Raw genomic sequence first — 56,422 nt, forward strand, 5'->3', positions numbered from 1 at the left:
GATTCCTCGCCGGCCCGGCCACCATCGGCTGGATCACTCAGGTGGTTCCGCTCACCGTCGCGATGGTGGTGCCCCTGGTCTGTGTGCTGGTGGCCGCCATGTTCGCGGGGGCGGTCCGGCGCACCTGACCTTTCAGGCCGGCGTGCGGTACCTGAGCATCATTTCGTGATCCTCGTGATCGAGGATGTGACAGTGCCAGACGTAGCCCTGCAGCGATCTCGGACCACCGGTGGGTCCGTGTCCGTGGGCGTCGTGTGATTCGTTCCCGAACACCGCGTCGGGGTCGAAGCCCAGCCCCTCCGCCGTGGGAAACCGCACGACGATTCTGGTGACGGAATTGGCGTTCGCCAGCACCGTGTCCTTGAATCCCCGCTCCCACGGTTCCGCCGGAAGGAGCGGAGAGATCGTGAACGCGTCCGCCGACGGAGTCCACCGGATGCCGAGCGGCGGCTGCGGGGTGGCGAACGCGAATCGCAGAGTCTCGATGACCTGACGCCCCAGCACCCGGAAGTTCGCGAGATGCAGATGCACGGGATGCGGATCATTGGTCGCGTTGATGATGTTCCACTGCTCTACAGTGCCCTGGCGCGGCAACTCGATGTCCTCGGTCGAATACCGGAGATTGTTCAGGGACATGATCGACGGCGGAAGCCGCACGTCGCTCGGCTGGCTGAGCGTGACGTTCCGGAAGACCTCGGGCCGCGGGATCGGCGGCAGCAATTCCGGCTGCGCTGGTCCTCCGCGCAGTGTCGCCGGGGGCGCGCCGGCGAATCCGCGGGCAGTGCCCACCCGGAAACGGCAGAACCTCGGCATCGTGCGTTCGCCGATCAGTGCGGCCTGGAACGGCGGCGGCTCGTCGTTGCAGAGTTCCACCGTCGATCCCGATTCGAGAGTTCCGAAGTCGACGAGGACGTCGACACGCTCGGCTGGGCTCAACCGCACCCGCGTCACCGCGACCGGGGCGTTCAGCAGCCCGTTGTCGCCGCCGATCACCCAGAACCGCATCCGGTTGCCGAAGTACAGATTCCACACACTCAGCGAGCCCGCGTTGACGAGTCGCATTCGATACAACCCCCGGGCCACGTCAAGTTCCGGCCACACCTTGCCGTTCACGACCCCGACGTCGCCGACCGCGCCCCCTTCCCAGCTCCCTCGCGGGACGGCGGGCGTCGAGCGGATCCGTTGCCTGCCCTCGGCGGTGAACATCTTCTCCTGCAGCACGAGGGGAACCTCGAACTCCCCCGCCGGCAGACGCAGCGGATTGTCGGCGCGCCCGGTGTCGAAGTCGTCCCGCAGCAGGTACAGCCCGACGAGGCCCGCATAGATGTTGAGTCTGGTCACCCCCATGGCGTGGTCGTGGTACCACAGTCCGGCCGCGTCCTGCCGGTTCGGAAGATGGTGCAGGTACTCCTGACCCGGCCGGAACACCTGCTCGGGGTGCCCGTCGAACTGCGGCGGATTCACCCCGCCGTGCAGATGCGTCGCCGTGGGCACCTGCGTGCGGTCCCGTTCGCTCAGCCCGTGCAGCGACGTATCGAAATCGAACGCGAACGGGTGGACGGTGATGCTGTTCCGGAAGGCGATCGTCGTCGGCTGATCGATGTGCGCCTCGATCGTCGCGCCGAGATAGTCCGCTCCGCTGTATGCCAACGCCGGCGAGGGCGGCAGATCGGCGTGGAACTGGTGGAGTGTGCTGCTCGCGTGGACGTCGACGGTCGTCCCGGACATCGTCGGCAGGATCGGGAGCCGATCACGAAAGGGTTCGAGCGGGGGCGAGGAGAACATCAGGGGTCGCAGCGGATCGATGTCGAAGGGGAAGGCGCTCGCCGACCCGGCCGACACCGCGCCCAGCCCACCGCCGAGCGCCACCGCACGCAGGAACGATCGGCGCGAGATCCGTCCACTCATATCGGTCACATCGGGTGTGTTCACGCGGAAAGACGATTCGAGATCGGTCGGCGACGACGTTACTCCGCCGGGTGCGGCACCCACCCGCGATCGGGACACACACTCGCCGCACGAACAGGGCCGTTCACCGACCTCACAGCGGCCTCTCATCGATCGTTCAGCGTCGGTTGGCACACTGTGTGTCGTGACCGAATCGACTAGCAGGCTGCGTCGCAGTCTTCGTCGCCTCGCCTTCGCCGCGGCGGGTGTGGCGGCACTGTGCGCGCTGTACCTCATCCGCCCCGAATCGTCGGGTCTCGTCCTCCCGGAGGCACTCCGACCCGTCGCCGATCCTGTAATCCAGGCGATCGACATCACCACGGTGCTCGCAGCGACCGTCGTACTCGCCATCGTCGCGGCGATGCGAAAACTTTCGTACGGCATGGGTGCGGTACTGCTGCTGTGTATCGGCGCGAATCTCACCAGCGCCGCAGTCCGGGCATGGGAATCGGATGCACCGTCGGTGCTCCTGCCGAGCGGGCACGTCGTCGCCGTCACCGCGCTGTACGGTTCTGCGCTGCTGGTATCGGCGCCGCGGTTCCGGCCCGTCATCGCGGGACTGGGTTTCGCCGTCGTCCTCGGTGTCGCGGGGGCAGCCGCGCTCGTCGAACCGATCGGCATCTTCGGCCTTGCGGCCGGTCTGATCATCCTGGCGATCTGGTGGGCGCTGGCGTCCACCCTGATGCTGTACTCCCCCGTGGCCGCCGAGCGTGAAGAGCGACGGCCCGACACCGCGGCCATCGCCTTCTCCCGGCACCGCGGCAGTCTGCGCCTCTGAGGCGCTTCGCGCCCGTGCGTGGTCAGCGAGTCTCTGCACTCGTCAACCACGCACGGGCCCGGAGGGCCTACAGGGCCTTGAGTTCCTCGGTGACCTCGGAGACCGACTTCTTCGCATCCCCGAACAGCATGGAGGTGGTGTCGGCGAAGAACAGCGGGTTGTCGATGCCGGCGAACCCGGAATTCATCGACCGTTTGAGCACGATCACCGACTTCGACTGATCCACGTTCAGGATGGGCATCCCGTGGATCGGCGAGGACGGATCGTTGCGGGCGGCGGGGTTGGTGACATCGTTCGCACCGATCACCAGGGTGACATCGGTGCGGGCGAACTCGTCGTTGATGTCGTCCATTTCCTTCATCGCGTCGTACTCGACGTCGGCCTCGGCCAGCAGCACGTTCATGTGCCCGGGCATCCGGCCGGCGACCGGATGAATGGCGTACTTGACCTCGACACCCTTCGACTCGAGCATCTTGGCCATGTCCTTGACCGCGTGCTGGGCCTGCGCGACGGCCAACCCGTAGCCGGGGACCACGATCACCTGGTTGGCGTACGCCATCTGGATCGCCGCATCCGCCGCCGAGGTCGACTTCGCCGTCTTGACGGTGCCGTCCCCGACCGCCGCCGCGACGCCGCCGCCACCGAACCCGCCGGCCACGATCGCCGGGATGGACCGGTTCATCGCCTTCGCCATCAGGTTGGTCAGGATCGAACCCGACGCACCGACGATCATGCCGGCCACGATCATCGCCTGATTATTGAGCGCGAGACCGGCGGCCGCCGCGGACAGACCGGTCAGCGCATTGAGCAGCGAGATCACCACGGGCATGTCGGCGCCGCCGATCGGCAGCACCACCATCAACCCGAGCACCGCCGCCAGCACCAGCACACCCACGATCCACCACTGCGACGTGGGGCCGGTCGGCTCGATCGCCTTGACCCCGATCGCCACCGCCAACGCGACGGCACCGATCAGCAGCACCGCATTGAGCGGCTGCTGCAACCGGCCGATGCCGATCGGCCGGCCCGGCAACGTTTCCTGCAGCTTGAGGAACGCGATCACCGAACCCCAGAACGAGATCGATCCAATGATCGCCGCGAACAGCGACGCGATGACGATGTGCACCGTCGGCGACTCACCGTGCTGGAACGCGGTGAACCCGTCCGAGTCCAGGAACTCGGCGTACGCGATCAGCGCGACCGTGCCACCACCCACACCGTTGAACAGGGCCACCAGCTGCGGCATCGCGGTCATCTTCGTCCGCAACGCCGGCGGCACACCCAACACCACACCGATCACCAGACCGGCGACGATCAGCACCCAGTTGGAGGTGTCCCGGATCGCGATCAACGTCGCGACCACCGCCACACCCATACCGACCGCGGCGATCTGGTTACCGCGGACCGCGGTCTTCGGGCCGGTCAGACCCATCAGACCGTAAATGAACATCGCGAACGCCACGATGTACAAAACGTTGACCAAATACTCCATTACCGGTCCCCACCCTTCTCAACAACAACAACAGGGGCGGTGGGCTTGGACTTGAACATCGCCAACATCCGGTCGGTGACCACGAAACCACCGACCACGTTGATCGTTCCGAAGACCAGGGCCACGAACAGGATCACCTGCAGCCCCCACGGCGGGTTGTCGACCTTGCCGAGCACCACCAGCGCGCCGAGGACGACGATGCCGTGGATGGCGTTCGTGCCCGACATCAGCGGGGTGTGCAACGTGTTCGGGACCTTGGAGATCACCGCGAACCCCACGAACCCGGACAACACCAGGATCGCGATGTTCGCCAACAATTCGGTGTACATCTAGGACACACCCTCCTCACGGGTGACGCAGGACGCGGCGAGGACCTCGTCCGAGAAATCGGGGGCCAGCGCCCCGTCGACGAGCATCAACTCGAGCAGCGCGGAGATGTTCTTCGAGTACAGCTCCGAGGCGTGCTCGGGCATGCTGGCGGGCAGGTTCAGCGGCGAGCAGATCGTCACCCCGTGCTTGACCACGGTCTGACCGGGCTCGGTGAGCTCGCAGTTACCGCCGGTCTCCCCGGCCAGGTCGACCACCACGGATCCGGGCTTCATGCCCTCCACCGCGGCGGCGGTCACCAACCGCGGCGCCGGACGGCCCGGCACCAGGGCGGTGGTGATGACCACGTCGAAGCCCTTGATCGCGTCCTCGAGCGCCTGCTGCTGCTGCGCCCGCTCCGCCTCGGTCAGCTCGCGGGCGTACCCGCCCTCACCGGCGGCGTCGATCCCCAGATCCAGCCACTGCGCACCGACCGAGCGGACCTGGTCGGCGACCTCCGGGCGCACGTCGTAGCCGGTGGCCCGGCCACCGAGACGCTTCGCCGTGGCCAGGGCCTGCAGGCCGGCGACACCGACCCCGAGCACCAGCACCGTGGCGGGCTTGACGGTGCCCGCGGCGGTGGTGAGCATCGGGAAGAACCGGGTCGACTCCGACGCCGCGAGCAGCACCGACTTGTACCCGGACACGTTCGCCTGCGACGACAACGCGTCCATCACCTGGGCACGGGAAATCCGCGGGATCGCCTCGACCGCGAACGCCTGCACCCCGGCCGCCTTCAGCGCGGCGACCTGATTGTCCTGGTTACGGGGGGCGAGGAACCCGATCAGGGTCTGCCCGGCATGCAACCGGCCCACCTCCTCGTCCGACGGCGGCGCGACCTTCACGATCACGTCCGCCGCCCATGGATCGGCGATGGCGGCTCCTGCCAATTTGTACGACTCGTCCGGGATCAGCGCGCCCAAACCGGCACCCGACTCGACCACCACGTCGACGCCCTTGGCGATCAACGACGCCACGACTTTGGGCACCAACGCGACCCGACGCTCACCGTCGTTCGACTCCCGAACGACGCCGACCGTCGGGCGCGCAGTGGACGCGCTCTGCGATGTATCCATGTATCGACTTCCTGCGGTAGATGGTGTGTGTGCCGCGACGAGCGGCGATCAACCGATGATGAGCGGAAATATTTCCCCCGACTCGACTGAGTTAGCTGATAGTAGCCAGAGAACGCGTGACGTAGGGAACAGAGAAGTCTGTGGGTAGGCGTCTGAATCGAGTCCGAACAGTCGTTCTCACAGATCTTTCTGCTCGTTTGTGAACCCGGTCACAGGGTGTTTGGTCGTAGTCTGACGGTAGACAGCCGCACGGAAGCGGAGGTTCGGCCATGAGCACACCGAAGGAACGGAACGCGGAGGACGTCACCGCGGATCCGCCGGTCGTCGTCGAGCGGGTGTACGACCATCCGACCGAGGGCGACGGACTGCGGCTGTTCGTGGACCGGCTGTGGCCGCGGGGCCTCCGCAGGGACGCGTTCCATTTCGACGACTGGGCCAAGGACCTCGCTCCGTCGACGGAGTTGCGTCACTGGTACTCGCACGACGTCGCCGCGTTCAGCGAGTTCCGCGAGCGGTACGTCCACGAACTCGATTCGCCGACCGGCCGGAAGGCCGTCGCGCGGGTGCAGGAACTCGCGCAGGGGCGGCCGATCGTTCTCCTGACCGCGACGAAGGACGTCAGCCACAGTCACGCCGAGGTACTTGCCGAATACATGCTGGATCGGTTGTGACCGCCTACCGCGACGACGCCGCGCCCGTCACCGAGCCGGACGACGACCTCGGCGGCGACCCCGTCTGCTGGCTCGACCGCGTGTGCCCCGACTGCGGGTTGTTCCTCACCGATCACACCGCGGGCACCTGCCCGCGCTGCGGGGCGGCGCGCGGCAGGTGACGTGCGGGAGTTCAGCCGGCGTTCAGGTACCGGGCACGGAGTTTGTGCTTGACGAGTTTGCCCGTGGGTGTGCGCGGCAGGTCGTCGGAGAAGTCGATGCTGCGCGGCGCCTTGAAGTGACTCACCCGGTCGCGCACGTAGTCGAGTAATTCGCGGGCGACGGCATCGGACGGCTCCACCCCCTCGACGAGTTGCACGACGGCTTTGACCTGTTCGCCCATCTCCTCGTCGGGCACGCCGATCACCGCGACGTCGAACACCTTGGGATGCATGGTGAGAACGTTTTCCGACTCCTGCGGGTAGATGTTCACCCCACCCGAGATGATCATGAACGCGGCGCGGTCGGTGAGGTAGAGGAAGCGGTCGGAGTCGATGTACCCGATGTCGCCGCTCGTGGTCCACGTCGGATGGTCGGGGTGCGTCGCGGATTCGGTCTTGACCGGGTCGTTGTGATACTCGAACGGCCGTTCCTCCCTCTCCCAGTAGACGGTCCCGATGTCACCGACGGGCACGTCCGCACCGTTGTCGTCGCAGATGTGCACGATGCCCATGACCCCGTCGTGGCCGACCGATCCCGGCTTCGCGAGGGCCTGGGCGCTGTCGATGAACGTGGCACCGGCCCCTTCGGTGGATGCGTAGTACTCGTGGATCACCGGGCCCCACCACTCGATCATCGAACGTTTCACGTCGGGCGGGCACGGCGCCGCCGCGTGGATCGCCACCTTCAGACTCGACACGTCGAACTTGTCGCGAACGTCCTTGGGCAGCTTCAGCATCCGGACGAACATCGTCGGGACCCACTGGCTGTGGGTCACCCGGTACTCCTCGATGAGCCGCAGCGCCTCCTCGGCGTCGAAGCGGTCCATCAGGACGATCGTGCCGCCGACGGAGGTGATGGTGCCGCAGAAGCGCAGCGGCGCTGCGTGATACAGGGGTGCGGGGCACAGATAGACGGTGTCGGAATCGAATCCGTACATCGGGGCGAACACGGCGGTGTACGGATCCGTGGTGGTGTTCACCTCACCCTCCGGGAGAGCGGGTTTGATCCCCTTGGGCCTGCCGGTGGTGCCCGACGAGTACAGCATGTCCTGCCCGCGGGGCTGCGAATCGAGCGGTTCGGCCGACTGCGCCGCCACGGCGTCGTCGTAGCTGTCGAATCCGTCGAGCTCGCCGCCGTATACGAGACGGTGACGGACGCGGGGCAGCTGATTCTCCTCGCGCGGCACGGCGCCGCCCGCGTCGGCGGAAACGATGAGCACCTCGGCTCCGCAGTCGTCCACGACGTAGCCGGCTTCCTCCGGGGTGAGATGCCAGTTCACCACGGTGATGTACAGCCCCGATCGCAGCGCTGCCCAGTACACCTCGAGAACCCGGAGGTCGTTGCTCGACACGAGCGCCAGGTGGTCGCCGACCTTCAGGCCGAGCGAACGCAGGTGCCGTGCGAGGCGGGTGGACCGCTCGTCCAGCTCCCGGTAGGTCAGCTGCTCCCCCGTCGAGGGACGAATGACAGCGGGCTTGTCCGGGGTGGTCGCCACGAAGTTTCCAGGGAACATCCGCACTCCTTTTGTTAATGGAGATTCTCACCACGGGTCTACCACACCGGACCCGGGACGGGGAGGTCTTCGACGCCGTCACCGGCGCATTCGTCCGCCCGCGGCGAAAACGCTCGGACGCTCCGGCGGGAGGTCCTACAGTTGAGGCAAAAGGAGGCGTACGACCCGTGAATGCCCTGCAGAAGGAACCGATCCTCGACGCATTGTTCGAGGAATGGGACGTACTCGACGACGTGCTGTCCACGTTGTCCGGCGACGCGTGGTTCACGCCCACCGCGCTCCCGGGCTGGACCGTCCACGACGTGACCGCGCATCTCATCGGCACGGAGTCGCTCCTTGCCGGAATCTCCGCACCGCACACCAGTATCGACGTCCGCTGCCTCGCGCACGTGCGCAACGAGATCGGTGCGTTCAACGAAGAGTGGGTCGAGGGCCTGCGGGGGTGCTCCGGCCCCGAAATGCTCGAGCGCTTCCGGGTGATCGTGGCCCGCAGGCGGTCGGAGCTGAGCGAGATGACCGACGAGGCGTTCGAGGCCGAGACCACCACACCGGTCGGTCAGGCGCCCTACCTCCGGTTCATGCGCATCCGCGTGTTCGACTGCTGGATGCACGAGCTCGACCTGCGCGACGCCCTCGCGCTGCCCGGCGACGAGGGCGGCCTGCGCGGGGAGACGGCGTTCGAGGAGATCGCGGGCGCTGTCGCGTTCCTCGTCGGCAAGCGCGGCAAGGCCCCGGACGGGTCGAGGATCACCCTGGAGCTGACGGGACCGCTTGCGCGGAACATTCACGTCGCCGTCGACGGCAGAGCCGCGGTGGTCGACGCACTGCCGTCCGAGGCCACCGCGACCGTGACTCTCGACTCCCGGCTGTTCACCCGGTTGGCGGGCGGCCGGACGACGGCGGCCGATCACCGCGACGAGATCGCGTTGAGCGGCGACACCGCCGTGGGCAAGAGGATCGTCGACAACCTCGCGTTCACGATCTGACCGCGGTGCGCCTGTTCCTGTCCTCGTATCGGTTCGGCGCGGATCCCGCGCCGCTGCTCTCGCTCGTCGGCAACCCGGGGCGCGTGGGGGTGATCGCCGCGGCCGCGGACGCGTGGCCGCGGACGGCGCGGACGTCCGCGGTCGTGAGTGACGTGATGCCGCTGACGCGGCTGGGCTTCACCCCGGAAGAGGTGGATCTGCGCGACTACATCGGCAGCGACGGACAGGCGCGGTCGGCCGCGCTGAGGGAGCGGCTGGAGGGGTTCGGCATGCTGTGGGTGCGCGGTGGGAACACGTTCGTGTTGCGCGCGCAGATGGCCCGGAGCGGGGCGGACCGGGCGATCCCGGAACTACTGCTGAGCGATTCGCTGGTGTACGCCGGCTACAGCGCGGGGGCGTGTGTGATGACTCCGACGCTGCACGGTCTCGACTCCTCCGATGACCCGGCGGAGGTGGTCGCAACCTGCGGCATGGAGCCGCTCTGGGACGGCCTGGGCGTGGTGGGCTTCGCGATCGTGCCGCATCACCCGCCTGCGGAGCTTCCAGGGGCCGAAGACGCCGTGCCCTTGGAGGACGCGGCAGCCGTTCGGCGCACTGTCACCGCTTTGAGGCTCGCCGGCATCGAGTACCGCACCTTGACGGACGATCAGGCGATCGTCGTGAACGGAGATCGAACCGAACTCGTGTGACGACGGCGAGCCCTGCGGCGGGAAGGCCTTCAGCCGAAGACGGCGACCGGAACGGACGGAGTGAACGGGGCGACGCGGTCGAGTGCGGCCCAGGTGACCTCGCAGCGCTTGGCGGTGACTTCGTCCGCGTCGGCGAGGAGCGTGTTCAGGAGGGTCTTCGGGTTCAGGCGCCATTCCTGCACCATGGACCGAACTTCCTCGTTGGTGAACAATCCCGAACCGGCCAGTGCGAAGATCCATTCGTCGAACTCGCCACGGTGGATCTGTTCGATGGAATCGTAGTCGATGCCACCGTCCAGGAACTCGTACGAGAACATCGCGGAGATGTAGCTGCTGGGATCTCGGTGGAGTGCATTCATCGGTGCGGGTCCTTCCAGGGTCGGTGCGGCAAAACCCGGCCCCAACCGTGTTCTAGCTCACATTTCGTGAGAATCTCCGTTTGGGTGTAACGCCTCGCCGGTGTTTGACGATGCAAGACGCTAACCCGTAGAAGTGAGTTTTTGCATTGCCTGGTCGATACGATCCGGTAACAGAGTGACGAATGTGACCTGTGTTACACCCGATTTGTCCGGGTCCTCACGGTTCACGGGACGCCCCTACCTGCATTTTCTCCTCCGGACCGACGTGCATACCCCATCGCCGGAACCCCGGAAAAAATTCACCCCCCTGATCCCACATCGTGAGACTCCTACGCGTAAGTAACTAACAGATGGACTATTGGGGTGTCGCTTCTGCACCGAACGTCCAGGTTGGAGCGATATCCGAACAATCGGGTCGGAATCGGTTCAGTTGGACGTCTGACCAATTCGAGGACACCGGCGGCCCGCTGGGTTACCGTCGGGGCGCCCGACACCCGCATTTCAGGAGTCACGATGACGGTCACCGACGACGCACTCGCGACGCTCGCCGCCGCGCTCCCCCAGGGGTGCCTCGTCACCGATCCGGACATCCTGGTCTCCTATCGCCAGGACTGGGCGCGCGACCCCGACGCCGTCCGCCCCCTCGCCGTCGCCCGCCCCGCGACCACCGAGGACGTCCAGGTGGTGATGCGCTGGGCGACCGAGCACCGGGTCCCCGTGATCCCGCGCGGTGCGGGATCCGGGCTCAGCGGCGGCGCCACCGCCGTAGCGGGGTGCGTCGTGGTCAGCACCGAGCGCATGCGCCGGATCGATGTGGACCCGGTGACACGGATCGCCGTCGTCGAACCGGGACTGCTCAACGCGGAGGTCAAGGCCGCCGCCGCCGAGCACGGACTCTGGTACCCACCGGATCCGTCGTCGTTCGAGATGTGTTCGATCGGCGGCAACGTCGCGACCAACGCCGGCGGGCTGTGCTGCGTCAAGTACGGCGTCACCACCGACTACGTCCTCGCGCTGCGCGTGGTCCTCGCGGACGGGACGGACGTGCGCCTGGGCGGGCCGCGTCTGAAGGACGTGGCCGGCCTGTCGCTGACCAAGCTGTTCGTCGGGAGCGAGGGAACCCTCGGCATCGTCACGGAGGCGACGCTGAGGCTGATCCCGGCCCAGCCGCCGTCGAGCACCCTCGTCGCGTCGTTCGCCTCCGTCCAGGCCGCCGCCGACACGGTGCTGGCCATCACCCGCACGCTGCGGCCGTCGATGCTCGAGTTCATGGATCGCGCCTCGATCGGCGCCGTCGAGGACGCGCTGAAGATGGGCCTGGACCGGACGGCGGAGGCGATGCTCATCGCCCGCTCGGACGCGCCCGGTGCGATTGCGGCCGAAGAGATTTCCGTGATGGCGGACGCGTGCACGGCGAACGGCGCATCCGAGGTGTTCACCACCGACGACCCCGAGGAGGGCGAAGCCTTCGCCGCGGCAAGACGATTCGCGATCCCCGCGGTCGAGAGACTCGGCAGCCTGCTCCTCGAGGACGTCGGGGTCCCACTCCCGAAACTGCCTGCGCTGGTGGAGGGAATCGCTGCCATCTCCCGCGAGCGTGACGTGATGGTGGCGGTGATCGCGCACGCGGGCGACGGAAACACGCACCCGCTCATCGTGTTCGACCCTGAGGACGCCGCGATGGCCGAGCGTGCTCACCTCGCCTTCGGCGAGATCATGGACCTCGCAATCTCTCTCGGCGGCACGATCACCGGCGAGCACGGCGTCGGCCGGCTGAAGAAGGCCTGGCTGCCCGACCAGTTGGGCGAGGACGTCATGGAATTGACGCATCGAATCAAGAACGCACTGGACCCGCTGGGGATCCTCAACCCCGGAGCGATTCTGTAGCTACGCCGGCGGGATGCGAGACCCAATGGTTACCCAAGGGACTGGTGTGGCAGGTGAGGTATTGCTAGCGTGACCGGACCCGACTCGATTCCTCGCAGAGAGGTGCGCTCGTGACCAGACTCCGCCGTGTCGCCTCCCTGGCGATGCCCGCCTTACTTGCTTCTACCTGCACGTTTTTCACGATGACGCCCCCCGTCGCGACGGCGGCGCCGTGCCTCGGCGGAACCGGCAGCCTCGGATCGAGCGGCTCCAACCAGGGCATCAACCCCATTCCCTGGCTCAACGGAAGCGACGGTCGCCTTCCCGAGTTGCGTGGCAAAACTCAGGCTATCGCGCACATCACCGGACCGCGCAGCTCCAACGACACGATCGGCAGGTTCCGGGTGCTCGGCACCGACCTCGGCATCATGTGGGACAACGGCGGCGGTGAGATCCTCACCGCGTTCGGTGACACCGTCGGGCTGAGCGACAACCCGCTGTGCGGTCTGGTCGGCGACTGGCGCAGCAACATCCTGTTGCGCAGCTCCGACAAGGACCTCACCGACGGGATGCGCATCGACAATTCCCCGGTCGATACCCCGAACCATTCCAAGGAGATCATCCAGAGCAAGAAGATCCCGGGTGTGGAGCAGACCGTCATCCCCACCACCGGCATCTCGGTCGGCGAGGGTCCCGGCGCGACGCAGTACATCAACTACATGTCCGTGCGGAGCTGGGGTGCCCCCGGCGAGTGGGACACCAACGCGTCCGGCATCGCGTACTCCGTGGACAACGGCGAGAACTGGGTCACCGATCCCCTGACGCTGCGGCCCAACGTGCCCGGCACGGGCGCCGAGAACTTCCAGATGGGCTCGTACGTCAAGCACGACGGGTTCGTCTACGGGTTCGGCACGCCGTCGGGTCGTTCCGGCGACGCCCGGTTGTCGCGGGTGAAGGAAGCGGACATCCGGAACCTCACGTTGTACGAGTACTGGGACGGCAAGGCGTGGGCGAAGGCCAACGCCACCGTCGCCGCACCCGTCATACCCGGACCCGTCAGCGAGTTGTCGGTGCAGTTCAACCAGTACCTCGGTCAGTTCGTGGCGATGTACACCGATGCCGGCAATTCGGTGGTCATGCGCCGGTCCGACCACCTCGAATCCGGCTGGAGCGAACCCGAGGTGCTGGTGAGCAGCCGGGACGTGCCCGAGCTGTACGGCGCTTACATGCACCCGTGGTCGCAGGGATCCGATCTGTATTTCCTGGCCACCACCTGGTCGGACTACAACGTCATGCTGCTGCGCACCAACCTCGCGGACTGACGGTAATCTGCGAGTGACAGCGTGCGCGGGTCAGCGCGCACGCCACACGAGCAGAGGAGCGGTCTGTGGCGGCCACGGTGGAGCACGACGTGTCGGAATCCCGGTTCGAGATCTACCTCGACGGCCAGCTGGCCGGATACGCCGACTATTTCGAGCGGAACGGTGCCCGCGACTTCCACCACACCGTCACGTACCCCCAGTTCCGCGGTCAGGGTCTGGCCGCGGAAGTGGTGAAGGCCGCCCTCGACGACACGAAGGCCAGCGGGCTCACCGTGATTCCGTCGTGCTCGTACGTCGAGAAGTACATCGCCGAGAATCCGAGCTATGCGGAGCTCGTCTGATCCGGTCCGCCTGACCGTCCGCGCGTCGTGTCTGGTCGCCGCGGCGGTCGTGCTGGCCGGCTGCGGTGCCGGCGACGGTTCCGAGACCGATCCGGCGGTGTCCACCCAGACCACGGCGGTGGCCGCGCAGCCCGGCGCGTTCGTGGGTGAATGCGGATCGCTGACCGACGCGGAGGTGTACGAGCGCGCCGGGATCACCGCGCTCACCCCGGTGTCGCGCAACGGCATCAAGTGCCGGTGGGAAGCGGACGGCGGCGAACGGTACGTGATGTTCACCTGGTACCGCGGCAGCCCCATCGACCGGGAGCGGTCGGTGGCCAAGGGCATCGGTCACGAGGTCCACGACCTCGAGATCGCCGGGCACCGCGGGTTCTCCTCGCAGAACGTCGGATTCTGCGAGGTCGCGCTCGGCACGGGTTCCGACTTCGTGCACTGGCTGGTCCGCTACGGCACGGCCACCGCACCCTCCGATCCGTGCGCGGCCCCCACCGCGCTCGGCCGGCTGACGTTGGAGAAGGTCAAGTGAGCGCCGGCCGCCGGGTCGCCGCGGCGCTGGCGTCGGCGTCGGCGATGATCCTGGCCGGCTGCGGCACCTCCGTCACCGGTAGTCCCCTGCCCGAGGGCGCCGCAACCACCGACGACGGCGGCTCGCCGCAGTTCGACAAACTCCTCCGCGAGTGCGACGCCGTCCCCAACGACAAGATCGCGGAGACCCTCCACGGCGCCGGCATCGACCAGTACTTCTTCGGCGCGGTGTGCATGTGGACGGTGTCGTCCGCCGCCGGTTCGATCGACGTCACGTTCGGCTGGTTCGAGAACAACTCGCTGCAACGCGAGCGGAGTGTGGCGGATGGGCTGGGCTACCAGGTGGAAACAACGTCGATCGCGGGCACGTCGGCGTTCAGCGCCCGGCGTCCGGGTGATTCGGCGACGTGCGGGATCACCGCCGCCTACTCGGGCGTCATCACCTGGTGGGTGCAGCAGCGGTCGGGCACCGGCGACCCGTGCGACGGAGCGCGTACCCTCGCCGAACTGACCCTGCAACGCAACCAGTAGCGGCCGAAATTCGCTCGCGGTGGCCCCGACCTCGCTGTTAGCGTCGAAGGACTACCGATCGAGCCGACCAGAGGACCCTTGCCGTGACCGCCACCGAGACGGCTGTGACTCGCCGGTTCGGGCCCCTGATCCTCCTGAACCTCGCGACGCTGTTCTCGTCCACCGGCAACGGCATCGCGATCGTCGTGCTGCCCTGGCTCGTGCTCGAGAGGACAGGTCGCGCGTCCGACGCCGCGATCGTCGCGGGCGCGGCCACCCTTCCGCTGCTGGTGTCGAGCCTGTTCGCGGGCACGTTCGTCGACCTGTTCGGACGTCGTCGCACGTCGATGATCTCCGACTGCCTGTCCGCCCTGTCCGTGGCGGCCATCCCGGTGATCGCGAACACGACGGGCCTCACCGTCACGGTGATCGCCGTCCTCGCCGCGATCGGCGCCGCGTTCGATCCGGCCGGAATTGCGGCGCGGGAGTCGATGCTGCCGGCCGCCACGAAGTCCGCGGGCTGGTCACTCGACCGGATGAACAGCCTCTACGAGGCCAACTACAACGTGGCGTATCTCGTCGGACCGGGCATCGGCGGTGTCCTCATCGCGACGGTGGGTGCGGTGAACACGTTGTGGGTCACCGCCGTCGGCTTCGTGCTGTCCGTGGTGACCATCGCGTTCCTGCGACTGGAGAACGCCGGCAGACCCGACACCTCCACGCGCCCGACGTCCATCTGGCACGGCACGCTCGAGGGCCTGAAGTTCGTGTGGCACAACCGGCTCCTGCGCACGATCGCTCTCGTCGACATGGCGGTGGTCGCGCTGTACATGCCCGTCGAGTCGGTGGTGTTCCCGGTGTACTTCACCGAACTCGACAAGCCCGCGCAACTGGGTTCGGTGCTGATGGCACTCAGTATCGGCGGTGTGGTGGGTGCCCTCGCGTACGGACCGCTCGCGCCGTACGTGTCGCGCAGGATGCTGATGGTGGTGGCGGTGACGGTGCTGGGCGCGGCCATGGTCGCGATGGCGTTCCTGCCGCCGCTGTGGGCGATTCTGGCGCTGGCCCTCCTCCAGGGTCTCGTGTTCGGTCCGGTCGGCCCGATCGCCAACTACGCCATGCAAACTCGCAGTCCGGAGCACATGCGGGGGCGCGTCACCGGGGTCATGACGTCCACCGCGTACGCCGCGGGTCCGCTGGGTTACCTGCTGGCCGGTCCGCTCCTCGACAAGTGGGGAATTCAGCCGACGTTCTTCGTGCTCGCGATCCCGGTCCTGATCATCGGGCTGGCCTGCTTCGCGCTGCCCGTTCTGAAGGAACTGGACGACAAGGTGCCCGTCAGTTGAAGCCCATGACGTCGTTGCCCCAGGCGATCCGCATCTCGTGGTCGGGGTCCTTCACGAGGGTGTCCGCGCCGTCGATCAGCAACGTCGAGCGGTTCTCCTCGTCGTAGGGGGCCCAGTGTTTGGACCCGTCCAGCGCGGCGGGGACACCGTGTCGCGCGAACGCGAGCCACCGGCGCTGGATCCGGCCCGACACCTCGAGCGCCGTCTTCCGGCCGCCGAGCCAGAACGTCGGGTCGATGTTGAGGGTGTCGAAATTGCCGAAGACGTACGGGAGTTCGGTGGCGTGGCCGGCTCCGATGCGCGCGGCCTTGAGCATCGGCGTGGCCTGATCGAACCGGTACATCCAGGTCGGCGAGTGCCTGCTGTGGGCGTCGGCCACCCACAGGGCGGGCATCCGGAACGCGGCGTCCCGCGACATCGCGAGCGCGCCCTTCGGCTTTCCGCGGTCCGGGTACGCCGACAGGATGTCGGCGAGGCGGGCGGCGGGCAGTTCGGGGTGATCGGCCGCGATCGCCCTCAGCATCTCCTGCACCGAATCCGACGTGACCGGCAGCAGAGGCGATTTCATGAACTTGAAGATCGACGACTCGTCCTTGTTGGAACCGATGATGAGAGGGATGCGGTGGGAGTGGCCCTTCTGGAACGCGGCCACCGGATAGCGGGGCAGGAAGTCGCGGTCCACCACGGGCGCCATGGCGAGCGTGCCCGGAATCCTCGTCGGCACCTCGTTGACGAGTGTGTCGCTGGCCTCTATCACCGTGCGGTACGGAAGGTGCAGCAGTGTGTCGATCTGCGCGGGTTCCACCTCGAGGATGTCGAGGAACTGTTTCGCGACGGTGGCCGCCCGCTCGCTCCCGTAGACCGACGTGGCGGGCGGGCTCTGGGCGATCGCGCGGTGGAAGAGCCCCTCCGCGCTCGGACACGTCATCAGCGTGGTGATCGATCCAGCCCCGGACGACTCCCCGAACACCGTCACCTCGTCCGGGTCACCGCCGAACGACGCGATGTTGTCGCGCACCCATTCGAGGGCCGCGACCTGGTCACGCAGCCCGCAGTTGGTCTCGAACACCCGCTCGGCCGTCGAGAACGACGACAGGTCGAGGAAGCCGAGCGCTCCCACCCGGTAGTTGAACGAGACCAGCACGACGTCGCCGAGAGTAGACAGGATGCGCCCGTTGTAGATGCCCTGAGCTGCTGTTCCCAGGCAGTAGGCACCGCCGTGGATCCACACCATCACCGGCCGCGGGGTGCCGTCGGGTTTCGGGGCCCAGACGTTGACGGACAGGCAGTCCTCGTCCATCTCGAGTCCGGCATCGATGGGGACGGCGGTGCCGTGCCCCTGCGGCGCCATCGGGCCGAAGTCGACGCAGTCGCGCACACCGTCCCACGGTGTGGGCGGGGCCGGGGCGCGGAACCGCAGATCGCCGACGGGGGCCGCGGCGAACGGAATGCCCTTCCACGCGTAGACGTCGCCCTCGGGGTAGCCACGCACCTCACCGTCCCGGGCGCGGACGACGAGCGTGTCGCCGGACTTGTCGACCTCCACGGACGAATCTCCTCACGCAGCACGTTCCGGGAATCTCTCGCCAAACTACCAACGATGAGTAGGCAGTACCGATCGAACGCGACATAGATCAACAGTGCGCTAACATTCCCGCGTGGCCGCATGGACCGATTCCGGGGGCAAGAGCCTCCTCGACTACCCGCGCCCGTCCGTGGCGGTCGACGTCGCCGTCCTCACCGTCGACGGCCCGGAACTGAAAGTTCTTGTGGTTCCGGATCGTTCGGGCCGGCTCGCCCTCCCCGGCACGTTTCTCCACGAGGGTGAGCGACTGCGGGACGCCGCCGAGCGGTGCCTGCGGATCAAGGCCGGCCTGACGGGCACCGAATTCCATCAGCTGGCGATGCTGGACGATCCCGGCCGCGACGATCGCGGGTGGGTGCTGTCGATGACGCACGGCGCCGCGCTGCCCCGCACGGCGCTCCCCCGCGACACGATGTTGATCACCGTCGACGACGACCGGGTGACGCAGGACCTGGCGTTCGACCACGCGGACGGCGTCACCCTCGCCGTCGCCGACCTGAGAGAGCGATACGCGCGGGCCGTCGACCCGTCCGGCCTGGCCGGCGACACGTTCACGGTGCTCGAACTCCGCCGGGTGTACGAGGTGGTGTTCGGGCGTCCCCTGCCGAAGGACTCGTTCCGCCGGCACCTGATGCCGGCCCTCGAGAACACCGGTGACATGGCCGTCGTCGGGACCGGCCGGCCCGCGGAGATCTACCGGCGCGGACCCGCACCCCTTCCGCCGAGCGCGGCCGCGTTCCTCGCCGGCTGAGCCCCTCCACCGACCCGGGCCTTTCCGCCCGCGGCAGGGCCGGTGCTAGGGTCGGCTTGTTCTGACACGGGGTGCTCCGCACGGGCGGGGCTGAGAACACACCCGGGAACCTGCTCAGGTAATGCTGACGAAGGGATGTCAACGTTGTGAATAGCTCTGTCCAAGATGCTGCCGGCGCCGGCCAGCACGCCCGATTCACGGACCACTTGTGGGACCGGACCAAGGTGCTGCGCGAGGCGATCGACGAACTCGAGTTCCTGCGCCGCCTCGGCGACGGAACGCTGCCGCTGGACGTGTTCCGCACGTACATCGAGCAGGATTTCCTGTACCTGACCGGGTACGCGAAGGCCCTCTCACTGGTGGCCGCGCACGCGCCGGGCCCGGTCGAGGCCGGCTTCTGGGCGGGTTCGGCCGCCGAGGCCGCCACGGTCGAGGCCACGCTGCACCAGAATCTGCTGACCAGCGGACAACTCCCCGAGTCGGACGTGGAGCCGCTGCATTCGCCGGCCTGCCTCGGGTACATCTCCTACCTGACGGCCGTCGCCGCCACCGAGCCGTACGCGGTGGCCGCCGCGGCGGTGCTGCCCTGCTTCTGGATCTACGCCGACGTCGGGCACCGGCTCGCGGCGAGCGCCCGCGAGGTGCTTTCCGCCGACCCGTCGCACCCGTACGCACAGTGGGTGACCACCTACGACGCGGAGGAGTTCCACGCCGCCGTCGCGAGGGCCCGCGAACTCGTGGATGCCGCGGCCGAGGCCGCGACCGACGCCCAGCGCGAGGCGATGACGGAGGCGTTCGTGATCGCCAGCCGCTACGAACTCATGTTCTGGGACACCGCTCTCAACAAGCAGGAATGGCCGGCGTCGTGACACTCTTCTCTCGTACCAAGCGCGCTGCCACCGCAGCCATCGTCCTGGTCTCCGCCCTGTCGCTGCTCACCGGTTGCGCCGGTGACTCGCAGTCCGGCGACACCATCCGGTTCGCACTCGACTGGACACCGAACACCAACCACACCGGCCTGTTCGTCGCCCAGCAGGAAGGCTGGTTCGCGGACGCCGGCCTCGATGTGCAGGTGCTGCCCTACAACGACACCTCGCCCGACACCCTGGTCGACGCCGGTAACGCGGAGTTCGGGGTGAGCTTCCAGAGTTCCGCGACGTTCTCGAAGGCCGCGGGCGCACAGACCACGTCGGTGATGGCTCCGCTGCAGCACTGGGCGACGGGCATCGCGGTGAAGGCGGATCGCGCCGACATCACCCGCCCCCGGGATCTGGACGGCAAGATCTACGCCGGGTTCGCGGATCCGGACGGCGAGGAGACGCTGAAGCAGATCATCCGGAACGACGGCGGCAAGGGCGAATTCACCACCGTCACGCTCGGCACCTCGGCGTACGAGGCCGTGTACTCCGGCACCGCCGACTTCACCGTCTCGTTCTTCGGCTGGGAGGGCATCGAGGCCGAGCACCAGGGCACCCCGATGCGCTACTTCCACTACACCGACTACGGCTTCCCGGATGCGTACGCGCTCGTCATCGAGGGCAACGAGCAATGGATGGCCGACCATCCCGAGCAGGCCCGCAAGTTCGTCCAGGCCCTGCAGCGCGGATACCAGTTCGCCGCCGACCGGCCGGACGAGGCCGCGCAGATCCTGATCGACGCCAACCCCGGCGCCTTCACCGACGAGTCCCTCGTGCGGGAGAGCCAGCAGATGCTGTCCTCCGAGTACATGAAGGACAGTTCCGGCAAGGTCGGGACCCAGACGGCCGAGCAGTGGGCGGGGTACTCCGGTTTCCTGTTCAAGCACGGCCTGCTCACCGGCCCCGACGGGGCACCGCTGACCACGGAACCCGACTGGTCGACGTATTTCACCAATGAGTACCTCACTCAGCCCTGACCCGAGTCTGCGCACTACGGCCCCGGGCACCTCCCCGCTGCTGCGGCGGGTGCTGCCCGCGGTCGTGGTCGTGGCACTGCTGGTCGTCGCGTGGCAGGTGTACGTGACGGTCAGCGATATCCGGCCGCAGGTGCTGCCGTCGCCGCTGCGGGTGGTCCAGCAGGGTTGGCGGGCGCGGGACGCCATCTCCGGTCACGCCTCCGCGACACTGCAGGTGACGCTGATCGGGTTCGCCGTCTCCCTGCTCTTCGCGTGGGCCCTCGCGGTGCTCGTGGACTTCTCCCCGTGGCTGCGACGCGCGTTCGTTCCACTGTTCGTCGTGTCGCAGACGCTGCCGATCATCGCGATCGCGCCGCTGATGATCATCTGGTTCGGATTCGGTCTGCTGCCGAAGATTCTCGTGATCGCCCTCGCCACGTTCTTCCCGATGACGATCGGACTGATCGAGGGTTTCGCCGCGGCCGACCGGGAGGCGGGCGCGTTGTTGCGCAGCATGGGCGCCTCACGGTGGCAGGAATTCCGCTACGTGCGGCTTCCGTCGGCGATCCCCCGGTTCTTCACGGCCCTGCGCATCGGCATCACGTACGCCGTGGTGGGTGCCGTGTTCGCCGAATACGTCGGGGCCACGTCCGGTCTCGGCATCTACATGGCGACGCAGAAGAACTCCTTCCGCACCGACCTCGTGCTGGCGGCGGTGCTCGTGACCGCCGTGATCAGCGTCAGCCTCTACCTGCTCACCTTCGCGGTCGAGCGTGTCGTCGCCCCGTGGATCAAGAACGAGAGGGCCCGGCATGAGTGAGACCGCGCGCGTCGCACTGTCCGGCCTGAGCAAGGGATTCCCGGTCCGCGGCGGCATCCGGCCCGTCCTCGACGACGTCTCGTTCACCGTCGAACCGGGTGAGTTCGTGTCGGTGATCGGCCCCAGCGGGTGCGGGAAGAGCACCGCGTTCTCCATGCTCGCCGGTCTCGACCAACCCGACTCCGGCACCGTCACGATCGGCGGCGAACCGGTGCGTCCCGCGGGGAGAGGCCCCGCGAAATGCGCGTACATGCCGCAGAAGGACCTGCTGTTCCCGTGGCGCACCGTCCTCGACAACACCACCCTCGGACTCGAGGTGCAGGGCGTGCCCCGGAAACAGGCGCGGGACAAGGCCCGGGAATTATTCTCCGTGTTCGGTCTCGGCGGGTTCGAGGACGCCCGTCCCAGCCAGCTGTCCGGCGGGATGCGGCAACGGGCCGCGATGCTGCGGACCGTCGTCCAGGACCGTCCGGTGCTGCTGCTCGACGAGCCGTTCGGCGCCCTGGATTCGTTGACCCGCACCGAGATGCAGACCTGGCTGCAGGATGTGTGGCAGCGCTACCGGTGGACCGTCCTGATGATCACCCACGACATCCGGGAGGCCGTCTACCTGTCGGACCGGGTGGTCGTGCTGTCCGCGCGGCCCGCCACCGTGCGGCGCGAGGTGACGGTGGGACTGCCCCGTCCCCGCGAACTGTCGATGATGACGTCGCCCGAGTTCGCGGACGTCGAACACGAACTGCTCGGGGTGCTCCACGAGGAGTCGCGGCGAGCACTCGTCGAGCAGGAGTCGGCCCGGCACTGAAACAGGCCGCGCCTCAGAGCAATGCCGCCTCGAGCTCACCCAGAGCAGTCTCGAGATAGAAGAGGATGCGCTGCAGGCTCGGCACCGACCGACGGCACCCGATGACACCGAAATCGAGGTTGCCGCCGTTTGTGGTGAGCGTGATGTTGAGTGCCTGCCCGTCCAGCACCACCGACGTCGGGTAGATGCCGTCCAGCCGGGACCCGTTCCAGTACATGGTCTTCCGCGGTCCCGGGACGTTGGAGATGATCACGTTGAACGGCGGCGGCGTGAAGCGGACGAACCCCGGCACCGGTGTCAGAGCGATCGGCGACATGTTGACCGCGGACCACGCCAGCGCCTGCATCGAGGTGAGGCTGCCGAACAGCTCCTTCCCCTGGGACATGGAGGCGGAGATCGCCGTCAGGCGCTCGGCCGGGTCGTCGACGTCCGTCGCCAGGTTGCACAACGTGACCCCCACCGCGTTGCCGCCGGCGTCGGCCTGCTGCTCGTCGCGCAGCGACACCGGAACCATCGCGATCAGCGGCTCGTCGGGCAGCGCGTTCTGTTCCTCCAGATACCCCCGCAACGCCCCGGCGCACATGGCCATCACGACGTCGTTGACACTGACCCCCGCCACCTTCCGGACGGCGTGGACGCGTTCGAGCGGCCAGGACTGCGCGGCGAACCGGCGCGCGCCACCGATCGGGACGTTCAGCATGGTGCGGGGCGCCTCGTACGGAAACCTCATGTCGTGCTGCCCCATCGCGGTGCGGGCGATGCGCAGCGACGCAGGCGCGAGACCGGCCACCTCACCGACCGTGCGGCGGACCCCGTTCATCACCGACCAGAGGTCGGGGGCGGGGGCGGCACCGTTGGCCGACGCCCTGCGCGGCAGGTTCCACGGCGGCGGTGCGTCACGCACGTCCGGGTCGGTCGACAGCGTCCGCATCAGCAGCCGCAAACCGGAGACCCCGTCCATCAGCGAGTGGTGCAGCTTGGTGTAGATCGCGAACCGGCCGTCGCTGAGACCCTCGATCAGATACATCTCCCACAGCGGGCGATGACGGTCCAGGAGCGTGCCGTGCAACCGAGACGTCAGCGTCAGCAGTTCCCGGACCCGATACGGGGCCGGCAGCGCCGAATGACGCACGTGGTATTCGAGATCGACGTCCGACTCGTCGGCCCACCACAGGTTCCCGAGACTGCCGACGGGGCCCGCAGGTTTCTTCCGAAAGGCGGGGTCGACGTCCGTGTGCTCGAGCAATGTTTCGTGCATCGACTTCACGTAGTCGGGGCCGGCATCCTCCGGCGGTGTGAACAATTCGAGCGATCCCACGTGCATCGGATGCTCTCGCGATTCGCCGAGAAGGAATATCGAATCGGTAACCGGCATGATCCCCACCTGGACGTTCACCCCCGCTCGGTCACTATCCCATTACGACTTCCGTCTGGATGCTACGTCGGGCGTAGCGTCCGTGCGACCAACTTCGATGTAGACCGTACGGCGCAAAGAGGTGGAAAACCTAAAGGAAGCAAGTCGACGGGCACCGAGGCCGGATCGGAGGCAGGCAATGAGCACTGCGACTTACGAATTCTGCCCGTCACCCCTCCCGGTGACGCGGCGGGAGTTCGCCGGAGCCAGCCTGCAGTCGACGGCCCTCGCCCACACACTCCGACGCACGGTCCGGCCGTTCCTGGACGGGTGGGCGCGCTACCCCGAACTGCCGTGGCCCACGGGAGTCGTCGACCTGTTCGGGTACTCGCTCGGTCCCATCCGCGGAACCGTGCGCAGGCCCATCCGGCTGCCGCACTGCCGCGCCGAATGGATCCGGCCGCCGGGTGAGCTCGGCGACCGGGCGATCCTCTACCTCCACGGCGGGGCGTTCCTGTGCTGCGGGATCAACTCCCACCGCCAGATGGTGTCCCGGATCTCGGCGGAGTCGCAGGCGTCGACGCTGAACGTCGCGTACCGGATGATCCCGCGGAATCCCATCCGGGCGGCCGTCGAGGACGGTGTCGACGGGTACCGGTGGCTGCTCTCGCACGGCTACACCGCAGACCGGATCGTCATCGCCGGCGACTCGGCGGGCGGGTTCCTGACGTTCATGGTGACGCTCGAAGCGCTGCGCCAGGGGTTGCCGCGTCCCGCCGCCGACGTCGCGCTGTCGCCGCTGACCGACCTCGATCCGGTGAACAAGCTGGCCCATCCCAACGCCGACCTCTGCGCTGTCTTCCCCAAACGCGCGGTCGGTGCCCTGTCCAGGCTGATCGAAAGGCTGGACACCAGGGGCGGGCACGAGCCGTCCACGTCACCCGTGGACGGCTCCCTCGCCGCCATGCCGCCGGCGCTGATCCAGACCGGCTCGCAGGAAATGGTCTACGTCGACGCGGAACTGATGTCCGAGCGGCTGTCCCAGGCGGGTGTGCCGTGCGAACTGCAGGTGTGGGAACGGCAGGTGCACGTCTTCCAGGCCGCCGCCGGACTGCTCCCCGAGGGCACCCGCGCCATCCGCGAGATCGGCCGGTTCATCCGCAAGGCCACACCCGTGAGTACTTCTTAACCGCCCCGGACGTTGACAAGTACTCACGGGGTGAAGAGGTGGTTCCGGTCGAGCGTGGACCCCGGCGTGCGACGGCCACCCCACCCGATCACGGCGCGGTAGGCGCCGAGCGCCCCGGACTCCGCCAAACCCTCGGCGTCGGTGTGCGTCGAGTCCTCGGGAACCGGGGTGTCGAACGGCGCGACATACAGCGCGTCGGTCGGACAATTCGCTTCACACATGAAGCATGTCTGACAGTCCTCCTGATGCGCGACGACGGGAACCCCGTCCGTGCCGCGGCGGAAGACGTCCGTCGGGCAGACCTTGATGCAGATGTCGCACTGCACGCAGCGGTCGGCGACGACGACCTCGATCACGACGCGACCGTCCGGGCCTCGGCGGTTCCGTGTTCCGGCCGCACCCACACCTCGCCCAGTCCGCCCGACAGCAGTCGACGGGTCTGCGCCGGATCGGTGTCGGGCAGGTCGGTGCGCACGTGCATTCCCCTGGTCTCGGTCCGCGCCAGCGCGGAGTGCGTCGACCACCGCGCGACGGCGAGCATCGCGGCGGCCGAACGTGCCTGCAGCAGCTCCCGTTCGGTGCCGCCGAGCAGATCGGCGGCACCCGACCAGGCCTCGTCGAGGGCGGTCACGCTGTCCTGCAGGCTCGTCGCGCTGCGCCGGTAGCTGCGTCGCAGCGGCAGGGTGTGCTCCTGCACCAGTCCGACGATGGAGCGCGACGCCTGCCGGCGGGCCGACGGTCCGCGCAGTCCCGCCGCGCCCGCGCCGCGCACCCTGTCGGGGACGGGACGCGTCCGCGCGAACCGGGCGGCACCCGCGCCGGCCCACGTCCCCGAGGAGATGGCCCACGCCCCGTTGTGGCTGCCGCCGCCGCTGCGACCGCCGGTGATGAGCTCCCGGGTTGCCGCGTCGCCCGCCACGAACAGGCCGGGAACGTCGCTGGCGCAGTCGGTGCCGGCGACCCGGATGCCGCCGGTTCCGCGCACCGTACCCTCCAATACGGCTCGCACGGGATACTTCTGCGTGAACGGGTCGATGCCCGCCTTGTCCAGCGGCAGAAAGTAGTTCGGTTGCGAGGTGCGCATGGCTGCGCGAATGTCGGGTCTGGCCCGGTCCAGTCGCGCATACACGGGGCGGCCGGCGGCGAGGTGCGCCATCGCGGCGCCGCGTGCGGAGAAGCCGCCGTCGCCCAGCGTCCGACCGTCCGCGTCGTAGTAGGTGGCGAACTGCATCATCAAACCCTTGGTGTGGCCACTCCACGCCGGTGCCAGCGCGTAGGCCGTCGAGAATTCCATGCCCGAGAACGATGCCCCGACCTCGGCGGCCATCAGCAGTCCGTCGCCGGTGTCGACGTTCGTCCCGAAGCTTCCGGACATGAAGGCGCAGCCGCCGGTCGCGACGACCACTGCCCCGGCGCGCACCGACCACGGCGCGTATCCGTTCTGCCGTTGCAGACCCGCGGCACCGGACACGACGCCGTCACCGGTGGTGAGCAGTTCCAGGGCGGGGCTGTGGTCGAGGATGGTGACCCCGGCGCGGTGCACGCGCCTGCGCATCCGACGCATGTACTCCGGCCCCTGCAGGCTGGTGCGCACCTCCCGGCCGTCGTCGCCGGACGGAAACCGGTAGCCGGCGCCTGCCAGTTCGTCCACCCGGTGGTGGGTCTCCTCGAGGACCCGGTACATCCAGGCCGGCTCCGACAGCCTGCCGCCGTCCTCGAAGCGAGCCTGCACCGACCGTTCGCGTGCCGGCCCGGGCGGGACATTCCACAGGTTGTTGCCGCCCGACGCGGTGGGACCGCTGGTGCCGCAGTACCCCTTGTCGGCGAGGACGACCCGCGCGCCGTCCCGGGCCGCCGCCAGTGCCGCCCACGTTCCGGCGGGTCCGCCGCCGAGGACGAGGACGTCGGCGTCGATCTCGAGCCGGCTCACGAAGCGAACAGCATCGCCGACGCGACGACGGCCGCCCCGGTTCGTTCGGACAGCGGGCGGCGGAACAACCAGTCGAGTAGAGACATCGTTACCCCCGGTCGGAGCGGTATGGACACCGCTCGATCGTCGGCTGACCGGCTCGTCCGAACAAGGGTTCTCGTCAGCGTGCGCCGAACCCCGGCAACCATCCAGCGAACCCGCCCCGACGACTTACCTTCCGGACACATGCGGCAGCAGGCGGCACCGCCCTCTATGGTGGACGCATTTGCACGCCGAGGACGGGTAGCGCATGGACGACAGGACTGTAGCGATCGGGGCACTCGCGATTGCCACCGTGTCGGCGGTCTCCGGCCTGATGATCGGCGCCGCGGGCGGCGCGTTCGGCAACCGCGGGCCGGCAGTCGCGCCACCGCCGCTGACGTCGGAGGGCCTGCAAGCCGCCGGGCCCTACAGCGCCGCACCGGCCACCTTCCAGGTGTTCGTCCCGCCGACCCCCACCTGGCAGATGGCCGACCTCACCACCCCGCGGGCCGTCACGCTCACCACCGAACCGGCGCCGGTGACCACGGCGCCGCCGCCCGCGCCCTCGACGACCCCCGCCCCGCCTCCGCCGGTCCGGACCACGGTCGCGCCGCCTCCGCCGACGATCAGCCTGGCCCCGGTCACCACACCCGTCACCCGGCCTCCCGTGATCGCGACGACCGAGCAGTCCGTGCCCCGGATCGCCGCCCCGCCGTCCGCGGCACCCGCGGAGCCGACGCTGCCGCCGGTCACCACCACTACGACGACGACGCGTCCGGTGATCACCATCCCGCCCGTCACCACCAGACCGCGGGGCTGACGCTCACCCGAGCCTTTCCGAGAGCAGCAGTCGGTAAGGTGGCTTCCCGCCGGATTGGGGGGTCCACTCCGGGACCGTGAGTGTCCAGTATCGGAGGTCGGGATGAATGGCGGGGAGAATTTTCGGTCGGGCGAGTGGGATCACCACGCCATCAGGAGTGCGGTCGACGCGCTGAGGCCCGCCGAGTCCGGTGCGGTCGCCGCGGCCTGGGACGACCTCGGACGGCGATTCCAGGAGTCGGTGACCGCGTTCCACGACGCGACCCGGGCCGCGGTCGACACCGGCTGGCGTGGGCCGACCGCGACCGCGGTGGCTTCTTCACTCGACGACTACGCCGCCCGCGCCGGGCAGGTCGGTGGCCGGTTCACCGATGTGGGCGATGCGTTGCGGCACGCGACGGCCGGAGCCGAAGCGGTGCGCGGCGCGGTCGGCAGGCCCGGCGACCACCCGGCCGACTGGACCCGGGTGCTGCCCGTCAACTGGACCGCGGAAGCCGACGCCGATGCCGCGGAACAGAACGCGAAGGCCGCCATGGACAACCTCTACACCTCGGCGTATCGCGTTGCGGACGAACAACTCCCCGCTGCCGGCCTCGCCGCGACCCACGCCGCGGCAACGGCCCACGGTCAGCCGGTGGGCTTCGACATCGGACCGAACGGGGTGCACGGCATACCCAGCGATCAGCAGGTGGCCGAGCCCGAATCCGATTCCGTCCCGCGCAATGAGCACCGCAGGAGCGGCGAGGTGCCGCTCGAAGACTCGCCGGCGACCGCCCAGGCCGCGCCGGGTTCGATCGCGGGTGCGGCGCTGGCCGGGGCCGTCGGCGGCGGGGTGGCGCAGTACGCGCGCAGCATCGTGTCCGCTCACCGGACGATCACCCCCGAGCGGCCGGGCGGCCCGGTCCTGCCCGCCGCCCGGGAGGACGAGGCGGAACCCCCGACCTACCTCGAAAGCATCGACGAGGAAAGCGAACTCGTCGGGAAACTGCCCCTCGTCACACCCGCGGTGATCGGCGAATAGACGTGGGGCACTGGGTGTTGAGCGGTCCGCAGTTCTCGGCGTTGTGGGCACTGACCGGACAGGACCGCATTCCGTATCCGTTCAAGGTCACGAGCACGCTGGCCACCGCCGACGAGTACGCGGCGGAGCAGCGTCGGATCCGCGCCGACTTCTCCGGCCCCGAACACGACCCGCTCGGGTCGGCGCTGCTGGTGCTCGCCGAACCCGACCTCCGGATCGAGATCTCCGGTTCGGCAGGTGCGGACGGCGGTACCTCGATCCGCATGACGGGCGCCCTGGCACGCGGGCACGGGATCGCGGCGATGCAGCATCCGGGCGCCGAAGTGGTGATCCGGAGCTGCGAACCGTACGACGTCGGCCGGCAGCTGATCGCTCAGCTCCCCGACACCGACGCGGGCACGGCGGCGGGCATCGTGGTCCCGCCGACACCGGCCGGGAGCACACGGGCAGCCCGGATCCTCGACAGGCCCTCGACGAGCCAGGGGGTCGTCACCGTCGTCCGCGGCTCGCGGCACTCACCACGCCCCGTCGGCGGTCTGGCGTGGCGGGACATCGAGGGCGACGGCCGGTACCTCGTGTGGGGCGACACCGCCGTGGCGGTGGAACCGGGCACGTCGTGGCACCTCCTCGACGCCGTCACCCGGCTGACCGGACGGATCGCGGCCGGTCACCCCGTCTGAGCCCGCCACCCCCTCCTGCGCTGCGGTCTCGGCGATCGCCGCTACCGTATAGAGCGGAAGTAGGTGACTCGTGGTCGACCCGGACGGAGCAGACATGCAGGACTTCGATCTGGATTCGAGCGTGAACCGCGACTGGGCCGAGTTCCAGCGGCGCCTCGCGGACTATCTGGCAGCGATGCAGGACGAGGACCTTCTGGTCCTCGAATCGGGGTTCGAGGAGCTCGACGAATCCCAGGGGCTGATGCCGTGCATCCAGTTCGTCGTGTGGGACGGGGACACGGTGCGCTGCGAGGTGCCGTCGAACCATTACCTGCACCCCGACCGCGCACTGACCGAGGCCGAACAGACGTACCTCACCGAGCTGGGCTGGAACCGGCCGACCCGCGGTCCGGACGACGAACCCGACGACGGCTCCCCCGCGTTCTACGTCGACAAGAAACTGTCGTGGTCGGATCAGCTGGCCGCGATGGCCGTGGCCGCGTTCCGCGACGTCTGGGGAATCACCCATCCCGCGTTCCTGAGCACCGAGACGTCGAGTACGGATCCCGAGGCCACGTTCGACCCGGTTGCGGTGCGGCCACCGCTGGTCGCGCAGCTCGACCCCGCAGCCGCCGTGGTCCCGCGCGACGTCGAGCACCTCCACGAACTGATCACACTCGCGTTGGTCCCGATGCTCGGGCTGCTGCCCGAACGCGACCCGGACGGCGACGTCCCGATCCGGATGGGCAACACCATCCTGTTCGTCGGCCCGCTCGCCGACACCGTCGACGTGCAACTGTTCGCGCCGCTGGTGCACGACATCAGCGACCGCACCCGGGCCGCCGAGGTCACCGCCGACCTCAACCGCACGTGGTCGCGGATCAAGTTCGTGCTGGTCGACGACCGGTTGTCGGCGTTCCTGGAAGTGTCGGGCAACCCGTTCGTCCCGCAGCACCTCACCGACAGCTGCAAGGCGTTCTCCGATTTCCTGCGCACCGTCGACAACGAGTTCGCGTCGCGGTTCGGTGGCGAACTGTTCTTCAACCGCGACTCCGGCCCCGACGAGGAACCCGAACCGGACGCGTCGCCTGGCACCGAGAGCCGGATGTCGTCGACCGACCTGCCGAAGGAACTTCAGACGCTGTTCCATCTCGACCCCGGGCCCGGAAGCGACACCGATCCGGCTGTCGTCGCCGACGTCTGCGGTCACGACCGCGATCGGATCCTCGTGCTCCTGGACACCGGCACCGCCTGGGTGTCCCGGTTGCGGGAGACCGACGACGCGTCCGCCGACCAGTGGGAGCGCATCGTCGGCGCCCTCCGCCACGCCCTCCGGACCGTCGTGCTGCCACCGACGACGGGCGCTCCCGACACCAAGCCACGGCCCGAGCAGATGGGACTGTTCACCAATCCCGAGGAGCAGACCCTGTTCGACGATCCGTCGTCCTAGAAGCCGCCCTTTCGACGATCGATCCGGGTTTCCCGGGATGTGGCGTACTGTCAGCACTATCGGAGCCGTCCAGGTTCCGCATTCAGGGATGGTCCATGGCTGACAAATCGCCCCGCAATTCCATGTCGAAGAAATCCGGTAAGTCGCTGAAGGAGAAGCGCGCCGACAAGAAGATGAAGACGAACGGACAGAGCGATCCGGAAATCGTCTCGCACGTCAAGAAGCGCTAGTGGTGTGTCTCGCAAATAAATATGGATTGATTCGATAGAATCCGTGCATGAGGAATCCGGTACCCGCTTTGCAGATTTCCGATGGGCAGCGTGTTGTGCTCGAGTCGTTGGCGCGGTCGCAGACGGGTGCGCACCGGGAGGTGGTGCGGGCCAAGGCGCTGTTGATGGCGTCCGAGGGTGTGGCCAACACGGCTATCGCGCAGGCGTTGTCGGTATCGCCGGGATCGGTGGCGAACTGGCGGACACGGTTCGCTGAAGATGGCATGGCGCGGTTGGGCGAGGTGCGCAAGGGTCGAGGTCGCAAGCCCTCGATCCCGCAGGAGAAGATCGACGAGATCGTGGACCTGACGCAGAACTACCGCCCGAAAGGCGAGACTCATTGGAGTTGCCGGACGATGGCCGAGTATGTCGGAGTCTCGAAGGACACGGTCCAGCGCGTGTGGTCCGCTCGTGGACTCAAGCCGCACCGGGTCGAGACGTTCAAGCTGTCGAATGATCCGCGATTCGAGGACAAGCTCGTCGACGTCGTCGGTCTGTATCTGAACCCGCCCGAGCGGGCGATCGTGTTGTGCGCGGACGAGAAGTCGTCGGTGCAGGCCCTCGACCGGACGCAGGCCTCGCTCCCGATGATCAAGGGCCGCGGCGAGACGATGACCCACGACTACAAGCGTCACGGCACCACCACCTTGTTCGCCGCGCTCGACGTCCTCACCGGCACCGTGATCGGCCAGTGCCTGCCGCGCCACCGCCATCAGGAGTTCCTGCGATTTCTGCGAACCATCGACCGTGAGGTGCCCAAGGACCTGGAAATCCACCTGATCCTGGACAACTACGCCACCCACAAACACGAGAAGGTCCGGGCCTGGCTCGACAAGCATCCACGGTTCCACCTGCACTTCACTCCCACCTCCTCCTCATGGCTCAACCTCGTCGAACGTTGGTTCCGAGAGCTGACCGATAAAGCTCTGCGACGCGGGGTCTTTCACTCCGTACCGCACCTCATCGCCTCGATCGAGGAATACCTCGACGCCCACAACGAAAACCCCCGACCCTACGAATGGACCGCGACCGCCGAATCCATCCTCGCCAAGGTCGCCCGCGGCCGCGTCGCACTCGAAAAGATCAGCTAAATCAGAGACACACCACTAGCGCCCGTGCGCCTTTCTGGTAGCGGCAGCAACCACAAAGGCGCACAAGCCGTCAGGCGACGACGGAGCGCTGGGGGACACCCGAGTACTCGCTGAGCGGGCGAATCGAACTGTTCGACGCGCCCTGCTCGATGATGTGGGCGGTCCACCCGGTGATCCGGCTCATCACGAACATCGGCGTGAACATTTCCACGTCGAATCCCGTCAGGTAGTTCGCCGGACCGGTCGGGAAGTCGAGATTCGGCGCGATCCCGGTGGCGCCGGCCATCGTCTTCTCCAGGATGTCGTACATCCGCATCCACTTCTCGCCGCCGGTGGCGGCGGCGATGTCGAGCAGTGCCGCCTTGATCGTCGGCACCCGCGAGTCACCGTTCTTGTAGACCCGGTGACCGAAACCCATCACCTTCTCCTTGGCAGCGAGTTTGCCCAGCAGCCACTCCTCGGCGCGGTCGGGCTCGCCGATCTCGAGCATGTCGTGCATGACGGCCTCGTTGGCGCCGCCGTGCAGCGGACCCTTCAACGCCCCGATCGCCGCGGTGACCGCACTGTAGATGTCGGACAGTGTCGACGTCACCACGCGGGCCGCGAACGTGGACGCGTTGAAACTGTGCTCCGCATACAGGATCAGCGACACCTCGAACGCTGTGACGACGGCCGCATCGGGCACGTCCCCGAAGCACATGTTCAGAAAGTTCTCCGCGAACCCCAGGTGCGAGTGCGGTGCGATCGGGTCCTGTCCGCGCCTGCGCCGGATGTCTGCGGTCACGATCGTGGGCAGCACCGCCGTCATGCGCAGCGCCTTCGCGAGGTTCTCGGACGGCGAATTGTCGTCCCCCGCCGGGTCTTCCGCGCCGAGTAGCTGATCGCCGTGCGCACCACGTCCATGGGGTGGCAGTTGTCGGGCATCTTCGCCAGCAGTGGCAGCAGGGAGCGGTCGACCCGGCGTGCCGCCCGCTCACGCTGGCAGAGTAGTTCCAGTTGCGCAGGGTAGGGAGTTCGCCGTACCAGTGCAGATACGCCACCTCCTCGAAGCTGCAGTGCGCTGCCAGGTCCTGCACCGCGTAGCCCCGGTAGGTCAGCGAATTGGTCTCCGGCACCACCTTGGAGATGGCGGTGGTGTCGAGGACGGTGACGGTGCACGCCGCGCTCATCGGTTCCCCGAACCCGGTGTCGGCGTCGATCAGGACCGTCAGGTCGGTGACGCGGGCGATCTGCTGCCCCCGTCCCGCGACCTCGGTCAGAGTGGTCAGCCCGATGTCGGGCAGGGCGAGATCCGCGGAGACGACGGCGCCTGAGACGTACACGCCCTCGAAGCCGATCCCCTGGATCGGTTTGGCCACCAACGGGTTGAACGCTCCGGGCAGACGTTGCAGCGTGCCCGAGTCGAGCCCGGCCCGGAATGCTTTCCACTTGTCCGCCGCCGACGTGGCCGCGGCGATCAGCCCGCTCATCGGAACAGTCCCGTGTCGTTGGCGGAGATCGACGAACTCGTCGCCCGGATGCCCGCCGTGGGGCGCACGCTCGTGACGCTGCACCGCCGGTTGCGGGCGACCACCGATCAGCTCGACCAGTTCTCGGCGCAGATCTCCGGGGACGCGGCGCCGGACCCGGCGCACGTTCCGATGCCCTACGAGGAGGTGCGGGACTTCCTCTAAGATCGGCGCAACCATATCGGCCGCCTCGACGACGCCGCCGCCGCCGAGGAGATGTTCAGGGGCAACGGACTGTCGATCGGCGCGCTGGACCTCCAGTTGGCCCGCATCCTCCGCGACCGGCACGGGGTGACGGTGCGCATCCGCACCGACTAACCGGATCAGCTGGGCCCCAAGCGGCTTTACGACGCCGAGGCGGGAATGCTGACGCTGCCCGTCGGCTCTCCGCCGGTCAGCGCGCATTCCAGATCGCGATGCAGGTGGCGTTCTTCACGCAGTCGGAGACGATCGACGCGATCGTCGCGGAGGACGAGTCGCTGACCGCCGAATCCGCCGCGCTCGCGCGAATCGGGTTGGCTCACTACTTCGCCGGGGCGCTGATCCTGCCGTATACGCTGTTCCTGGGTGCCGCCGAATCGCTCCACTACGACATCGACCTGCTGAGCCTGAAGTTCGAGGTGGGGTTCGAGACGATTTTGTCACCGGCTGTCGACGCTGCAACGGCCGGGTCAACGCGGCGTCCCGTTCTTCTTCGCCCGCACCGACCGCGCCGGGAACATCTCGAAGCGACAGTCCGCCACAGCGTTCCACTTCTCCCGGGTGGGCGGCAGCTGCCCGCTGTGGGTGGTCCACGAGGCGTTCGCGAGTCCGGGGAGGATCCTCACGCAGGTGTCGAAGATGCCCGACGGGCGCGCCTACCTGTGGATCGCGCGCACCACCCACAGCGGCGGTCTGGGATATCTCGCCCCGGAACGCAATTTCGCGATCGGCCTCGGCTGCGACATCGGGTACGCCGATCGGCTGGTCTATTCACGCGGAATCCAGACGGACGACCCGAGCACGGTCGTCCCGATCGGCGCGGGCTGCAAGGTGTGCGACCGGCCCGCGTGCGCGCAACGCGCCTTCCCGCAACTGGGCCGGGCCGTCCTCGTCAACGAGAACAGCAGCGGCCATCTCCCGTATCCGCAGGGCCGGTAGGCGCTCCGCGCCCGTGCGCGGTTAACGAGTCCAGGGACTCGTCAACCACTCACGGGCGGTAACGCTGCTCGCAACCGTGACGACTAGGACTTCGGATGCTCCTTCGTTCGGGGTGAGCGCCTGCGACACGGGTGGGGGCACATGGGCGACGGCGCGGACAGGCGCAAGGACCGCTGGACGACGGGACTCGTCGTGGTGTCGATCATGGCGTGCGGGGTGATCGTCGCGGGACTGCTCGATTCCGGATCCGGCCCGGCGACCGTCGACCTCAACGCGGACAGTCCCGCCGGAGCCCCGTCGTACGTCACCCCGACGGTCGAGTATCCCGTCGACATTCCCGGTTGTGCGACGGTGGAACCGCCGTCGGAGGGGGAAACCGTCGCCATGTGGGTCGGAGGTGAGCAGAGTTACGACAACCCGCGCTACCCGTGGTTCTCGGCGCTCAAGGCCTCGGCCATGACTGCCGCCGTCCTCGACGCCCTGCCGGAGGCCGTGGAGATCCCCCTCGTCAGCCCCACGGAGTCGTTGCTGTTCGAGCCGATTCCGGAGTACGAGCAGCCACCGGACGTCGAGGACGACTTCGGCGGCGTCACCAGCGCCCGGGGACCACTGCTCCGGGACTCGACTCCCGGGTCGCTGTGGTTGTCGGTCAGCAAGGCGGGCAGGCCGATTCCGCCGTGCGTGGCCGGCGAACTCGACCGTCGCACGACGCTGCCCGACGGCACGGTGCTGGATGCGGACGACACGTGGTCCGAGTACGACGGCCACCGCACCCTGTCCCGGAGCGTCGCCGGCTACTTCCCGGACGGCACGTGGATCCATGCCGACGCCACCGACGAGAACTTCGCCGAGGCCGACCCCGGCGCGAAGTACAGCGGCACCATCCCACTGAGCCTCGACGAACTCACCGCCATCGTGCTGCGCCCCGAACTGAGGGTGAGCACACCGGTTCCGCCGGGCACCCCGCCTCCTCCGACGGCATGCGGGTCGGGGGACGGTTCCGAGGACGAAGGACCGGCGCTGACCCGCGCCGATCTGGACCGGTTGAATGCCGTGCTCGACGACGCGTGGCGCGATCATCGCGTCGCGCTGTCGAGACCGCTCGGGTCGCTGCAACTGGCCGAGTACAGCGACAACGCGGTGTGTGAGAGCATCGACGTCACCACACGAGGATCCGAGGGGACTCTGCGGATCTCGATCGAGGGCGGCTACACCGTTCCGCCCGAGCCGGACAAGTACGACCCGTCCTACGACCCGCAGGCCGCGAAGGCCACCCGACTGCCGGACGGTTCCGTATTGGAGCGACGGGACGGGTACACCTCCGCGGCGTCCGAGCCCGGTGAACCCACCGTCGACGAGGCCGGCCGTTACGTGACACTGACACGGCCGTCGGGTACCCGGGTGTCGGTCAGCTCGACCTCCACGCTGCCGGCCACTCCGCTCCCCTACGAGCTTCTCGAATCCCTGGCCACGACCCCCGGACTGGAGCTGTAGCCGACATGGGACTCGACACGAGCACCCGAAATCTTTGGGCCGCAGCGCTCGTGGCGGTCGTGATCGTCGCCGGCGCCGTCACCACCGTGATCGTGCACGAACCGGAGTATCCGGAGGTGAACATCCCCGGGCTCACCGGTTTCGTGGGCCCCGACGCACCGGAGGCGTCGCCCGATGCACCGGGCGCCGAGTGGTCGCTCGATGCGGCCGCCACCTACGATCGACAGTTCGCCGTCTTCCGCAACCCGGTGTACGGCAGCGGATTCGACTCGGGCGAGCCGGGATTCGTCGACGCCGGACAGGTGCTGGTCACCATGATCGGGCTGGTGAACCAGCAGACGTCGGGGCTGGACGAGACGCGGTTGGTCGGGGTGGACGCCGACACCGGATCGGTGCGCTGGGAGACGCCCGTCGAGTCGCTGGGCGGGTGCGCCGACACCCTCGCTGCCGGGCGGATGGTCTGTTACACGACTCCCTTCGAGGACGCACCCGTCATCCTGGCGGTCGACACCGAGAACGGCTCCGTGACCCGCACTCCCACCGACTGGACGATCCTCGCGATGACGGCTGCCGACGACTGGCTGTACGTGATGGAGGGCGACCCGGAATCCGAGGACGTCCAGGTCCACAGCGGTGTGCCCACCGACCCCGATGCGAGCTGGTCGCAGCGCTTCGACCTCGGCTCGGCGTGGGAGGACGCGTTCGGTCACCTCATGAGCACCGAGCACGGTCAGGGTGTGCTCGAACTCGGCGGGGAGATGGCGGGGTTCGACCTCGCGACCGGGACACCGACGTTTACCCGCACCCTGCCCGACTGCACGCAGTCCGCCCGGGCCACCGAGGGCGGGGTGGTCGTCCGAGTCCACAGCGACTGCACCCTCAGCAAGGTGCTGGGCTCCGAGGCCGTCGATCGCACCGGTCGAGTCCTCGCGGCATCGGATGTGGAGGCCGCACACACCCTCGCCGTCGATCGCCCCGCCGACAGTACGATTCCGGTGCTTCTCGGTGACGGCGCCTACGACCGGACGACGGGCGAACTGCGATGGACGAGCCCCGCTCTCGTATCGACGCCACGTGTCGACACTGCGGAGTCGTATGGCCCGAACACCACGCAGGGCACCGCCGTGGCCGTGCTGGGCGATGTGGCATTGCTGCGCGACTACGAGGGCAAGACGGAAGCCGCACTCGACCTGAGGTCCGGAGAACGGTTGTGGCAACGACACTCCGACTCGTACGGCACCGTCGTCGTCGCGGAGGGGGATACCGCAGTGTTGCTGGAATCCGATGTCCTGCGCGCCGAGAACGTCCGGTCCGGCGAGGAACTGTGGGTACTCCCCCTGCAGACCGTGATCGACGACGACTCGTGGGGCAGCACACCCGTCGTCGCGGCGTCGAGCAGCCGCCTGGTCTACCTGACGTCGGGGACGATGGTCGGGTTGGGCGCGTCCGAGTGAATCACTCCGGGGCTATCCGGTCGGCGCGGCCCGCGCGCCGAGCCGCCACAGCGACGTCACTTCCCGTTTGCGCGCGGCGTGCAGCGCATCCGAGCGGTCCGCGACCTTGCCGTGCCGGGGCGCCACGTCCCGGCGTCCGAGGACGGTCAGTCCGGCGTCGTCGATCAGGGTCAGTAATTCCTCGCGGGTCCGCAGTCCGAGGTGCTCGGCGATGTCGGACAGGATGAGCCAGCCCTCTCCCCCGGGCTCGAGGTGCTCGGCCAGGCCGCCCAGGAATCCGCGGAGCATCCGGCTGTCCGGGTCGTAGATCGCGTACTCGATCGGCGAGGTGGGACGGGCGGGAATCCACGGCGGGTTGCACACGACCAGCGGTGCCCGGCCCTCGGGGAACAGATCGGTTTCCACCACCTGCACCTGACCGCCGTAGCCGAGCCGGTCCAGATTCGCCCGGGCGCAGGCGAGCGCATTCGCGTCGAGTTCGGTCGCGATCACCTTCTCGACACCGCGGTGCGCGAGGACGGCGGCCAGCACACCGGTGCCGGTGCCGATGTCGAACGCCTGCGTGTGCGACGGCAGCGGGGTGTCGGCGACGAGGTCGACGTATTCGCCGCGAATCGGCGAGAACACGCCGTAGGCGGGGTGGATGCGCGCACCGAGGGCCGGAATGTCGACGCCCTTCTTCTGCCACTCGTGGGCGCCGATCGCACCGAGCAGGTCGCGCAGGGTGGTGACGGTGGGCTGGTCAGTCGGTCCGTACGCCTCGAGCACCGCTTGCCGCACGTCGGGGGCGCGCCGCAGCGGGACGGTCTGGTCGGCGTCGAACGGCACCAGCAGCATCCCGAGGATCCCCGCCCGCCGCGACTGCGTCTGCCGGTGCAGGTGGAACGCGGTGGCGGGGTCGGTGGACGTCTTGCGGGTCTTGCGGTCGGTGCGGGCGGCGACGGCGGTGCCGAGCTGGCGGGCGTTGTGGAAGTCGCCACGCCACAGCAGCGCCGTCCCCTCGCACGCGAGGCGGTAGGCCTCGTCGGCGGTCATCGAGTCGTCGGCCACCCGGATCTTCTTCGGGGGCGTCGCCCCGCTGGTGGACCGCCACACCGCCGAATGCTCGGTGCCCTCCTCGGTCCAGCGGACGAACTCGGTTTCCATGAGGGAGAGCCTAGGCCTACGGCCCGTGAGTGGTTAACGAGTGCAGGCACTCGTCAACCGCGCACGGGCGGCGGAGCCGCCTCACCGGAGGGTGAGGACACTCTTCCCGACGGTTCGGCGGTGTTCGAGGTCGAGCAGGGCCTCGGCTGCCGCTCCGAACGGGTACCGGGTCGGCTCCGGAATCGTCAACGCGCCAGACGCGAGCAAGGGACACAATTCGCTCCACTGCGCGGACAGCCGTTGGGGGTCCTCGGCCCACCACGAGCCCCACGCGACTCCGACTGCGGACGCGTTCTTCAGGAGCAGTCGGTTCACTTTCACCGAGGGGATGTCCCGGCCGGTGAAGCCCATCACGAGAATCCTCCCGCCCGTCGCCAGGGATCGGACGCTGTCGGTGAATCGATCGCCCCCGACCGGGTCGACCACGACGTCCACCCCGCGGCCGTCGGTGATCGCGAGGACCTCGTCCCGCCAGTTCCCGGTGGCCACGACGTCGGAGGCGCCGAGACTCCGCACGTACTCCGCCTTCTCCTCACTGCTGACGACCGCGATGGTCCGCGACGCGCCGAGGTGAGGCGCCAGTGTGACCCCGGCGGTGCCGATGCCTCCAGCCGCACCCTGGACGAGCACCGACTCCCCCGCCTCGAGGCGTCCACGACATACCAGCGCGAAATGCACGGTGAGGTAGTTGAACAGCACGGCGGCTCCCGCGGCCATCGAAATCGTGTCCGGGAGGGAGAACGTCGTCTCCGGCGGCAGTGCGACCACTTCGGCCATCGCGCCGCCCACACCGGTCAATCCGACGACCCGGTCGCCCGGAGAATATCCGCTGCCGTCAGGGGCTGACCGCACGATCCCGGCGACCTCGCCGCCCGGGACGAACGGCAGTTCCGGCTTGTACTGGTACCTGCCCTGGGTGAGAAGCAGATCCGGGAACGACACCCCGACCGCGTGAACCTCGACGAGGATCGCGGATTCGTCCGCGACGGGTTCGTCGACCTCGACCGCGGCGAGCGCCCGGGGACCGTCGAGCGCGGTGACCATCAGTGCGCGCATGCGGTTGTGCCCGTTCATGTGACCGGGAGTTCGCGGACGGCCGCCCGGCGCAGCTTGCCGACTTCGGTGCGCGGAAGGTCGGGCCGGAAGTCGACGACTTTGGGTGCCGCGTAGGGTCCGACGCGCTGCGCGACGAGGTGTGTGAGTTGCGTGACGAGGTCGCTGTCGTCGGCCCGGGTGTCCGCGCGGACGACGACGGCCCGGACCACTCCGCCGCGGATCGGATCGTCGTACGCGACTGCCGCGGCGTCGGCGACCGCCGGGTGCTGTAACAGCGCGTTCTCGACCTCGACCGGGCTGATGTTGTGGCCCGACGCGATGATCATGTCGTCGTCCCGGCCCAGTATCTGCCACCGTCCCTCGGGGTCTGTGACGGCTCGGTCCTCGGTGAGGAATACGTCGCCGCGCCAGCGGTCGGCCCACAGGTCGGGGGTGTTCTCGTAGCCGCTGGACATCTGGTACCGGGGCTGCCGTACCGCGATCAATCCCGGTTGCCCGTCGGCCACCGGTTGCCCGTCCCGGTCGGCGAGGAAGGTGTCGAACCCCGGAATCGTGGCGGACATCCAGCCCGGACCGGACCTCGTTTCGGTGCCCTGGGTGTCGCCCAGGAGCATGCCGACCTCGGACAGTCCGTACCCGTTGCGCACGGCGGGTGCACCGGTGCCGGCCCAGGTTGAGGCGACCGCTGCGGTGAGCGGTTCGCCGGCAGCGGCGACGGTGCGGAGCGTCGGCGGCACCCCGTCCTGCGCGAAGGTCGCCGTCAGGCGCCGCAGGGCGGCCGGCGCGGTGGTGAGGATCGTGGCCTTCTCTTCCCGGATGACGCGATGCCAGGCCTCGGGGACGAACTTCCCCGAGTACATGACGCGCGGCACGCCCAGCGCCATGACGGCAGCACCGGTGCTGTACAGCCCGAACGCCCACGCCGGGTCCGACGTCGAGAAGACGACGCTGCCGCGGGTCGCCCCGAGAACGCTCTTCGCGTAGGGCATGACGGAGACGAAGGTGGCGTGGGTCATGGTGCACGCCTTCGGCGTTCCGGATGTTCCGCTGGTGAACAGCAGGGTGGCGGCGTCCCCGAGTGCCGTCGTCGCGAGCGGGCCGTCGGCGTCGGCCCCGTCGATCTCGGTCCAGAAGGACCGGTCGCCCGTGCCGGCCGCGACGTCGCCGACGACGAACACGGCGGGATCGAGTCCGTGGGTCGCCTGCGCCTGCGCGAGCGCAGGCCGGTACTGCTGATCGACGACGACCGCGCGGACTCCCGCCGCGTCGAGGCGCAGGCCGATCGCATCCGGGGCGAACCCGCCGAACAAGGGCACGTACACCAGCCCGGAGCGCCACACCGCAATTGCGGTGATCCAACTCTCGACCTGTCGCGAGAGGAGTCCGCCGACGCGATCTCCCCGCTTCAGCCCCGCGCGTGCGAACACCCGTGCCGCCTTGGCGGCGAGCCTGTCGAGTTCGCGGTACGTCCAGCGGTCGGCCGAGCCGTCCTCGTGCCGGACGGTCAGCGCCACCCGATTCGGGTCGGCCGCGTAGCGGGTGCAGATTTCGTGGGCGGTGTTGAAGTCGCCGCCGAACGGGTCGCGGTCCAACAGGGATTCGATGTCCTGCCAGGCATCGGCGAGTGTGGACGATGCGAGTCTGTCGAGAGACATCAGTGATTCACCTTTGCAGTTTTCGTCAGGGTCAGGACCAGGACCGTGATGGCACACGCCGCGGCGATATACGCGGCCAGGGCCCACGCACCGTCCGTCTCTGCAGCGATCGCCACCGCGATGAACGGTGCGGGAGCACTGAACACGACACCACCGAACTGATAGGCGACGGACGCGCCGGTGTACCGGACTTCGGCCGGGAACAGACCGGTTACGTATCCGGCCACCGCGGAATAGGTGACGGCGTGACCGATGGTGATGATCAGAATCATCGCCAGCAGGACGGCGACACCCACGCCGGTGGACAGCAACCAGAAGAACGGATACGCGATCGCGGCCATGTAGAGGGACCCGTAGATCAACATCTTCCGTGCTCCGATCCGGTCCGCGATCATCGACGCGTAGGGCACGGACAGGATGTCGAGGACACACGCGACGAGGATGCTCAACAGAATCGTCTGCCGCGAGATGCCGAGTTCCTTCGGACCGTACGACAGCACGAAGACGGTGACAAGGTAGAACGGCACGAGGGAGGCGGCCTGGGTGAGAATCCCGACGCCCAGCGCGCGCTTCTCACCCCGCAGGACCGCGAGGATCGGGAAGTCGGCAATCTTCTTGTTGCGCTTGACGTTCTCGAACTCCGGCGATTCGACGACCTTCAGTCGCACGTACATGCCGACCGCGACCAACCCGGCGCTGGCCAGGAACGGAAGCCTCCATCCCCACGCCTGGACCTGGTCCTCCGGAAGCTGCTCGACCAGGAGGAACGCGAGCGTCGCGAGAACGAGTCCGGCTGGCACGCCGGCCTGCGGCCAGCTGCCGTAGAACGCCCGCTTCTCGCGCGGTGCGTGTTCGACTGCCATCAGCACCGCACCGCCCCATTCTCCGCCGACCGCGAAGCCCTGTGCGAGGCGCGCGAGGACGAGCAGCACGGGTGCCGCGAGACCGATGGCTCCGTAGGTGGGGATGAGTCCGATCGCGACCGTCGACGACCCCATCAGCACCAGGGAGAACACCAGCATCTTTTTGCGGCCGATCCGGTCTCCGAAGTGCCCGAAGACGATCGCGCCTGCGGGACGCGACACGAACGCGACACCGAACGTCGCGAAGGCTGCCAGCGTTCCCGACAGCGGACTCAATGACGGGAAGAACGCCTTCCCGAATACCAGGGCGGCCGCGGTCCCGAAGATGAAGAAGTCGTACCACTCGATTGCCGTTCCGACGAAGGATGCGAAGGCAACCTTCCGGGGTTTGACCCGAGTGACCTCCAGGTCGTCGATGACTCTCATATCGAATCTCCCATCGCTGCTGATGTGGGGCGGTGCGGCAGCCGTGTGTCGATCCGGTGCCACCGCGGTTGTGATCGGGCCATCGGGCCTCGTCCGGGGTTCGCCGATCGGACATCGTCCGCCCCGTGTGGCCACGGTCACAGGTCTAGCACATCCCGGACGTCGACCGCAAGCATTTTTGTACCGATCGATACAAGTCGCGACTACACCTAAGTTCCGGGGGAATACGACGTCTAGACGGACTTTCACGAACTCTCTGGACTATTATTGGATCGATCAGTACATTTCTGAACATGAACGAGAACGATCACGACGATCCCCGCGTCGCGCTGGTCTCCGGCGGTTCCCGCGGCATCGGAGCCGCCGTCACCACGGCCCTGACGCAGCGCGGCTGCCGGGTGGGCTGCACGTACCGGACGAGACGTGAGGACGCCGAGAAGCTCGCCGCGGACGCTCCCGAACAGGTACTTCCGATCCGCTTCGACCTGCACGACGGCACCACGGCGCCCACGGCGGTGGAGCGCGTCGTCTCCCGCTGGGGACACCTCGATTCGCTCGTCCTGAACGCGGGCCAATGGTCGGGCGGGCGGCTCGTCGAGACGGACCCGGACGCCTGGTGGAGCGTGATAGAGACGAACCTTCGCGGCACCGTCGCCCTCGCGCGGGCAGCGCTGCCCCACCTCGTGCACGGCAGGTCACCGAGCATCGTGCTGGTGTCGTCGGTCGTCGGCGTGATCGGTCACGCCGGCGACACCGCGTACGCGGGTGCGAAGTCCGCGATGATCGGCTTCGGTCGTTCACTCGCCAAGGAGGTTGCACGGGACGGCATCCGGGTCAACGTGCTGGCCCCCGGCTTCGTCAGCACGGACATGACCGACGCGGTGCCCGACTCCGCACGCAGGCGCATCGAACGGGAAACCGTCCTCGGCCGATTCGGCACCGTCGACGAAATCGCCAAGGCCGCAGTCTTCCTCAGCGAAGACGCCACATTCTGCACCGGCTCCGTCCTCACCGTCGACGGTGGCTGGGCGCTGTGACACACCACGACCGCAACGACCAACAACGAAGGGACACAACACCATGACCGCGACACTCACGCATTCGGTCGGCATTCCGGAGTCGGAGTACCTGGCGCTCCGGGACCGCATTTTCGAGGCGATCTGGGCCGAACTCGATCCACTCGAACAGCGGATCGAGGACGACGAGCAGGTTCCGCACGACATCGTCATGCCCATCCTCGAGCGGATCGGCGCGCTCGGCCTGCTCGTCCCCCGCGAGTACGGCGGCAGCGGCCTGTCGATCGCCCAGTACCTGCCGATCATCGCCGAGTTCGCCAAGGTGCAGGGCGCGCTCCGGGTCATCGTCCACGTGCACAACTCCTTCGCCCACGCGCTCTCCGAGATCGGCAGCGACCGGCAGAAGGCGGACGTCCTCCCGGGCACGGCCACGGGCCGGAACTCGGTCGCGTTCGCGCTGACGGAACCGGGCTTCGGGACGGGCGCCGACCTCGGGTCGACCGCGGTGCGCGAGGGCGACGGCTACATCCTGAACGGCGAGAAGTGGTTGATCACCAACTCCGACATCGCTTCTCACTTCATCGTCTTCGCGAAGACGACCGCGACCGACGTCTCCGCGTTCCTCGTTCCCCGCGAGACCGATGGTCTCTCGATCGCAGCGCTTCCCGAGACGATGGGATGCAAGGGCACCGAGCACGGACGCGTCACCCTCGACTCCGTCCGGGTGCCCGCCACCGCCCTCGTCGGCGTGGAGGGACAGGGAAACGAGCACCTCGAACGCGCACTGGAGATCAGCCGGGTGTTCATCGCGGCAAGCTCCCTCGGCACGTCCGAGCGCGCCCTCGAACTGTCGATCGCCCACGCGAAGAGCCGTGTCACGTTCGGCAAGCCGATCGGTACACGGCAGGCCATCCAGCGCTACCTCGCGGAGATGGCCACCGACGTATACGCCCTGCGCGGGATCCTGGCCGACGCAGCGCAGAAGTGGGATGCCGGCGAACGGATACCCGCCGAGGCCAGCATGTGCAAGCTGTTCGGCCTCGAGGCCGTCGGCCGGGTGACCGACCGCGCTCTACTCATCCACGGCGGAATCGGATACACGCGCGCGCATCCGATCGAACGCCTCTACCGGGATGCCCGCCTCAATTGGCTCGAGGAGGGCACCCCGACGATCCAGTACCTGGTCACGGCGGGCCGTCTACTCGACGGGTACGCGTTCTCCGACGCCTTCGAGACGTCGCGCACCAACTGACATCAGCCGCCCTGCGGCCGGAACGGGCGCAGGGCGGCACCACGCTCTCGAAGGAGACGAACAATGACGGACCACGACCCCACCGTCCTCGTCGCGGGGGCACGAACCCCGTTCGGACGCTTCATGGGATCGCTGTCGAGCCTGAGCGCCCAGGAACTGGGTGGCCACGCGATCAGCGGTGCGCTGCAATCCGCCGGCGTCGACGCAAGCGCCGTCGACCACGTCGTCATGGGTCAGGTGCTCACGGCAGGCAGCGGCCAACTGCCGGCGCGCGTCGCAGCGGCGGCCGCCGGAATCCCCATGACGACACCGGCACTGAACATCAACCGGATGTGCCTCTCCGGAATCGATGCGATAACGCTGGCGCACCAGATGATCGTCGCCGGCGACGCGGACGTCGTGGTCGCCGGCGGTCAGGAATCGATGAGCACCGCGCCGCACCTCCTGGCGAACAGCCGTCGCGGGCACAAGTACGGCGACACGGTTCTGATCGACCACCTCGCGTTCGACGGGCTCCAGGACGCCTTCACCGGGTCGTCGATGGGGGCGCTGACCGAGTCGAGGAATCCCGAGTACGGGATCACCCGGGAGGCCCAGGACGACTGGGCCGCACGCTCGCACCGTGCGGCCGCACGCGCGCGCAAGGACGGCGTCTTCGCCGCCGAGATCGTTCCCGTTCCGATCACGTCCGGCAGGGGTGAGACGACCGACGTGAGCCACGACGAGGGCATCCGGGCCGACACCTCGGCAGCGGACCTCGCCGGGCTGCGTCCGGCTTTCGCCGCGGGCGGCTCGCTGACTCCGGGCAACTCGTCACCGATCTCCGACGGTGCCTGCGCCGTCGTGGTCACGCGGAAGTCGACGGCCGTCCGGCTCGGCCTGTCGTGGCTGGCCGAGATCGGATCACGCGCCGTGGTCGCCGGACCCGATTCGGGTCTGCACGAGCAGCCGTCGAACGCCATCCAGGCCGCGTGCCGACGCGAGGGGATCGCGCCCCGCGAACTCGATCTCGTCGAGATCAACGAGGCGTTCGCCGCGGTCACACTCGTCTCGTCCGAACACCTCGGTCTCGACGCGGACCGGGTGAACGTCAACGGCGGCGCGATCGCGCTCGGCCACCCGATCGGTGTCTCCGGGGCACGGATCGTCCTGCATCTCGCGCTCGAACTGCGCCGCCGCGGCGGTGGTGTCGGCGCAGCGGCGCTGTGCGGGGGCGGCGGCCAGGGGCAGGCCCTGATCGTGCACGTCGAACGGTGATTCGATGAGCACCAAGTACGACCTCAACCGCACCGAGATTCTGCGCGTGTCCGCCGAGCTGTTCGCGAGGTCGGGCTACCACGGCACCGGGATCGCCGACCTGGGCACGGCGGTGGGGCTCGGCCGCGGGGCCCTGTACCACTACATCGGCAGCAAGGAGGAAGTCCTGTTCGCGATCAGCAGCCGACAACTCGCGCAGATGAACGACGTGGCCGACGAACTCGCCCTGACCGAACCGGATCCGGAGCTACGCCTCCGCGGTCTCGCCCGGGCCCTGCTCCGCAACATCGCCGAGCACCGCGCGGAGTGGACGGTGTTCTTCCGCGAGTACCACGCCCTGACCGGTGATCGGCGGGTGCGGGTCGTCGCGGCGCGCGAACGGTACGAATCACATTGGCGGCATGCGTTCGAGCAGGGCGTCCGGGACGGCGCGTTCACCCTGTTGCCGCCGTTGATGATCAAGGGTGTACTCGGCATGTTCAACTACAGCTACCTCTGGCTCACCGCCGACGGCGCCCGCACCCCCGAGGAGATCGCCGACGGCTTTCTCGACGCCCTGATCACCGGGCTGGCCGCGCCGAACCCGTGATCTGGGCCGTCTAGACTCACATCTTCGACCGCCGGGAGACAAAGGGGCCCTTCGATGAGCGACAAGTACGACGCCAACCGGGACCGAGTCCTGCAGGTGGCCGCCGAATTGTTCGCGAAGTCTGGCTACCACGGCACCGGGGTCGCCGAGATCGGTGAGGCCACCGGGCTGGGCCGGGGCGCGCTGTACCACTACATCGGCAGCAAGGAGGCAATCCTCTACGAGATCAGCAGCCGGCAACTCGCGCAAATGAACACGGTCGCCGACGAACTCGCGCTGTCCGAGGCCGACCCGGAGAAACGGCTGCGCGGCCTCGCACGGGCGCTCATGCGGAACATCGCCGAGCACCGTGCCGAGTGGACGGTCTTCTTCCGCGAGTACCACGCCCTGACGGACGAGCGTCGCGATCGCATCATCGCCGAACGTGAACGCTACGAATCCCATTGGCGGAACGCGCTGGAGCAGGGCATCCGCGACGGACAGTTCCGTGCCCTCCCGCGGCTGATGGTCAAGGGCCTGCTGGGCATGTTCAACTACAGCTACCTCTGGATCACCCCCGCGGGCGCCGAGACACCCGAGGAGATCGCGGACGAGTTCCTCGACGCCGTTGTCACGGGGATGCGGGCGTGAGGCGCTCCGCGCCCGTGCGCGGTTAGCGAGTCTCTGCACTCGTTCGCCACGCACGGGCGGCGTAGCCGCTGGCTTGGACGCACCAAGCCAGTAGGGACTATCCTCGTCGCATGAGTCCGTCATCGGCCACCCCTGCCCGTTGCTCGATCGCGCGCACCCTCGAACTCCTGGGCGACAAATGGACGCTGCTCATCGTCCGCGACGCCTTCTGGGGCCACAGCCGATTCTCGGAGTTCACCCGCAGCCTCGGCGTGGCGTCCGACGTCCTCACCGCACGGTTGGCGATGCTCGTCGACGAAGGAATCCTCGAACGCCGCGCCTATCGCCAGGAAGGGTCGCGGGAACGTCTGGAGTACGTGCTGACCGAAAAGGGCAAGCAGTTGCATGTCGTGATCGGCGCTCTGGGCCAGTTCGGTCGCGACCATCTGCCGCGTCCGGGTAGCACCTCCCCCGAGTACTCCGACGAGACCACCGGCGAGGCCGTGTCCCTCGCGTTCGTCACCGACGACGGTCGACGCGTCTCGGCATCGACTCTGCATGTACAGCAGGGCACTCCGGCCCCGGCGGCCGATCCCCAGGGTTAACCGGAACTCGTGAAGAACGGGAGCGCGACCTCGCCGTATCCATGCTAACTTGGAAATTCCAAGTTAGCGAGAGGCAAGGAAGCCATGTCTGCACAACACGGAGTTCACGCAGTCGAGAATTTCTGGGCCCGGGTGTGGCAGTCACCCCAGGACCCCCATGCGATCGACGAGCTCGTCGTCGACGACTTCGTCATCGTCACCGGTGGAGAGGCGATCCGCGGCCGGGACGCCTTCAAGGAATGGGTGCTGAAGTTTCAGTCGACCGTCGAGGACCTGGAGTTCATCCCCGTCGAAACGTTCCAGAACGAGGACGGTTCCCGCGTCGCGTCGCTGTGGGAGATGACCGGCCGCAATCGCGGATTCATGGGCACCGAGCCCGACGGGCAACCCATTCACCTGACGGGCACCGCGGTGTGGAACGTCCGCGCCGACGGGATGCTCGAATCCAACCGCGTCGAGCGCAATGCCTGGGAGCTGCACCGGCGGCTGACGGCCTAGGCGCTTCGCGCCCGTGCGTGGTTAACGAGTGCAGAGACTCGTTAACCACGCACGGGCGGCGGAGCCGCCTACCTGGCTGCAGCGATGCGGGCCTCGGCGACGGCGTCGGCTGCGGCGCCGGCGAGGATGCCGTCCCGCTTCGCGACGTCGAGGATCTGTACGACGGTGGCGAAGATCTTCTCGACCTGCGCGCGGACGTCGTCGGCGGACGTGCCGAGCCGCTCGCCTGCGACCTGGATGAGTCCGCCGCCGTTGGCGACGTAGTCGGGAACCCAGGTGATGCCGCGTTCGCCGAGGTCGTGCTCGACCGCGGGGTGGGCGAGCTGGTTGTTCGCGGCCCCGCAGATCACCTGGGCGGTGATCGCGGCGACGGACTCGTCGGTGAGCGTGGCGCCCATCGCGCAGGGTGCGTAGACGTCGAGTTCCTGGCCGATGACGCTGGACGCGATCTTGACCTCGGGGAAGTCGCGGGCCACCCGGTCGAGTGCGGCGGCGTTGACGTCGGTGGCGACCACCGACGCGCCGTCGGCGAGCAGAAGCTTGATCAGCTGGTAGCCGACCTTGCCGGTGCCCTCGACGCCGACGGTACGGCCGGCGAGGCTCGCGGTGCCCCACTTGGCCTGGGCGGCGGCGCGCATGCCCTGGAACACGCCGAGGGCGGTCATCGGGGCGCTGTCGCCGGACCCGCCGGCGGACGTGTTGCGTCCGACGACGTAGTCGGTGGCGCGGCCCATCACGTCGAGGTCGTCGGAGTTGGTGCCCACGTCGCCGGCGGTGATGTACCGGCCGCCGAGTGTCTGAACGAACCGGGCGTACGCCTCGAGCAGCGCCTCCGACTTTCCGGTGGCCGGGTCGCCGATGATGACGGCCTTACCGCCGCCGAGGTCGACTCCGGCGATCGCCGACTTGTAGGTCATGCCCCGCGACAGGCGCAGGACGTCCTTGAGGGCGGCGGCTTCGTCGGCGTACGGGTAGAAGCGGGTTCCGCCGAGAGCCGGCCCGAGGGTGGTGTCGTGGATCGCGACGATCGCCTTGAGTCCGGTGGCGGGGTCCTGGAAGAACGTCACCTGCTCGTGGGCGGTGTCGGTGGGGAAATCGGTGCGCTCGAACACTCCAGCGTTTTCGGGCTGTGCGGTGTCGTGACGTTCCGCGGTGAGAGTCATGTCTTCTCAGGACCTTTCCGGAGTGGTGGCAATCGTGATGGTGGAGGTGTCGACGCCGAGTTCGGCGAGACGCTGGAGGTAGACGGTGACGTTGCGCAGTTTCACGTCCTCGTAGCCCCGGACGAGGTCGGGGGTCGCGGCGATCAGCGTTGCGGTGTCGTAGGTGTCGGCGGAGAGGTCGGCGACGAGGCGGGTCACCGTGGTCTCGTAGTGTGCGAGCAGCTGACGCTCGAGGCGACGGACCTTGGCGTAGCCGAAGGGGTCGAACGCGGTGCCGCGCAGGAACTTCGCCTTGGCGAGCGTCTTGAGCGCGACGTGCGAGCGGGGGCCGAATCCGATCTTGGTCTTGCGGCCCATGGCCTTGAGGACGGGCGGGTGCAGCTTGTAGGTGAGCTTGCCCGCGCCGGGGACCTCGCCGGCGGCGGCGTCGAGGAACGCCTGGTCGGTGAGCATCCGGGCCACCTCGTATTCGTCCTTGTAGGCGGTGAGCTTGTGCAGGCCGGCGGCGACGGCCTCGCTGAACTCGGTCCGGCTGCCCAGCTCGCGTTCGGCGTCCCATGCCTGCTGCACCAGGGCGATGTAGCGGGCGGCGACGCGGTCGCCCTGGAAGGCAACGAGGTTCGCGGCGCGGCGTTCGGTGAGCTCGAGCGTCGTGCCGTCCAGGGTGGATCCGGCGAACAGGTGCGTCGGGACGACGGTGTCGCTGCGCTGCGGCACGGCGGCCGAGCTGGTGGCGGCGAGGAAGGCTTCCCGGTCGGCGACGGCGACGCGTCCCCAGTGGAACGCGGCCTTGTTGGACTCGACGGCCACGCCGTTGATCTCGAGGGCCTCCTCGATGAACCGGGCGGGGACGGGCAGTCCGCCGGCCTGGTAGGCCGCGCCGACCAGCAGGAAGTTGGCGGCGGCCGTGCTGCCGAACAGTGCGGTGGCGGCGGCGAGCCCGTCGATCGCGGTCAGTTCGCGGGCTGAGACGTCGAGACGCTCGAGCAGCTTGTCCTCGTCCGGGTAGCGGACGGCGGGGTCGTAGACCATGTCGCCGGTCGGGGTCTGGCTGGTCGACGCGACGGTGATGGTGCGCTCGGAGCTGCCGAAGCCGGCGTACTTGGCGTCGGCCGCCGTCAGCAGGTCGAATGCGAGGACGCAGTCGGCGGTCGCGGGGCTGATCCGGTTGGACGGCGCCGAGCTTCCCGACCGCGTCTTCTGATCGCTGAGCCGCAGGTGCGACGTGACGGGCCCGGCCTTCTGGCTGAGACCGGTCTGGTCGAGTCCCTCGACGTGCAGCCCGGCGCGCAGCGCGGCCATGCCGAGCACCTGGTTGACGGTGACGATGCCGGTACCACCGACGCCGGCCATGAACAGGTTGTGCGTTCCGGTCCACACGGCGGGGTCGGGGTCGCCGACCTCCGGCGGAACCGGGATCTCGCGCAACGTCTTCGGTGCGCCTTCCTCGGGCAGCTCGACCGTCACGAACGACGGGCAGTCGCCCTCGAGGCAGGAGTAGTCGGTGTTGCAGCTGGTCTGGTCGATCTTGGTCTTGCGGCCGAATTCGGTGTCGACGGGCTGCACGGACAGGCAGTTGGACTTGACGCCGCAGTCGCCGCAACCCTCGCAGACGGCCTCGTTGATGACGACGCGGGTGCGGCGGGCGGGCAGCTTGCCGCGCTTGCGCTTGCGGCGGGCCTCGGCGGCGCACTGCTGGTCGAAGATCAGCACGGTGACGCCCTCGATGTCGCGGAGGACGCGCTGCGCCTCGTCGAGGCGGGTCCGGTCCCACAGCAGCGTGTTGGCGGCGAAGTGGGCGCCCTTGTGCCGCTTGGGATCCTCGGCGCACACGATGATCTGCTTGACACCCTCGGACGCCAGCTTGTGGGTCAGCTGAGGCACGGTCAGCCCGGCCTCGGCGTCCTGCGCGCCGGTCATCGCGACGGCGGAGTTGTAGAGCACCTTGTACGTGATGTTGACGCCGGCGGCGACGCATGCCTGCACGGCGAGCTGGCCGGAGTGGAAGTAGGTGCCGTCGCCGACGTTCTGGAACATGTGCTTGACGTCGCTGAACGGGGCCTGCCCGATCCACTGCGCGCCCTCACCGCCCATCTGGGTGAGCATCGTGACGGCGCTGTCGGTGCGGCCGGACATCGTGACCAGAGTGTGGCAGCCGATGCCGCCACCCGCGATCGATCCCTCGGGCACCGCGGTGGAGCGGTTGTGCGGGCAGCCGGAGCAGAAGTACGGGGTGCGCGACGTCGGCAGGACGGTCAGCTCGAGACGCGGCGGCGGGGCCGGTGTCAGCGCGACCCGGTCCTTGAGGACGCGGCGCAGCGGTCCGGTGAGCCGGGCGGCGGTCAGTTCGCCGTCGACGGGGATCAGGTTCTTGCCCTGCGCGTTCTTCTTCCCCAGCACGGCGGGCGCGCTGGCGCCGCCGTAGAGGATGTCCTTGAGCTGCGACTCGACGAACGGCATCTTCTCCTCGACGACGAGGACCTGCTCGACGCCGTCGGCGAGTTCGCGAACCTTGTCGGCGCCCAGCGGGTAGGGCATGCCGACGCGGAGGATGCGGATGCCGGCGTCCTCGAGCTGGGAGTCGCCGAGCCCGAGGTCGAGCAGGGCCTGGCGCAGCGAGTCGTAGGCGGTGCCGACGGCGGCGATGCCCAGCCACGCGCTGCGCGGGTTCACCTCGATCTTGTCGATCTCGTTGGCGGCGTTGAACGCCTCGACCATCGCCCAGCGCGGCCCGTACAGGTCGGCCTCGGCGTAGACGCTGTCGGGCGGGGACGCGAGCACGCGCTGCCGGTACGACCACGGCTTGCCGTTCCACTCGATCTCGGGGAGCACGATGTCGAGGTCGGCGAAGTTGCGGTCGAGGGTCCAGAGTCCGTCGGCCACGTCGGCGACGATCTTCATGCCCGACCAGCAGCCGGAGATCCGCGACAGCGCCACGCCGTAGAGGCCGAACGTGATGACCTCCTCGGCGTTGCGCGGGAAGAACACGGGCATGCCCATCGCGGCCATGGACCGCTCACTGGCGCAGGGGATGGTGGAGGACTTGGCGTTGGGGTCGTCGCCGACGAGGACGAGGACGCCGCCGCGGGCGTTCGCGCCGTACATGGCGGCGTGCCGGATGGAGTCGCTGGCGCGGTCGAGGCCGGGGCCCTTGCCGTACCAGACGCCGACGACGCCGTCGTGGGTGCGCTCGCCCTGCGGGAGGTCGACCTGGCTGCCCCAGACGGAGGTCGCGGCGAGTTCCTCGTTCATGCCGGGCACGAACTTCACGTCGTGGTCGGTGCTCAACGTGGGGATGGCGGCGATGGTGCGGTCGAGGCCGGCGAGGGGGCTGCCCTGGTAGCCGGAGACGAACGTCGCGACGTTCAGTCCCGCGCGGCGGTCGCGTTCGTGCTGCTCCACCAGCTGGCGGGCGATGGCCTGGACACCGGTCATCAACACCGGGCCCGAGTCGGCCCGGTATCGGTCGGCGAGATCAAAGGATGCTGCACTGGTGCGAGCGTCGTCTAGCTGAGTCATCTGCGATTCCCGATCCGTCGCGTTGAGCATTTCGTGAGCTTGATCCTGTATCTGGTCTAAGATTTGGTCAACGCAAATCGGATCAACTGATCAGTTCACGCAACAGGTGACGGTCGTCACTCCTCGGAGGTACCAAAGTGCTCAGCATCGACAAGCTCGACGTGCAGTTGCTCGGACTGCTCGGCCAGGACTCACGCATGAGCGTGGCCGAACTCGCCAACTCGCTGGGCGTCGCCCGCAACACCGTGCAGTCCCGGATGAAGCGCATGGAGACCAGCGGACTACTCACCGGCTTCCGCCCCAACCTCGACCTCGCCGAGGTCGGGATTCCCATCCAGGCGTTCGTCGGGCTCGAACTCGAACAGGGCAAGCTCACCGCCGTCGGCAACCGCCTCGTCGACCTGCCGGAGGTCATCGAGATCCACGCGACCACCGGCCGCGAAGACCTGCTGGTGCGGGTGGCCACGTCCACGCACGCGGAACTTCAGAAGTTGCTCGAGAAGATCGCGAACCTGCCCGGCATCACGCACTCGACCACCACGATCGCGCTGACCAGCCCGCTGCCGTACCGGATTCAGCCGCTGCTCGAGCACCTCACCGACGACTCCGGGTGGGGCCGGTCCACGGCACTGCCCCGTTCACAGCGCTAGCACCGGTGCAGTAGTTTCAGACCATGAGTGAGAGTCAGGGACGGATCGCGTTCATCCAGGCCACGTGGCACCGCAACATCGTCGATCGCGCACGCGAGGGCTTCACCGACGAGGTGACCACGCTGGGGTATTCGAAGGACGAACTGGACTTCTTCGAGGTGCCGGGCGCGTTCGAGATCCCGCTGCACGCACGCCGCCTCGCCCTCACCGGGCGTTACGACGCCATCGTCGCCGCTGCGCTCGTCGTGGACGGTGGCATCTACCGGCACGAGTTCGTCGCGACCGCGGTGATCGACGGCCTCATGCGCGTGCAACTCGACACGGACGTGCCGGTGTTCTCGGTTGTGCTGACGCCGCACCACTTCCACGAGCACGACGAGCACCTCAACTACTTCCACGACCACTTCGTGAAGAAGGGCGCCGAGGCCGCTCGCGCCTGCGTCGCCACCGTCACGTCGCTGAAGTCGCTGCCGACCGCGAACTGAGATTCGCCCACTCCGAACCGCAACGAGAAACCACCGTCAGTACGGACTGACGGTGGTTTCCTCGTGTTATCGGTCCTTCGCGTGCCGGTGCTGGACGTAGAGGAGCCAGAACACCGGTGCGCCGACGACGGCGAGGATCGTCGCGAACACCCGCAGCCCGACGTTCCCTTCGCCGAAGGGGGCGATCATGAGGACAATCGTGCAGACGACGGCGCCGAGGAGTTGCCAGTGCGCGCCGAAGAAGCCTGCGACCATCGCCCATGCGTTGCGGGCGACGATGCGCGCCGGCGACTCGGGCTCCGGTGGGGGCGGCGGGGACGGGGCCACCGCAACCGTCGAGTTACGCGCGGCGGCCACCAGTTTCGGGGCGTGGGCGCCGACTGGCGGGGTTTCGCCGTCGGGCTCGCACCGGAACAGGGCGATGCCCACCGTGTCCGCGTAGTCGACGGCCTCGTCGGTGTATCCCGGGCCGGAGAAGTACAGGAGTTTCCGGGCGTGGCTGGTTCCGCGGGTGCCGTAGAGGTTCGCGAGGTCTGACTTGCCTGCACTGCCGCCACGCCACTTCACCTGCGCGTACGCGCGTGACGAGTAGACGTCGATGCCGCCGTCCGCGCCTCCGAGTAGCGCTGTGGCGTCGCCGTAGCCGAGCTTCTGCATCTGCTCGGCGGCGTTGATTTCGGCTTCAGCCGCCGTGCGTATGCGTGCCATGCCTCACTCCCCCAGATCGAACCAGTCTTTCCCCTCGAAGGTACCCGCAGATCCGGTCAAACCAGCTATCGGCCGGTGAACGTCACACCGGCGCCACCGAATTGCAACACACTGCAACTCTTCCCGCCCCCGGCCGCGCGACCGTACCGTTGCCCGAATCAGCACATTCACAATGTAGTGAGGGCGGATTCATGAGGGCAGCACGCTTCCACGGCCGACGCGACATCCGGATCGACGACATCCCGGAGCCTGAATTGCGGCCGGGCGCCGTGAAACTCCGGGTCGCGTGGTGCGGCATCTGCGGCACCGACCTCCACGAGTATCTGGAGGGCCCGATCTTCATCTCCCCGCCGGGGCATCCGCATCCGCTGTCGCACGAGAACGCGCCGGTGACGATGGGCCACGAGTTCTCCGGGACGGTCGAGGAGGTCGGTGAGGGCGTCACCGATGTCGCCGTGGGTGACAACGTGGTGGTGGAGCCGTACTTCGTGTGCAACGAGTGCGCGTCCTGCAAGGCAGGCAACTACCACCTGTGTACGAAGATGGGTTTCATCGGATTGGCCGGTGGCGGAGGCGGACTCAGCGAGAAGGTGGTGGTCGACCGCCGGTGGGTGCACAAGATCGGCGACATCCCGCTCGACGAGGCGGCCCTGATCGAACCGCTGAGCGTCGCGCATCATGCGGTCGTCCGCAGCGGGGCCAAGGCCGGTGATGTCGCGCTCGTCGGCGGCGCGGGGCCGATCGGACTCCTGGTGGCCGCGGTCCTGAAGGGCCTGGGTGTCACCACGATCGTCGCGGAACTCAGCGACGCCCGGAAGCAGAAGGCCCTGTCCAGCGGGGTCGCGCATCACGTGATCGACCCGTCGTCGGAGGACGTGAGGGCCCGGGTGCTCGAGCTGACCGACGGTGTCGGCGCCGACCTCGGGTTCGAGTGCGCCGGGGTCAACGCTGTCCTCGACACCCTCCTCGACGCCGTCCGGCCCGCAGCGGTTGTGGTGAACGTGTCGATCTGGGGAAAGCCCGCGACGGTCGACATGCAGAAGCTCGTCCTCAAGGAGATCGACCTGCGCGGCACCATCGCCTACGTCCGCGATCACGAGGCGGTGATCGAGCTGGTGCGCCGCGGCGTGATCGACCTGGCCCCGTTCATCACCGGCCGGATCGAACTCGACAACCTGGTCTCCGAGGGCCTCACGACGTTGATCGAGCACAACGACACGGCGGTGAAGATCCTGGTCCGGGCGTGACCGTCAGTCGGGTTCGTCCGTCGACGGTGTCACCGCCCTGGCCTTGAGCGCCAGCCACAGCTCCATGCGATCGTCGGCCTGGTCGAGGTTCCGCCCGGTCAGCGCCGCGATCTTGTCGATCCGGTTCCGGACGGTGTTGCGGTGCACGGAGAGGGCGGCCGCCGCGGGGTCCCAGGCCCCGTTGGCTCGCAGCCATTCCTCGAGCGTTCGCTGGAGTTCGACGCGTTCGCGCGGCTCGAGCTGATCGAGGGGTGCGAGGACAGCGGTCGAGAAGCCGCTGAGCACGTCAGCCGAGCCGAGTCGCAGCAGCAACTGCACCGTCTCGCCCTCCTTGGCGTCGACGGCGCGGCCCAGGCGGGCACTGACGGCGACGAGGGATCGCGCCTGCATCGCCGACACGGCCAGCGCGTCCACCGGAACCAGGGCGCCGATCCCGATGGCGCATCCCTCCGCGACG

55 protein-coding genes, 3 pseudogenes and 1 riboswitch (2 of these 59 only partly in view) are annotated in these 56,422 nt (G+C 68.3%); of the genes and pseudogenes, 37 read left to right on the forward strand and 21 right to left on the reverse strand.

Annotated elements, in window-relative coordinates; translation table 11 throughout:
- Window positions 1-128, forward strand: partial view of an MFS transporter gene (locus RHA1_RS07680; RefSeq protein ID WP_037197185.1) — the final stretch only. Its footprint begins 1,021 nt before the window's first position; the window shows 128 of its 1,149 coding nt (coding positions 1,022-1,149); its start codon lies off the left edge, out of view; it ends in the stop codon at window positions 126-128.
- Between the two features lie 4 nt (window positions 129-132).
- Here the strand turns inward: RHA1_RS07680 and RHA1_RS07685 are convergent, their stop codons facing one another.
- Window positions 133-1,908, reverse strand: a complete 1,776-nt coding sequence (locus tag RHA1_RS07685) for a multicopper oxidase family protein (protein WP_050787466.1) — start codon at window positions 1,906-1,908, stop codon at window positions 133-135.
- 184 nt (window positions 1,909-2,092) lie between these two features.
- On the opposite strand from RHA1_RS07685, the gene RHA1_RS44495 reads away from it, so the two are divergent.
- A complete protein-coding gene (locus RHA1_RS44495) occupies window positions 2,093-2,725 on the forward strand; it encodes a hypothetical protein (RefSeq protein ID WP_009474265.1) in 633 nt (210 codons plus the stop codon).
- Window positions 2,726-2,792: 67 nt separating this feature from the next.
- Here the strand turns inward: RHA1_RS44495 and RHA1_RS07690 are convergent, their stop codons facing one another.
- From RHA1_RS07690 to RHA1_RS07700, 3 genes are read right to left on the reverse strand one after another with little or no spacing between them, the layout of a single operon-like run.
- Window positions 2,793-4,217: an NAD(P)(+) transhydrogenase (Re/Si-specific) subunit beta gene (locus tag RHA1_RS07690; protein ID WP_011594539.1), complete on the reverse strand. Its 1,425-nt coding sequence runs from the start codon at window positions 4,215-4,217 to the stop codon at window positions 2,793-2,795.
- Entirely contained in the window at window positions 4,217-4,546 is a 330-nt protein-coding gene (locus tag RHA1_RS07695; RefSeq protein WP_011594540.1) for an NAD(P) transhydrogenase subunit alpha part 2, read from the reverse strand. Before RHA1_RS07695 ends, RHA1_RS07690 begins: the two co-directional genes overlap by 1 nt.
- Window positions 4,547-5,659, reverse strand: coding sequence for a Re/Si-specific NAD(P)(+) transhydrogenase subunit alpha (locus RHA1_RS07700; RefSeq protein WP_011594541.1), 1,113 nt, complete (start codon window positions 5,657-5,659; stop codon window positions 4,547-4,549). It lies immediately after the preceding gene.
- 269 nt (window positions 5,660-5,928) lie between these two features.
- Here RHA1_RS07700 and RHA1_RS07705 point away from each other — a divergent pair, with 269 nt between their 5' ends.
- Together RHA1_RS07705 and RHA1_RS50385 are read left to right on the forward strand one after the other, a co-directional pair.
- Complete coding sequence (locus RHA1_RS07705; RefSeq protein ID WP_009474269.1) at window positions 5,929-6,330, forward strand: DUF488 domain-containing protein; 402 nt, start codon at window positions 5,929-5,931, stop codon at window positions 6,328-6,330.
- Entirely contained in the window at window positions 6,327-6,491 is a 165-nt protein-coding gene (locus RHA1_RS50385) for a hypothetical protein (RefSeq protein ID WP_016883049.1), read from the forward strand. Before RHA1_RS07705 ends, RHA1_RS50385 begins: the two co-directional genes overlap by 4 nt.
- Window positions 6,492-6,502: 11 nt before the next feature.
- Here the strand turns inward: RHA1_RS50385 and RHA1_RS07710 are convergent, their stop codons facing one another.
- Complete coding sequence (locus RHA1_RS07710) at window positions 6,503-8,044, reverse strand: AMP-binding protein (RefSeq protein WP_011594542.1); 1,542 nt, start codon at window positions 8,042-8,044, stop codon at window positions 6,503-6,505.
- A 167-nt stretch (window positions 8,045-8,211) separates the two neighbouring features.
- On the opposite strand from RHA1_RS07710, the gene RHA1_RS07715 reads away from it, so the two are divergent.
- Together RHA1_RS07715 and RHA1_RS07720 are read left to right on the forward strand one after the other, a co-directional pair.
- Entirely contained in the window at window positions 8,212-9,030 is an 819-nt protein-coding gene (locus RHA1_RS07715; protein ID WP_011594543.1) for a maleylpyruvate isomerase family mycothiol-dependent enzyme, read from the forward strand.
- A 5-nt stretch (window positions 9,031-9,035) separates the two neighbouring features.
- Complete coding sequence (locus tag RHA1_RS07720; protein WP_011594544.1) at window positions 9,036-9,719, forward strand: Type 1 glutamine amidotransferase-like domain-containing protein; 684 nt, start codon at window positions 9,036-9,038, stop codon at window positions 9,717-9,719.
- Between the two features lie 29 nt (window positions 9,720-9,748).
- Here RHA1_RS07720 and RHA1_RS07725 read toward each other — a convergent pair whose 3' ends face one another.
- Window positions 9,749-10,078, reverse strand: a complete 330-nt coding sequence (locus tag RHA1_RS07725; RefSeq protein WP_011594545.1) for a hypothetical protein — start codon at window positions 10,076-10,078, stop codon at window positions 9,749-9,751.
- 513 nt (window positions 10,079-10,591) lie between these two features.
- Between RHA1_RS07725 and RHA1_RS07730 the strand changes: the two genes are divergently transcribed.
- From RHA1_RS07730 to RHA1_RS07755, 6 genes are all read left to right on the forward strand, one after another.
- Window positions 10,592-11,965: an FAD-binding oxidoreductase gene (locus RHA1_RS07730; RefSeq protein WP_011594546.1), complete on the forward strand. Its 1,374-nt coding sequence runs from the start codon at window positions 10,592-10,594 to the stop codon at window positions 11,963-11,965.
- Between the two features lie 182 nt (window positions 11,966-12,147).
- Window positions 12,148-13,266: a glycoside hydrolase family 183 protein gene (locus RHA1_RS07735; RefSeq protein WP_009474276.1), complete on the forward strand. Its 1,119-nt coding sequence runs from the start codon at window positions 12,148-12,150 to the stop codon at window positions 13,264-13,266.
- Window positions 13,267-13,331: 65 nt separating this feature from the next.
- Window positions 13,332-13,607, forward strand: coding sequence for a GNAT family N-acetyltransferase (locus RHA1_RS07740; RefSeq protein WP_005252788.1), 276 nt, complete (start codon window positions 13,332-13,334; stop codon window positions 13,605-13,607).
- The gene (locus RHA1_RS07745; RefSeq protein ID WP_011594548.1) at window positions 13,591-14,133 is read left to right on the forward strand and encodes a DUF3558 domain-containing protein; all 543 of its coding nucleotides are present in this window, start codon (window positions 13,591-13,593) and stop codon (window positions 14,131-14,133) included. Before RHA1_RS07740 ends, RHA1_RS07745 begins: the two co-directional genes overlap by 17 nt.
- Window positions 14,130-14,663 carry a DUF3558 domain-containing protein gene (locus RHA1_RS07750; RefSeq protein ID WP_011594549.1) on the forward strand — a complete coding sequence of 178 codons (534 nt, stop codon included), beginning with the start codon at window positions 14,130-14,132 and terminating at the stop codon, window positions 14,661-14,663. The genes RHA1_RS07745 and RHA1_RS07750 overlap by 4 nt, the downstream gene beginning before the upstream one ends.
- Before the next feature lie 83 nt (window positions 14,664-14,746).
- A complete protein-coding gene (locus RHA1_RS07755) occupies window positions 14,747-15,988 on the forward strand; it encodes an MFS transporter (RefSeq protein WP_011594550.1) in 1,242 nt (413 codons plus the stop codon).
- On the opposite strand, the gene RHA1_RS07760 is transcribed toward RHA1_RS07755, so the two are convergent.
- Window positions 15,981-17,534 (reverse strand): carboxylesterase/lipase family protein, encoded by a 1,554-nt coding sequence (locus RHA1_RS07760; RefSeq protein WP_011594551.1) that lies wholly within the window; start codon window positions 17,532-17,534, stop codon window positions 15,981-15,983. The genes RHA1_RS07755 and RHA1_RS07760 overlap by 8 nt on opposite strands.
- A gap of 112 nt (window positions 17,535-17,646) precedes the next feature.
- Here RHA1_RS07760 and RHA1_RS07765 point away from each other — a divergent pair, with 112 nt between their 5' ends.
- The 5 genes from RHA1_RS07765 to RHA1_RS07785 all read left to right on the forward strand — a co-directional run bounded on the left by RHA1_RS07765 (window position 17,647) and on the right by RHA1_RS07785 (window position 21,822).
- Window positions 17,647-18,324: an NUDIX hydrolase gene (locus RHA1_RS07765; RefSeq protein ID WP_011594552.1), complete on the forward strand. Its 678-nt coding sequence runs from the start codon at window positions 17,647-17,649 to the stop codon at window positions 18,322-18,324.
- A gap of 57 nt (window positions 18,325-18,381) precedes the next feature.
- Window positions 18,382-18,477: riboswitch (TPP riboswitch) on the forward strand.
- Entirely contained in the window at window positions 18,471-19,193 is a 723-nt protein-coding gene (locus RHA1_RS07770) for a TenA family protein (RefSeq protein ID WP_011594553.1), read from the forward strand. It overlaps the preceding riboswitch by 7 nt.
- Window positions 19,178-20,218 (forward strand): ABC transporter substrate-binding protein, encoded by a 1,041-nt coding sequence (locus RHA1_RS07775; protein WP_016883041.1) that lies wholly within the window; start codon window positions 19,178-19,180, stop codon window positions 20,216-20,218. The genes RHA1_RS07770 and RHA1_RS07775 overlap by 16 nt, the downstream gene beginning before the upstream one ends.
- Window positions 20,196-21,017, forward strand: coding sequence for an ABC transporter permease (locus RHA1_RS07780; protein WP_009474284.1), 822 nt, complete (start codon window positions 20,196-20,198; stop codon window positions 21,015-21,017). The genes RHA1_RS07775 and RHA1_RS07780 overlap by 23 nt, the downstream gene beginning before the upstream one ends.
- Window positions 21,010-21,822, forward strand: a complete 813-nt coding sequence (locus RHA1_RS07785; RefSeq protein WP_011594555.1) for an ABC transporter ATP-binding protein — start codon at window positions 21,010-21,012, stop codon at window positions 21,820-21,822. The genes RHA1_RS07780 and RHA1_RS07785 overlap by 8 nt, the downstream gene beginning before the upstream one ends.
- Before the next feature lie 13 nt (window positions 21,823-21,835).
- On the opposite strand, the gene RHA1_RS07790 is transcribed toward RHA1_RS07785, so the two are convergent.
- Complete coding sequence (locus RHA1_RS07790) at window positions 21,836-23,197, reverse strand: WS/DGAT/MGAT family O-acyltransferase (protein WP_011594556.1); 1,362 nt, start codon at window positions 23,195-23,197, stop codon at window positions 21,836-21,838.
- A gap of 178 nt (window positions 23,198-23,375) precedes the next feature.
- Here RHA1_RS07790 and RHA1_RS07795 point away from each other — a divergent pair, with 178 nt between their 5' ends.
- Window positions 23,376-24,365, forward strand: a complete 990-nt coding sequence (locus RHA1_RS07795; protein WP_011594557.1) for an alpha/beta hydrolase — start codon at window positions 23,376-23,378, stop codon at window positions 24,363-24,365.
- A gap of 23 nt (window positions 24,366-24,388) precedes the next feature.
- Here the strand turns inward: RHA1_RS07795 and RHA1_RS07800 are convergent, their stop codons facing one another.
- Together RHA1_RS07800 and RHA1_RS07805 are read right to left on the reverse strand one after the other, a co-directional pair.
- Window positions 24,389-24,721, reverse strand: coding sequence for a 4Fe-4S dicluster domain-containing protein (locus RHA1_RS07800; RefSeq protein ID WP_009474288.1), 333 nt, complete (start codon window positions 24,719-24,721; stop codon window positions 24,389-24,391).
- Complete coding sequence (locus RHA1_RS07805; protein ID WP_011594558.1) at window positions 24,718-26,295, reverse strand: FAD-binding protein; 1,578 nt, start codon at window positions 26,293-26,295, stop codon at window positions 24,718-24,720. The genes RHA1_RS07800 and RHA1_RS07805 overlap by 4 nt, the downstream gene beginning before the upstream one ends.
- Before the next feature lie 289 nt (window positions 26,296-26,584).
- Between RHA1_RS07805 and RHA1_RS07810 the strand changes: the two genes are divergently transcribed.
- From RHA1_RS07810 to RHA1_RS07830, 6 genes are all read left to right on the forward strand, one after another.
- Entirely contained in the window at window positions 26,585-27,136 is a 552-nt protein-coding gene (locus tag RHA1_RS07810; protein WP_009474291.1) for a hypothetical protein, read from the forward strand.
- 102 nt (window positions 27,137-27,238) lie between these two features.
- Entirely contained in the window at window positions 27,239-28,156 is a 918-nt protein-coding gene (locus RHA1_RS07815; protein ID WP_009474292.1) for a PPE domain-containing protein, read from the forward strand.
- A gap of 14 nt (window positions 28,157-28,170) precedes the next feature.
- Entirely contained in the window at window positions 28,171-28,836 is a 666-nt protein-coding gene (locus RHA1_RS07820; protein ID WP_011594559.1) for an ESX secretion-associated protein EspG, read from the forward strand.
- 70 nt (window positions 28,837-28,906) lie between these two features.
- The gene (locus RHA1_RS07825) at window positions 28,907-30,265 is read left to right on the forward strand and encodes a T3SS (YopN, CesT) and YbjN peptide-binding chaperone 1 (RefSeq protein WP_050787261.1); all 1,359 of its coding nucleotides are present in this window, start codon (window positions 28,907-28,909) and stop codon (window positions 30,263-30,265) included.
- 95 nt (window positions 30,266-30,360) lie between these two features.
- Window positions 30,361-30,495 carry a hypothetical protein gene (locus RHA1_RS52865; RefSeq protein ID WP_005254130.1) on the forward strand — a complete coding sequence of 45 codons (135 nt, stop codon included), beginning with the start codon at window positions 30,361-30,363 and terminating at the stop codon, window positions 30,493-30,495.
- A 47-nt stretch (window positions 30,496-30,542) separates the two neighbouring features.
- The gene (locus tag RHA1_RS07830; RefSeq protein ID WP_011594561.1) at window positions 30,543-31,625 is read left to right on the forward strand and encodes an IS630-like element ISRjo2 family transposase; all 1,083 of its coding nucleotides are present in this window, start codon (window positions 30,543-30,545) and stop codon (window positions 31,623-31,625) included.
- A 70-nt stretch (window positions 31,626-31,695) separates the two neighbouring features.
- Here RHA1_RS07830 and RHA1_RS07835 read toward each other — a convergent pair whose 3' ends face one another.
- The 3 genes and pseudogenes from RHA1_RS07835 to RHA1_RS51655 form a co-directional block, all read right to left on the reverse strand.
- Window positions 31,696-32,538 (reverse strand): citrate/2-methylcitrate synthase, encoded by an 843-nt coding sequence (locus tag RHA1_RS07835; RefSeq protein ID WP_518525574.1) that lies wholly within the window; start codon window positions 32,536-32,538, stop codon window positions 31,696-31,698.
- A 49-nt stretch (window positions 32,539-32,587) separates the two neighbouring features.
- Window positions 32,588-32,743 (reverse strand): annotated as a pseudogene (locus tag RHA1_RS53960) (citrate/2-methylcitrate synthase); the annotation flags it as partial.
- Between the two features lie 3 nt (window positions 32,744-32,746).
- Window positions 32,747-33,094, reverse strand: a pseudogene (locus RHA1_RS51655) (isocitrate lyase/phosphoenolpyruvate mutase family protein); the annotation flags it as partial.
- Window positions 33,095-33,106: 12 nt separating this feature from the next.
- Here RHA1_RS51655 and RHA1_RS51660 point away from each other — a divergent pair.
- The 3 genes and pseudogenes from RHA1_RS51660 to RHA1_RS07850 form a co-directional block, all read left to right on the forward strand.
- Window positions 33,107-34,273, forward strand: a pseudogene (locus RHA1_RS51660) (helix-turn-helix domain-containing protein); the annotation flags it as partial.
- Between the two features lie 141 nt (window positions 34,274-34,414).
- A complete protein-coding gene (locus RHA1_RS07845; RefSeq protein WP_011594567.1) occupies window positions 34,415-35,767 on the forward strand; it encodes a hypothetical protein in 1,353 nt (450 codons plus the stop codon).
- A 5-nt stretch (window positions 35,768-35,772) separates the two neighbouring features.
- The gene (locus RHA1_RS07850; RefSeq protein WP_011594568.1) at window positions 35,773-37,221 is read left to right on the forward strand and encodes an outer membrane protein assembly factor BamB family protein; all 1,449 of its coding nucleotides are present in this window, start codon (window positions 35,773-35,775) and stop codon (window positions 37,219-37,221) included.
- A 12-nt stretch (window positions 37,222-37,233) separates the two neighbouring features.
- On the opposite strand, the gene RHA1_RS07855 is transcribed toward RHA1_RS07850, so the two are convergent.
- The 4 genes from RHA1_RS07855 to RHA1_RS07870 form a co-directional block, all read right to left on the reverse strand.
- Entirely contained in the window at window positions 37,234-38,367 is a 1,134-nt protein-coding gene (locus RHA1_RS07855) for a methyltransferase (protein WP_009474301.1), read from the reverse strand.
- A gap of 81 nt (window positions 38,368-38,448) precedes the next feature.
- The gene (locus tag RHA1_RS07860; protein ID WP_050787467.1) at window positions 38,449-39,423 is read right to left on the reverse strand and encodes an NADPH:quinone oxidoreductase family protein; all 975 of its coding nucleotides are present in this window, start codon (window positions 39,421-39,423) and stop codon (window positions 38,449-38,451) included.
- 14 nt (window positions 39,424-39,437) lie between these two features.
- The gene (locus RHA1_RS07865) at window positions 39,438-41,078 is read right to left on the reverse strand and encodes an AMP-binding protein (protein WP_009474303.1); all 1,641 of its coding nucleotides are present in this window, start codon (window positions 41,076-41,078) and stop codon (window positions 39,438-39,440) included.
- Entirely contained in the window at window positions 41,078-42,367 is a 1,290-nt protein-coding gene (locus RHA1_RS07870) for an MFS transporter (protein ID WP_009474304.1), read from the reverse strand. The genes RHA1_RS07865 and RHA1_RS07870 overlap by 1 nt, the downstream gene beginning before the upstream one ends.
- Before the next feature lie 293 nt (window positions 42,368-42,660).
- Between RHA1_RS07870 and RHA1_RS07875 the strand changes: the two genes are divergently transcribed.
- The 7 genes from RHA1_RS07875 (at window position 42,661) to RHA1_RS07905 (ending at window position 48,193) form a co-directional block, all read left to right on the forward strand.
- Window positions 42,661-43,404, forward strand: a complete 744-nt coding sequence (locus RHA1_RS07875; RefSeq protein ID WP_011594571.1) for an SDR family NAD(P)-dependent oxidoreductase — start codon at window positions 42,661-42,663, stop codon at window positions 43,402-43,404.
- Between the two features lie 43 nt (window positions 43,405-43,447).
- Window positions 43,448-44,635 (forward strand): acyl-CoA dehydrogenase family protein, encoded by a 1,188-nt coding sequence (locus RHA1_RS07880; protein ID WP_011594572.1) that lies wholly within the window; start codon window positions 43,448-43,450, stop codon window positions 44,633-44,635.
- Window positions 44,636-44,698: 63 nt separating this feature from the next.
- Entirely contained in the window at window positions 44,699-45,892 is a 1,194-nt protein-coding gene (locus tag RHA1_RS07885; RefSeq protein ID WP_011594573.1) for an acetyl-CoA C-acetyltransferase, read from the forward strand.
- Window positions 45,893-45,896: 4 nt separating this feature from the next.
- Entirely contained in the window at window positions 45,897-46,481 is a 585-nt protein-coding gene (locus RHA1_RS07890) for a TetR/AcrR family transcriptional regulator (protein ID WP_011594574.1), read from the forward strand.
- 54 nt (window positions 46,482-46,535) lie between these two features.
- Window positions 46,536-47,111, forward strand: coding sequence for a TetR/AcrR family transcriptional regulator (locus RHA1_RS07895; protein ID WP_005252730.1), 576 nt, complete (start codon window positions 46,536-46,538; stop codon window positions 47,109-47,111).
- 110 nt (window positions 47,112-47,221) lie between these two features.
- Window positions 47,222-47,695 carry a winged helix-turn-helix transcriptional regulator gene (locus RHA1_RS07900; protein ID WP_011594575.1) on the forward strand — a complete coding sequence of 158 codons (474 nt, stop codon included), beginning with the start codon at window positions 47,222-47,224 and terminating at the stop codon, window positions 47,693-47,695.
- Window positions 47,696-47,779: 84 nt separating this feature from the next.
- A complete protein-coding gene (locus tag RHA1_RS07905; RefSeq protein WP_009474311.1) occupies window positions 47,780-48,193 on the forward strand; it encodes an ester cyclase in 414 nt (137 codons plus the stop codon).
- A 68-nt stretch (window positions 48,194-48,261) separates the two neighbouring features.
- On the opposite strand, the gene RHA1_RS07910 is transcribed toward RHA1_RS07905, so the two are convergent.
- Together RHA1_RS07910 and RHA1_RS07915 are read right to left on the reverse strand one after the other, a co-directional pair.
- Window positions 48,262-49,356 carry a Glu/Leu/Phe/Val family dehydrogenase gene (locus RHA1_RS07910; RefSeq protein ID WP_011594576.1) on the reverse strand — a complete coding sequence of 365 codons (1,095 nt, stop codon included), beginning with the start codon at window positions 49,354-49,356 and terminating at the stop codon, window positions 48,262-48,264.
- A 6-nt stretch (window positions 49,357-49,362) separates the two neighbouring features.
- Window positions 49,363-52,875 carry an indolepyruvate ferredoxin oxidoreductase family protein gene (locus RHA1_RS07915; RefSeq protein ID WP_011594577.1) on the reverse strand — a complete coding sequence of 1,171 codons (3,513 nt, stop codon included), beginning with the start codon at window positions 52,873-52,875 and terminating at the stop codon, window positions 49,363-49,365.
- A 137-nt stretch (window positions 52,876-53,012) separates the two neighbouring features.
- Between RHA1_RS07915 and RHA1_RS07920 the strand changes: the two genes are divergently transcribed.
- Window positions 53,013-53,525 (forward strand): Lrp/AsnC family transcriptional regulator, encoded by a 513-nt coding sequence (locus tag RHA1_RS07920; RefSeq protein WP_009474314.1) that lies wholly within the window; start codon window positions 53,013-53,015, stop codon window positions 53,523-53,525.
- 23 nt (window positions 53,526-53,548) lie between these two features.
- Complete coding sequence (locus RHA1_RS07925) at window positions 53,549-54,010, forward strand: 6,7-dimethyl-8-ribityllumazine synthase (protein ID WP_009474315.1); 462 nt, start codon at window positions 53,549-53,551, stop codon at window positions 54,008-54,010.
- Window positions 54,011-54,076: 66 nt separating this feature from the next.
- Here RHA1_RS07925 and RHA1_RS07930 read toward each other — a convergent pair whose 3' ends face one another.
- Window positions 54,077-54,718, reverse strand: a complete 642-nt coding sequence (locus tag RHA1_RS07930) for a restriction endonuclease (protein ID WP_009474316.1) — start codon at window positions 54,716-54,718, stop codon at window positions 54,077-54,079.
- Between the two features lie 191 nt (window positions 54,719-54,909).
- Between RHA1_RS07930 and RHA1_RS07935 the strand changes: the two genes are divergently transcribed.
- Window positions 54,910-55,965, forward strand: coding sequence for a 2,3-butanediol dehydrogenase (locus tag RHA1_RS07935; RefSeq protein ID WP_011594578.1), 1,056 nt, complete (start codon window positions 54,910-54,912; stop codon window positions 55,963-55,965).
- 3 nt (window positions 55,966-55,968) lie between these two features.
- Here the strand turns inward: RHA1_RS07935 and RHA1_RS07940 are convergent, their stop codons facing one another.
- Window positions 55,969-56,422, reverse strand: partial view of a PucR family transcriptional regulator gene (locus RHA1_RS07940; protein ID WP_011594579.1) — the 3' portion only. It continues 1,058 nt past the right edge of the window; only the last 454 of its 1,512 coding nucleotides appear in the window; the start codon falls outside the window, past its right edge; the stop codon is at window positions 55,969-55,971.

The organism is Rhodococcus jostii RHA1, assembly GCF_000014565.1.
GTDB classification, from domain to species: domain Bacteria; phylum Actinomycetota; class Actinomycetes; order Mycobacteriales; family Mycobacteriaceae; genus Rhodococcus_F; species Rhodococcus_F jostii_A.

Coding starts and splice junctions, on each gene's coding strand:
- RHA1_RS07860 (WP_050787467.1), bottom strand. CDS start 39,423: ATGCGCGCACTGATGGTCACCGCGCTCGACGGTCCCCGGGCGCTCGCC.
- RHA1_RS07845 (WP_011594567.1), top strand. CDS start 34,415: ATGGGCGACGGCGCGGACAGGCGCAAGGACCGCTGGACGACGGGACTC.
- RHA1_RS07850 (WP_011594568.1), top strand. CDS start 35,773: ATGGGACTCGACACGAGCACCCGAAATCTTTGGGCCGCAGCGCTCGTG.
- RHA1_RS52865 (WP_005254130.1), top strand. CDS start 30,361: ATGGCTGACAAATCGCCCCGCAATTCCATGTCGAAGAAATCCGGTAAG.
- RHA1_RS07695 (WP_011594540.1), bottom strand. CDS start 4,546: ATGTACACCGAATTGTTGGCGAACATCGCGATCCTGGTGTTGTCCGGG.
- RHA1_RS07875 (WP_011594571.1), top strand. CDS start 42,661: ATGAACGAGAACGATCACGACGATCCCCGCGTCGCGCTGGTCTCCGGC.
- RHA1_RS07730 (WP_011594546.1), top strand. CDS start 10,592: ATGACGGTCACCGACGACGCACTCGCGACGCTCGCCGCCGCGCTCCCC.
- RHA1_RS07690 (WP_011594539.1), bottom strand. CDS start 4,217: ATGGAGTATTTGGTCAACGTTTTGTACATCGTGGCGTTCGCGATGTTC.
- RHA1_RS07870 (WP_009474304.1), bottom strand. CDS start 42,367: ATGAGAGTCATCGACGACCTGGAGGTCACTCGGGTCAAACCCCGGAAG.
- RHA1_RS07915 (WP_011594577.1), bottom strand. CDS start 52,875: ATGACTCAGCTAGACGACGCTCGCACCAGTGCAGCATCCTTTGATCTC.
- RHA1_RS07885 (WP_011594573.1), top strand. CDS start 44,699: ATGACGGACCACGACCCCACCGTCCTCGTCGCGGGGGCACGAACCCCG.
- RHA1_RS07880 (WP_011594572.1), top strand. CDS start 43,448: ATGACCGCGACACTCACGCATTCGGTCGGCATTCCGGAGTCGGAGTAC.
- RHA1_RS07795 (WP_011594557.1), top strand. CDS start 23,376: ATGAGCACTGCGACTTACGAATTCTGCCCGTCACCCCTCCCGGTGACG.
- RHA1_RS07705 (WP_009474269.1), top strand. CDS start 5,929: ATGAGCACACCGAAGGAACGGAACGCGGAGGACGTCACCGCGGATCCG.
- RHA1_RS07745 (WP_011594548.1), top strand. CDS start 13,591: ATGCGGAGCTCGTCTGATCCGGTCCGCCTGACCGTCCGCGCGTCGTGT.
- RHA1_RS07815 (WP_009474292.1), top strand. CDS start 27,239: ATGAATGGCGGGGAGAATTTTCGGTCGGGCGAGTGGGATCACCACGCC.
- RHA1_RS07790 (WP_011594556.1), bottom strand. CDS start 23,197: ATGCCGGTTACCGATTCGATATTCCTTCTCGGCGAATCGCGAGAGCAT.
- RHA1_RS07810 (WP_009474291.1), top strand. CDS start 26,585: ATGGACGACAGGACTGTAGCGATCGGGGCACTCGCGATTGCCACCGTG.
- RHA1_RS07780 (WP_009474284.1), top strand. CDS start 20,196: ATGAGTACCTCACTCAGCCCTGACCCGAGTCTGCGCACTACGGCCCCG.
- RHA1_RS07725 (WP_011594545.1), bottom strand. CDS start 10,078: ATGAATGCACTCCACCGAGATCCCAGCAGCTACATCTCCGCGATGTTC.
- RHA1_RS07930 (WP_009474316.1), bottom strand. CDS start 54,718: ATGGCACGCATACGCACGGCGGCTGAAGCCGAAATCAACGCCGCCGAG.
- RHA1_RS07785 (WP_011594555.1), top strand. CDS start 21,010: ATGAGTGAGACCGCGCGCGTCGCACTGTCCGGCCTGAGCAAGGGATTC.
- RHA1_RS07900 (WP_011594575.1), top strand. CDS start 47,222: ATGAGTCCGTCATCGGCCACCCCTGCCCGTTGCTCGATCGCGCGCACC.
- RHA1_RS07830 (WP_011594561.1), top strand. CDS start 30,543: ATGAGGAATCCGGTACCCGCTTTGCAGATTTCCGATGGGCAGCGTGTT.
- RHA1_RS07895 (WP_005252730.1), top strand. CDS start 46,536: ATGAGCGACAAGTACGACGCCAACCGGGACCGAGTCCTGCAGGTGGCC.
- RHA1_RS07925 (WP_009474315.1), top strand. CDS start 53,549: ATGAGTGAGAGTCAGGGACGGATCGCGTTCATCCAGGCCACGTGGCAC.
- RHA1_RS07855 (WP_009474301.1), bottom strand. CDS start 38,367: ATGGAAACCGAGTTCGTCCGCTGGACCGAGGAGGGCACCGAGCATTCG.
- RHA1_RS07735 (WP_009474276.1), top strand. CDS start 12,148: ATGACGCCCCCCGTCGCGACGGCGGCGCCGTGCCTCGGCGGAACCGGC.
- RHA1_RS07685 (WP_050787466.1), bottom strand. CDS start 1,908: ATGAGTGGACGGATCTCGCGCCGATCGTTCCTGCGTGCGGTGGCGCTC.
- RHA1_RS07775 (WP_016883041.1), top strand. CDS start 19,178: ATGGCCGGCGTCGTGACACTCTTCTCTCGTACCAAGCGCGCTGCCACC.
- RHA1_RS07910 (WP_011594576.1), bottom strand. CDS start 49,356: ATGACTCTCACCGCGGAACGTCACGACACCGCACAGCCCGAAAACGCT.
- RHA1_RS07865 (WP_009474303.1), bottom strand. CDS start 41,078: ATGTCTCTCGACAGACTCGCATCGTCCACACTCGCCGATGCCTGGCAG.
- RHA1_RS07700 (WP_011594541.1), bottom strand. CDS start 5,659: ATGGATACATCGCAGAGCGCGTCCACTGCGCGCCCGACGGTCGGCGTC.
- RHA1_RS07905 (WP_009474311.1), top strand. CDS start 47,780: ATGTCTGCACAACACGGAGTTCACGCAGTCGAGAATTTCTGGGCCCGG.
- RHA1_RS07890 (WP_011594574.1), top strand. CDS start 45,897: ATGAGCACCAAGTACGACCTCAACCGCACCGAGATTCTGCGCGTGTCC.
- RHA1_RS07935 (WP_011594578.1), top strand. CDS start 54,910: ATGAGGGCAGCACGCTTCCACGGCCGACGCGACATCCGGATCGACGAC.
- RHA1_RS07710 (WP_011594542.1), bottom strand. CDS start 8,044: ATGTTCCCTGGAAACTTCGTGGCGACCACCCCGGACAAGCCCGCTGTC.